The following is a 57,671-nucleotide window of genomic DNA, read 5'->3' as shown; positions in this document are numbered from 1 at the left end:
CTGATCCAGCATATGGTGTTTTTTCCCCTTGTTGTGTAAGTCCAAGTAGAATTGCATCTGTTGAAGTACCAGTTGCAATTGTATTTGAGTGTATATCCTTTATCTTTAAATCCTGTAAGGCCTTCACTTTTGCTTCAGTAGCAGATATAATTCCATTTACAAGAGCTCCATCAGAAAAATGGGCATTTATGAATAAAAATATATTAATTGTCCCAACTGTTTGGATTACTCCTCTATTTAACTCATTTGTTATATCAACAGCATTTCCTGTTCCTGCAGTGACCACTGCCATCATAGGAATACCTTCAATTTCCTCTTCTAAAAAAACTGCATCCTCAAGCTCTACAGCGGTCATCATGCCAACTGCTTGTTCGGGTGGAATGGAGTGTTTGGTCATCCAACTTTGTAGATCTTCTTTAGGTTCGGAACTATTGTAATCTTTCGAAACATGAAAGTTACAAAAATGCTTTAACCACTGAATTCCTTCGCCGATTACCCCATTAGAAATAGTTCTTAAATGCTGATTGAACTCTACATGAATATATTCCTCAGTTTGTTTTATTCGATATGACTTGCTAAAGTCCATCGTTCTAGAAACGCTATAGTCTGGAGTCATAATAAGTTGAGGCTTTGGAAGCGTAGGATGTGCCCTAGACTTTAACTCCACGTCGTAAACCATTTTTAATTTGTCTTCTTTTCTTAAGATTCCAACATCGCCTACTTCTAAGATGCTTCCGTTATGAAGAAATGCAATTCTATCTGCATATAGTGAGGCGATATTTAAATCATGTAGGATTGCAAAAACTGTTAAATCGAAATTTTCCTGACGTTTTTTTAGTAAATCCAACATTTGGAATATATGTTTTATATCTAAATGATTAGTAGGTTCATCTAATAATAAAATTTCAGGTTCTTGTGCTAACGCTTTAGCCAACAACACTCTTTGTTTTTCTCCACCGCTCATCCTTCGAAAAGGGGTTTTTCGAAAATCGCTAATGTTTGTTAGTTCCATGACTTCTTCTATGACAGCCAAATCTTTTTTAGTTAGGTTCTTGAATATACCTTTTTGATGTGGATAACGACCGAGACTTACTATTTCCTCAACTGTGTAATCAAACGCTACTTTGTTTTCCTGTGTCAGAACAGCCATTAGTTTCGCCTTTTCAATGTTCGATAGAGTCGCTAGATTTTTTCCATCAATATAAACTTCACCTTCACTAATTGGTAATTGTCCGGTAATAAGCTTAAAAAGAGTTGTCTTTCCACTACCATTTGGGCCAAGAAGGGTAAAAAATTCTCCTTTATTAATTTCTAAATCCAAACCATTAACAGTTGGAGGTTGAGTGTATCCACCACTCAAGCCATTAAGTTTGATCATACTTTATCCCCTCCGCCCAATTCTTTCTCTTATTAATAACAACGCAAAAACAGGTGAACCTATTAATGCTGTAATAACGCCTATGGGTAATTCCTTTGGAGCAATAATAGTCCTCGATAGTAAATCAGCTAATATGAGAAAAGCACCGCCTACTAACATGGATATGGGTAGGACGTGACGATGATTGGGACCTGTTACTAAACGAACTAAATGAGGAATAACTAGTCCAACAAATCCAATTGAACCTGATACAGCAACTGCTGCTCCAGTTAATAAAGAAGCACCAATTAATATGAATGTTTTCCCTCTACGAACATCCACTCCTATATTTTCTGCTGCATCCTCACCTAATGCTAAAGCATTTAATTCCCTGTAGTGATAGAACAGAATGATAGTACCAATCACCATAAAGGGAAGGATTAACTGTATATGACTCCAGCCCCTCATGCCAACGCTACCATATAACCAATAGATAATTTGTGTCATTGAATCTCGATCACTTAACGAAATAATAAGAGACACAACTGCACCAATAAAGGCACTAACAATGATTCCTGCTAGGATTAAAGTTTCAATCGATAAACTTCTACTACTTAATCTAACTAGTCCAAATACTACAAGTAGGGCTGCAAAACCACCGATAATTGAAACGACTGGAAGAGTAAAACTTCCAAAACCAATAATGGTAATTTGAAAAAATAAAACGACAACTGCACCTAGAGCTGCACCTGAGGAGACACCAATTGTGTATGGATCTGCTAAAGGGTTACGTAAAAGTCCCTGAAAAGCAGCACCAGCTAGTGCGAGAGATGCTCCCACGCAGAAAGCAAGAATTACTCTGGGTAATCGGATATTCCAAATAATCATTTCTTCATTTCTCGCAATATCGTTTAACCAGCCCATGCTAAAGGTTTTGTCCATGATTATATGTAAAATTGTTGAAACAGGTACTTGAACGCTACTTATCAATAAGGCAAAGAGGGCCGTACATAGTACTAACCCTCCACTAAAAACGTACAACCATCTAATTTTATTAGTTAAAAACTTCCGGATATACAAACTCTGCAATTGCCTCTACTCCTTCAATTAAACGAGGTCCTGGTCTAGTAACAGTATCACTATCAACATCAAACACCTGCTCATTTTTTACAGCAGGCACTTCATTCCATCCTTCACGGCTTAGTACCTGATCTCTAGGATTGTCTATATAGTAACCATATGTAGTAATGATAACATCAGGGTTTAATTGTACGATTTCTTCCTCTGTTAGTTTTACCCATCCTTCATGTGCCTCCGCGGCATTAGTTGCATTTATGGATTCTAGCATTTCATGCATAAAGGTATTTGTTCCAGTAGTAAAAATATCCGGAGCCGGTGAAACTTCCACCCAAACTTTCTTTTTATCTGTAATCATTTCCGCAGCTTTTTCTTTAATTGCTTCATGACGTTGCTGCATATCAGTAATAATTTTTTGTGCTTCTTCATCAGTTCCAGTTGCCTTCGCAATCATTTCAATATTATGGTAAACATCTTCAAAGGATGTTGCATCTCCAACAACAACTACGTCAATCCCAGCTTCTTCAAACTGTTTAAGTAAATCTGGGTGTGTATTGTAATGATAATCAGTAACTAGCGCTAAATCCGGCAAAAGTGAAAGAACAAGCTCTGCATTAATATCTTGTGCACCTACTTTTTCTTTTTCTAATGCTTCCGGTGGATAGTTATCGTAATCTGAAACACCAACAATCTTATCGCCTAGTCCAAGTGCAAATGAAATTTCTGTGTTACTCGTTTGAATGGAAACAATTGTTTCAGGCTCATCATCAATTGTCACCTCACGATTAGCACCATCTGTAATAGTGATAGGAAATTGACTTTCATTATTATTAACGACTTCCTCTTGAGCATTTTCTTTCTCTATATTACTTTCATCGTTTTTCCCTTGTGTACCACAGCCTGTAATGATCGTTAAAGTTAAAAGTAAAAAAACACTCAACAATCCCCATTTTTTCAAAATCTCTTTCATTTGTAAGACTCCCTTCTATTTTTAAACACAAAAAAACGCTTTTCCTGTGGAAAGCGTCGATTAAAGGTATCTTTGTTATATATTAATCTTTGCAGATATTTTATATAAGCTTGCAATCTATTATTTAACGAAAATGATTTAAATAAAGACTACCTACACTTTAAACTTTCCTTTCCTCGAGGAAGCTTAAACACATAATAGGCAGGTCTCCTGACTTACGAATCAAACAGTTGGTTACTCCTTCCCATGTTTACACACAGTGGATATTTATAACCTTCCTTCTCGCTTACAGTGGCGGGACCGTATTGGATTTACACCAATTTCCCTCTTAGTCTTAAATAACATTTAAGAAACCTATTAGTTTAATATTCATTTTTTTGTTGTTTACTAAAGAAAGTATAGTACAATTTCTTCCTTTTGTAAAATATCCCTGATAATACTATTTAATTATAAGTAGTTTATCCTATTAAAATAATTAATTGTCCAATGAACATTATTATATTCAATTTCTGATAAACTGGCATTGTTCACTTTATTATTGTATTCATTAGAGTGAAGTAATGTAGTTAAAATAACCTGGATTACATCGCCATGTGTTACTAGTAGAATATTTTTATTATCATAGTTTTCTATTAATCGATTTAATCCTATAAGTACTCGTTTTTTAAAGAGAATAAATTGTTCCCCAACTTGGTCATGTAGTGTCTTGTCAATTAATGGAGAACCAACAGCTTCTCCGTAATGCTTCTCTATAAATTCATCCATAATTTGCACATTAAGAGATATTTTATTTGCAATAATAGTAGCAGTGTCCATTGCACGAATTAAAGGACTCGATATTACCAAATCCCAATTTTCTTTTGAAAGATAAGCAGCACATGACTCTGCCTGTTGTTTCCCTCTATTATTTAATTCTGTATTTAAAGTACCTTGAATGATTCCTTTAGCATTCCAATCTGTCTCACCATGCCTAATTAAACAAATTTTTAGCATATAACATCCCCCCTTTAAGGAAACTCTCGATTTTCACCTAATTTTTAAACAAATTACTTGAAATGTTGTATAAACAACGTTTATTCAATTCTATTGGTTCAATGATATTTTTTCCACTGCTACACTAAAGTTACAAAGGGAAATGCAGATCATATTTATAAAAATGTAAAGGAGAGAAGAAAATGATTGAAGAAAATATTTATGATGTAGCTATTATCGGTGCAGGTCCTGCAGGTATGACAGCAGCTGTTTATACGTCTCGTGCCAACTTATCTACTATTATGTTGGAACGGGGTGTACCAGGTGGTCAAATAGCTAATACAGAGGAAGTAGAGAATTATCCTGGATATGAAAAAATTCTTGGTCCAGATCTATCAAATAAAATGTTTGAACACGCTAAAAAATTTGGTGCTAAGTACGCATATGGCGATATTAAAGAAATTATAGACAATGGAAATTACAATATTATTAAATCCGAAAATAAGGAAATAAAAGCGAGAGCCATCATTATTGCAACTGGGGCTGAATACAAAAAGCTTGGAGTACCGGGTGAATCTGAATTAGGAGGACGTGGTGTTTCCTATTGTGCGGTTTGTGACGGTGCCTTCTTTAAACAACGCGAATTACTTGTAATTGGCGGTGGTGATTCCGCTGTTGAAGAGGGTGTTTTTCTGACACGTTATGCTAGTAAAGTTACCATCGTACATCGTCGTGACAAACTTCGTGCTCAAAAGATTTTACAAGATCGTGCTTTTATTAATGAAAAAATAGATTTTATATGGAATCATACCGTTAAGGAAATTCACGAAGAAAACGGAAAAGTTAGTAGTGTTACATTAGTAAATACGGAAGATGGAACGGAACAACAAATAAAAGCTGATGGTATATTTGTATACGTAGGCATGGTTCCTTTAACTAAACCATTTACCAATTTAGGTATATTGAATGAACGCGGTTATATTGTTACAAATGAAAAAATGGAAACTAACATTCCAGGGATATTTGCTGCAGGGGATGTTCGTGAAAAATCACTTCGTCAAATCGTTACAGCAACTAACGATGGGAGTATAGCTGCACAGAGTGTGCAACAATATGTAGAAGGATTAATCGAAACCTTAAAGTCTTCGAAGTTGCAAACAGTGTCCGCATTATAAAGTTTTAATAAACTACTAAATTAAATATGTAAAAAAACCAGCACTGCTCTACTCAATAGGAGTGCTGGTTTTACTATGCCATAAAATTATTTACTCGCAATATCATAAATGACTTCTGTTGTTTTATCAGGGTTTTCCGCTACTAACAAATGAGTGCAATTCTCAAAAGGTATCGCTTTAGCATTTGGTATTTGTGATACAAGGTATTCTGCTGTTTCCTTTGAATATAATGTACTCTGATCACCATAAACGATTTGTGTCGAAACCGTTATTTTTGGCAATACGTCTCGATAATCATTTACAACCATCGCTAGCCACATAGCAGCTAAAACGTGCGGTGTATTCCCTTCAACAAATAAACTATTTGTCTCCTCAATCATCTCTTCCGTAAAATATGGTGCTGCTATCGACATAAACTCTTTTCCAAAAGCGGAATAATCATGATTCAAAGCGGTTAAATCCCTTAGAGCGTCTTGTATTTCATATCTCCCATGAAACAAACCATACTTCCACTCTTCATCATTTAAAAGCTTTGGAGTCATGTCGAATATAGTAAGGGATTTAAGACGGTTAACACCATACTTTCTCACATACTCAAAGCTAGTAGATGCACCCATTGACCATCCAACTAAGTTTACATTTTCTAATGCAAGCTCATTCATAAGTTCTTCTAAATCGTCAGCGAATCTACTCAATGTTAGTCCATAATGGGGTTTATCTGATTTCCCATGTCCCCTTAAATCATAAGAGATCACTTTAAAGTTTTTACTTAATGTTTCGATTTGAGGTAGGAATCCCTCATTGTTTTGTCCCCATCCGTGAATTAATACTATCGGTTCTCCTTCACCAACCACCTCATAATAGAGATTGGTACCATCACTAGTTTTTAGAAGTGTCATAAACTACAACCTCCTTAGAATCTTTCACTCATACGAACTCTACTAATCTAAATAGACCTTAATCATTTGAAATATGTTTTCCTTATATTAATAGTATGTTAGTTTGCATTGTAATATTCTTTAAGAGAATAATGTCAATTATATAGGATGATTATTCGTTTATTTGCGTTTATTTGCGCTTCTTTAGTTACTGCACTTGGAGATTTAAATCGTAGTCTATTTATAAGGATACGAATAAAAAAAGAGACAAGGTATTATACCTTGTCTCACTTAATATAAGATTAGTTTGTTTACTTAGATACCGAAGGACGGGGATGGCCGTCACCTACACAATCCTCACTATTTTGTGCAGATAACGGCTTTCTGGGAGAACTTTCAGAATTGTTCTCAACTGCTATCTTCATAATTTTGTGAAGAAGTTCTTTTTCAGTTTCTAGATTCTTATAATCTAGTTTGCTAATGTTTTTCACTAACTCAATATTTTCACTATCAAACTTAAAGTGGATATCCAGTTTAGTATTTCCATCTTCAAGTTGAACAACATCTATTTTGTCTATCAACTCACCAATAACTTTTCGTTGAATTTCTTTATCGACATAATTCAAGAAGTTAACAGACAATTCAAACTTTTCACTTGTAATAATGCTATGTTTTAATTCTTCTGCTTTTTCAACTAGTAAGTTATTTGTAGTATCAAATTGTTCAAGTTCAACTTGCACCTCTTCTATTTCTTCTTGAAGAGTTGTCATTTCCCTATCGAACCGTTCAATCATTTTTTCATTTTTAGTCCTTAAACTTCTATCCATTAAGTTGTTTATCTGCTCGTTCTTCCTTACAATCTGCCTTTGGAGAGAGACCTTCCTCTTTAACTTATCGGCTTCCTCAGTTGTTAGAGTGGCGAACTGAGAATTGAAAGCAGAGAGTAATTTCTTCTTACTCACAACATCTTCAAGAGTTGAGATAACTAATGGATCTACTTTGTCTACTCTCAAACCTTTTGCATCACAGAATGCTCTAGAGTGCCTTTGTCTACCACTGCAATAGTAATATTCATATTTTTTTCCGTCATTATTATATTTAGGATTTCCATTGAATGTATTACCACAAGAACAAGTCAATAGACCAGTTAATAAATGCTTAGTAGCAGCCTTGTTGGGGTTGAATGTTCCTTTACCTCTTGCCTTACTTTTGAGTAGTTCTTGCACTTCATTAAAGAGTTCTCTATCAATAATTGGTTCGTGTCTATTTTCAACAATAATCCAATCATTTTCTTCATTCTTCTTTCTTTTACCAGAAGTTGTTTTTCTTCTTTTATTATAGTAAAAGTCCCCAACATAAACAGGGTTTAGAAGTATAGCCCTAATAGTGGATTTGCTGAATTTATCCCTTCCTAAAGCATTGTCTTCTGTGAGTGTTCTAGTTAAAGCATCCATTCCTTTTCCATTCCGGTATTCATTGAACAACCACCTTACAACAACAGCCTCTTCTTCAACAATTTCAAAACCCGTCTTATCTTCTTTAACTGTATAGCCCAACGGTGCTAATCCACCTAAGAAGCGACCTTGACGTGCTGCTATTGATAGCATATTGTCTCGTACTGTTTGCCCTATCTGTTCTCGTTGGTATTCAGCCACAGAAGCCGTAATGTGGAACATTAAGCGTCCTTCTGGTGTGTCTGTTCTCAAGAAGTTTTCTTTCGTAGAAGCAAAGTCAATATCTAAATCGCTTAACTCTTGAACATATGATATTGTATGTTGAACATTTCTAGAGAAACGACTTAGATTATATACAACTACTACTTCAAATTTTTTCTTTCTAGCATCTTCAAACAATCTTTGAAAATCTGGTCTATTATCTGTGCCACCTGAGATATCCAAATCTTGATAAGAACCTATTAGTTCATAATCATTTTGTATACAATATTTCTTAATTTCTTCGAGTTGAGTGTCTTGGGAATCTTTCTCGCCTGTCGGTCCCATATCACTTACTCGAATATAAGCAACTGCTTTCTTACTCATTCTATCGCCTCCTCTTTCTTTTAAGTAATGAGTTTCTTCTATTATAATGTATTTTACAAGTAGAGTAATAGTTTCATTACAAATGAGTTATAAATGAATTATGAAGAAATCCTCAAATAAATTTGGAATGCCCTCCAAATTTATTTGAGGATACTAATTAGTGAAGCACACTATTTAAAACGGAACAAACTTCAACGGATTCATATGTCCTACCTTTTGACCTGCCCAAGTACCATTATGCAATTCAAAATGTAAATGTGGTCCTGTGACACGACCAGTCGCACCCATTTTCCCTATTTCCTGTCCTTTCGATACGGTTTGTCCAGCTTGGACACCGATCGAACTCATGTGAGCATAAACGGTTGTATAAATTTTTCCATTAATCGAATGTGTTAAGAGAACAGCATTACCATATGTACTAAGAGGTGCAGCATACGAAACTACTCCATCCGAAGCTGCCACAATTGGTGTTCCAGTAGAATTTGCTACGTCCACACCATAGTGGAACTCACCACCGCCAAAACTTCTCCATCCATAACCAGAAGTAAATGTACCATATGTTGGAGTTGTCCACACTCCACTTGATGTTACAGGAATATTAGGTGAAGCTGATTCATTATTTTTATTTTGTTTACTTTCTTGTTCAAGTCGTTTACGTTCTTGTTCACGTGCCAATTCTGCCATACGTTTCTGTTCTGCAATGATTTTTGCTTCTAAATCTTCACTGATTTCATATACTTCCTCGTATTCATTTTCCAATTGCTGTTTTGAGTCTTTTAGCTTTTCTTGTTCGGCTTCAAGTATTACAATTAGGGCCGTTTTATTTGATCTTTGGCTCTCTAAATTAGTCTTTAATGTAAGCAATTCTGTACGTTCACTCTCAAGTTTCACTAACGTTTCTTCTAAGTCAAACTCTTTTATCTCAATTAGCCTAATATCTTCATTTTGTTCATTTATAAGGGAATGGTCAGCCTCCATTAATGTACTTGCTGCTGAAAATCTATCTATTAAATCAATAAAGCTATTTGCGCCTAGTAAAATATCTAACCAATTTATTGTTCCACTAGATTGAATTGTACGTAAACGTTCGTCAATTAGTTCATCTCGATTATTGACTTTCTCCTCTAGATCTTTAATGTCCACTTGTAAATTTTCAATTTCTTGAGTTGTTTGCTCAATACTAGATTCAAAAACATTAATTTGATCTTCGGTAGCAGTAATTTCTTTATTAAAGTTTGTTATTTGGTTTAATAAACTATCTTGTTCTGCTTGGTTTGTCTGAATTTCTATTTTTTTATCTTTTAATTCTTGGTTTAACTCTGTCTTTTTTTGTTCTATTTCATTTTGTTCTTCTTTTAAACTATCCAAATTATTTGCTGAGGCTTGTAGATTAAGGAAAATCGTTGAAGTAAACAACGTAAAAAATCCTATTAAGACAAAACCTTTTATTTTCTTATCCAAATAAAAAATCCTCCCGAAAATCTTGTTCTAGTTGATAAACCTATTAGTACTCTTTATCTAAAAAATTGAGTATACCATTCAAAACACTTAATAGATTTTACAATAATGTTTCAGTTCATTGGAGTAATAAAACAAAATGATGACCAACAAAACTCAATCTGAAACTAACTAATCTATTAAAATAAGTTTAAATTGAATGCCATAATTCCTATTCCGATTAGAGGTTAAATTAAAATTCTATGTAATGAGGATTTTTCCATTACTGGCAACAGTATTTCTGTAACTGTAACCATTAAAATAATACCTATGGTAAAACTAATTAAGATGGTCGAAATAAAAGTATGATTTAAATCTAGTATATAAAATGATGCCTTCAGGGATATTATGAAGTAGAAGCGTTTGTAAAAGAGAAATATCATGTTCGTGACTTGTCGCTAGAATAATTCCAATAGGTAGATTGGGAATGGAGAAACTCAATATCAGTAACAAACCTTTACGAATATATACTCTTTCCTTTGAGGTATTCTTAATCACCTGATAATTCCGCATTACTTTATGTAATAATTCAAATATGACCATTCCAATAGAAACTTCAACTATTGTTATGAACCAACCGCCTAATTCAATTGCTTCTTGGAAAATTACAATACTTATTAGGCCAAAGATTAGGCCAGCACATACTGCATTAATAATGATTATCTTTCGTTGAAAATCCTTAAAGAGCCATGCAACGGCTCCACCAATAAAAATCCTATAGAAGTGTAAAGGAACCCTAATAGCAATTCTTCCCATTAACACCTTCCAATTGTTTAATTAGTGATATGGTGGTAATTTAAAAGATTTTATGAATTATGGTTTTTACTAATTAAAGTTACTAGACTAAAAGAAATGTATCCAAATAGACCACCAGTTGAATTTGTAATTAAGTCAGTCACATCAAATATTCTTGTCGAAGCAGCATTCCACCATACGCTAATTAATTGATAGCATTCTATGAACAAACTAAAAGTTAATGTTGCTATAACGGTCTTTAATAAGCCTTTTTTCATTATAATTGGGTATAAAAATCCAAAAGGCATCATCATTAAAATGTTTAAGAAAATTTCCTTTGTAGCACCGTGATATTTTAACATTAGATCTTTAAATGGTATAAAATTAGCAGTCTCTAAAAACAATTTATTTGTTCCATTTAATGGTATAGTGAAGGGCATTATTGTAACAAATAATACCATTACTATATATACAAACATAAGAGTTTTAATTATTAATGTATTCTTCGATTCATTTTTCCATCTTCTAAAATAAATATATATATATACCATAACTAATAAAGTAAAATCTATAAGATAACCCATTTTCTACACCTTTTCGTAAGTAATGGATTTTATAAGGTTGATTCCATGCTTAAAATCCAATTTTTATTATTGTTATAATACTAATAATTTAATAATTTATAGGTCTATTAATTAAAAAGTACATCACAAATATATAAGTGATGTACTAATTATCGTAAAATGTGTGACATTAAAGACAAGTAGCTGTTATTTTAATAAAAACATACATTCACTATCATTACTATACAAAGTAAGATAAACTCTCTTAAACTATTTATTTTATGCGTAAGAGTGCAGTCCAGCGATAACTAAGTTTACTACGACTAAGTTAAAAATAATAATACCGAAACCGATTAAAGCTAACCATGCACTCTTTTTGCCTTCCCAACCTTTTGAAAGACGTAGGTGAAGGTATGCTGCATAAAATAACCATGTAATTAGCGCCCATACTTCTTTTGGGTCCCAACCCCAGAAGCGTCCCCAAGCTTCTTGTGCCCAAATCATCGCAAAGACAAGAGCTCCTAGAGAAAATATCGGGAATCCTATTAATACTGAACGATAGCCAATTTCATCAAATAGTTGTAAGTTTACTTTCTGTACTAATGGATTCAACAATTCGATAATTCGCTTTCTAGCAATTAATCGAATTAAAACGTAAAGAATCGTACCAACTAATAATGACCAAACTACAATATTTAATTTTTGAGCATGAATAAATGCTGGCATTTCAATTAAAGGTTCCATCGCTCCTTCAGTTATAGCAGTAGATTCATTCATACCAAAAATCGGTGGATGATTATAAATAATCTGAAGTTCTATTTCATCTTTATTGATATAAGAATATCGGTCTTCATAGCCTACAACATTAAATGCAACTGACGCTGCAATGTTACCTACAATGATAACTAAAAAATACAGTACTGCTTCAAGCCAAAAACGTTCTTTTCCTTTTTTCTTTGCATCAATAACTTTTAGTAAATAAATTAATCCTGCAACCGCACTGATGGCTAAAATCGATTGACCAATAGCTGCTGTAATTACGTGAATTGTTAACCAGTGGCTTTGTAAAGATGGTACTAAAGGTGTTACTTCTCTTGGGAACATTGCTGCCCAACCAATGATTATTAATGCAATTGGTAACGCAACTAATCCAAGTGCAGTCACTCGATACATAAAGTACATATAGATAAATGCCCCTATTAAAAACATACCAAATGCTGTTGTAAATTCGAACATATTACTTACTGGTACTTGTCCTGAATAAATCCAACGTGTAATAAAGTATCCTAAATGTGCAAGGAATCCGATGATAGTAACAATAATCGCTAGTTGACCCCATTTAGTTGCGCGTCCTGCCGCTCCATCTGGTTTTGCGCTTTTAATCGAACCTCCAATTAATAACGTTGCAACTAAATAGGCAACAAATGCAACAAATAAAAGATTACCACTAATATCTATTAAACTCATAATAAGTAGTCACCTTCCCCTTTTATATTAATACTACTATTCATCTTTCTTTTCTTTCTCTTTTTCGTCAACTAACTGATCAACATATTGAGGTAAATGTGCATATTCAGTTAAGGCATCAATTTCTTTCTTAATTCCAAACCAGTTTTTGTTCGTATGTGCAGCAAGACGAATTTGTCCGTCTGCTAACTGTTCAATCCAAACTCTTCGATGATTCCAGTAGGACCCTATTGCTAAACCTAGTAAAAAGATAAATCCACCAACAATTAATAATGGAATTGTCTTATCCATTCGAATTGTTAAACCTGACATATTGATCGTATCTACACCAGTAAACGCCATTTTATAAGTATTCTCACTAGCCCCTGAACCTTCAACCGTTTGTTGAATAGCAACAAAGCTAATCTCACCTTTTGGTTTTTCCGGTGTTATCATATTAAAAATAAATGCTGGATTATTTGGATTCGGTGTTGCTGTTTGTGGCTTACCTTCATCATTAAACCCTGTATAATCAGGATAATATTCCATTAACTCTACCTTAGTATTTTCATCAATGACATACTCACTTTTTGGATTTCTTAAATCGATAGTGATATTTCCTAGTACAGTACCAGTTTCTTTATTCGTTAATGAAAACGTCATTTCTTTTAATTCATTTAATCTATAATCCATTTGATATAATGAATACCCATCATGCTCTAATGGATGGTTTACTCGGATCGAGTACTCTTTCACCACTTCTAAATTATTTGTTTCTCCTGGTAATGCATCATCCGATTGCTTGTACAATACTACATCCGTTTGATAGTTTTTTGCAATTACAGCCACACCTTGCTGTATTTGTGCAGTTGTCGGGTCATTATCATGTGTTTCTAAAATAAACTTTTTGCTTTCTAAAAAGTAACCATCCATTCCAGGGATAGCACGAGTTTCTCCATCACGAATCCACATTGATTCATCCACATGCATTCCCGGAAGTTGATGTAGCATAACACCTAATAAAAAAATAATTAAACCCACATGATTAATGTAAGGACCATAACGTGAAAATCTACCTTTTTCAGCAAGTAAGGCTGATCCATCGTGACGTACTTTGTAATTCATTTTTTTTAGTTTTTCCTCAACCGAATAAAGTGTTTTAGATGGATCGCCTTCAGTAACAGCACCTTCTGCAATAATTCGTTGGCGTCTCATAAAGCTTTCGTGACGTTTTACTCGTTGTTTTGTTAATGATTTGTGTAATGGGATACCACGGTCAATACTTGCAACAATAATGGAAACCCCAAGCATTCCCACAAGTACCTGGAACCACCAAGTTGAATATAGATCAGAAAGCCCCAAATTGTAATATAGTGTACCTAATGATCCATAGTTTGTTTCATAATAAAGTGCCTTACCAGCCTCCGTTCCAGCAGCTACAAAAAATTCTTGTGGAAAAATTGTTCCGATAGATGCTACTACTAAGAGAATAATGATTAATGCCACTCCAACTTTTACGCTAGAGAAAAAATTCCATACTTTATCGACAAAGGATTTATTGTGCGTCTTTGATCGAATGGCAGATCCATCATATTTCATATCTAAAACTTTTTGTGACTTTCCTTCTTCTGTTAGTGGTCTACCACAATTGCTGCAAATTTTTGTGCCAAGTGGGTTTTCATGCCCACAAGCACAAACAATTTTTTCCATAATTTGCACTCCTATTCCGGAATAATCAACCCCATGTATAAAACGATATCAGCTTCACCTAATTCTCCGGTAATAATATTATTGATTTTACCAATCAATGTTACCTATTTAATACTTCCTTATAAAACACTAATATAATATAAAAACCAAATTGGACTTAAAAAACCCAATTTGGTTTTTTTATATAACAGTGGATAAAGTTATAAAACTTCAACTTGTCCCATCATTCCGTTTTCTTCATGTTCAAGAACATGACAGTGGAACATGTAGATCCCTTTATTATTGAATTTCACAGCTAGCTTCACTGTTTGGTCTGGTTCAATTGCAACTGTGTCTTTCCAGCCTTGCAGTTCCGCAGGTGGTTCCTTGCCATCAATTGAAACGATTTTAAATTGTGTCCCATGAATATGGAATGGGTGTGCCATACCGCCCATCATATCTGGTTTATTATAAATCTCCCAAATTTCTGTTTCACCTTGTTTTTGAGTAAAATCGATTCGATTTATATCAAATTGCTTGTCATTGATATAGACCATTTCACCCATACCAAATAGTTCAAGTTTTTTCGTAACAGGTAGATTTTTTTCTTCTTCAGTTACTACGTAGTCATTTAATGTTTCTGAAATTTCTACTGTATTTGTTTTTTGTTCATCAATCTTAAATGGCAATAAGATAGAATCAGCTTCATTAACTAAGGCTACGTCGCTTGATGCATCATATTTAGAAAAATCAACAATAATTTCAGCACGTTCTCCAGGTGTTAATATGATTTCTGACATTTCAGTTGGTTCATTTAAGAATCCACCATCTGTTGCAATTTGTTGGAATGAATCTCCTGTGTTTAATTTAAATGTATAATTACGAGCATTAGAACCATTCAATAATCGTAAGCGTACTTTCTCTTTTCCTACTGTCAGTTTAGGATTAAGAGTTCCATTTACTAACATTGTATCGCCTATTGTTCCATCTTCATTACGCACTGCTTGGTAATCAAATTGTTTATTCTCATTAAATTGTCTGTCTTGGAAAACTAGTGGGAAATCGTTTACTCCATATTCATCAGGTAATCCTAGGTTTTTAGAGTTTTCATCTTCCACATAAATCAATCCTGCTAATCCTTTGTATACTTGTTCTGCTGTAGCACCTTCTGGATGTGGATGGAACCAAAGTGTTGAGGCTCCTTGACTTACAGTGAATTTTACATCTTCTGAAGCACCTGGTTGTAGAAGTTGATGTGGTCCTCCATCCCCTTCACCCGGTATATCAACTCCATGCCAATGGAATGTTGTCGGTTCTAGCAAATCATTTTTCGTTCTAAATGTTACAGTTTCACCCTCACTTACACGAATAACTGGACCTAAGAATGAACCATTATATCCATATGTGTCAGTTTGGACACCCTCAAAAATTTCAGTTTTACCTTGTTGAGCAGTAATATCAACAACTCCATCATTAGCTTCTACTAATGGTGGAAGGGCTAGTTCGTTTTCACCTGTCGAATTATTTAGTTCTAATGGATTTGTATGACTTGCATGGCCGTTTTCCATATCCATCCCTTCCATATCCATGTTGGAATGATCCATCCCCTCCATATTCTTCATTTCCTCTTCAGACATGTTGGAATGATCCATTTCTTCTGATTCTGAATTTGTATTATTTGCACTACAACCAGTTGCAATTACAGCACTGGTTATTAATGCAGTTATCCATAACTTGGATTTCATGCTGATTCCTCCTTAATTTGTTTACAAAAATAATGTAACAAATAATTATGGAGAAATTATGCACATATCAAAGTATGATAAAGGAGATTTAATGAAGTTCATAAAAAATTCATAATGTAGTTTAAGATATAGTAGGTACAGAATTATATTTTACTAACAATAAATATTACAAATTATTAATCTCAAATTTTATAAACCTATAATAAATAATTAGAAACCCTCAAACATATAATTTTTTGAGGTGAATAAATGATGCAATACAAACTCGTCATATTTTTTGGATTCATTTTACTATTATTTGTATCACCAATAATTGCAAGTTCTTTTAACCCATCTCAGGATATAACAGTTGAAGGGCTTGAAACACCATCTCAGGATATAACAGTTGAAGAGCTTGAAACACCTAAAAAACTTGTGTATGCTCCTACAACCACTGATGTACCTCTTGATAGTTTAGAACCGGCATTATCAAAGAATGTTTTGATGCTTTTTACGCATTCCCATGAAGCTTTTATTCCCATAGTGAAAAATAAAAGTGGTAAAACAGCTGTTTATGACTCAAAATCAAATATTACTGAATTTGAAGAAATTATTAAAATGCATTTCAATGTAAACTCCTTAAACACAAAATTTCTTGAGGTTGATACAATGGATGAACTATACAATACAAATCGTACTTTTTCTGAAGCTTATGATGTTGTACGACCTTATCTTTCAAACGAAATCCAAAATAATACCTACGACCTAATCGTTGACCTTCATAGAGATTCTGCTTCTAGAGATATATCTACGCTTACTTACAAGAATCAGACCTTCGGAAAAATCTATTTTGTTGTAGGGGAAGATAATCCAAACTACTCAATAAATCAATCATATTCCCAACAAATCTCTGATAAATTGAATGAGTTGGTTCCAGGAATATCACGTGGTGTAATAGGGAAAAAAGGTGAGCATGTTGATGGTATTTATAATCAAGATTTAGCTAAAAATATGGTTTTAATAGAACTTGGAGGTATTGAAAATTCAGAAGAAGAGATTAATCGTACAATTTCTGTTCTCGCACAAGCAATTTCAATAGTTTTACAAGATGAATCGTCTTCTAAAAATAATTAGGCTGAGACTAGTTAATTTATTTAAATATGAAAAAAAAACTTGATCGTTTTTTGCTGAGTTCTTCCGTAATCTCGCCCGGTCGTATTATAAGGTCAGCCAGAAAACATTTCTGGTTGACCATTTTTTACATCGATATATGATAACGGTAGACGGATGTTCTTCCCTCTTGATATAAAATCGAACAAAACAATTTGTAATGTTAACTAATTTTTAATATACTACGATAGCTTGCTCCCCTAAAGACACATAACTTTTGAAAAATTCGGTTTTATCTAAAGTTACGTACCCTTTAAGGGGATCCATTACTTCAACTTCATCATTTTTTATACCGATTATTACCATTGTATGCAGATTTGTAAACATTTGATGATATTCTCCCGTTTCTTCAATGTACCACCCTCCACGAATTTTCGGCTTCGAAAGGTCTAATGTGACCCATGCAATTACAGGTATTCCCATATCCACATAATTTGTAATCTCTTCTAATGTACTACCACTAATATTTTGCGCTTGTAATTTAAGTTTTCTATCTCTTATAAAATTATTTGCCGCATTGACAATTGGCTCAGCAAAAACATAGGTACCTGTTTCTAAGCTACCCGGGTACCCTCCATACGCTATATTTGGATCAGGACCATATTTTTTACTTCCGTTATATTTAAATGGCTGTTTAGGTAAATATTGATCAGTCATTTCCATTTTGTCTGTGGCTGCTCCATAATAATTGAGTACTGCTGTAAGAGTTGTTATTTCGCAACCATTTGGTAATTCAGGATGTTGTAGTAGAGATGGTACGGCTAGTGCTTGTTCGCTATTTAGAGCATTTGTTTGTACAATCAGATTTTGCTTAGTTTGACTATATGTAAATTCTTTCTCAGTAATATACATTCCAGTTTTAAAATTTTCAAATAATCCAATTTGTAATGAATACTCTTCATTTTCTTCTAAGTTATGAAAGATAACTTTCCCCTCACCTGTACTCACATTTGAATCCAGAATACTCCCCTCATTATCAAGTAATGTTACGTATAATTTATTCAGAGGTGCTCCACTTGAGTATTCAACAATCAATACAGTTAGTTTATTTGAATCATAGTTATTTCGTTCTACTTTGTTTGAACAAGCAGCTAGTAAAGTTATAACTACTAAGGCGATAATAATTCTACTATTTTTCATTTCATTTCCACTTTTCCATATATTTCTCTTACTAATTTAACAAACAAATATGGATAATTTATGGATATAAAATATACTATGTGGGAACGATTTTATAAAGCGGATTGAACAAGGTCCACTAAAACAGATACAGGAATCGGCCTGTCTATTGTCAAGCACATTTTAGATCTTCATCAAACCGATATTCAAGTGGAAAGTGAATTAGGGAGAGGTTCCACATTTATAACTTATAAATAATGTTATTAATTTAAGAATTCTCACTAGCTTTAACATAATAATCAAACAAAAAATTTAAAATGCTCCTACCATAAAGTAGGAGCTTTTAAATCTCTGCATTGGGTTTCTTGCACAGTTTGTCTAACTTATAATTGATGAACACCAATCAGTTAGCTTGCTTTTAACACGAAAATCCGAATACTATTAGTTTATTGAGCTGATAATTCATTTTCTGTTACCCATTTATGGTTTGTTACTTGTTCACCTGTTGTAGAAGTAAAGTCAACCATATAAACAGTCGTTTCTTCAGCTGAATCTATTGTGGCAGTAGCGCCCTTCATACCCTTCATATGATCAGCATTAATTGTTGCTTTGGTTCCTGGCTGTAAGACTCCTTCACCAACACCTTCTAATTCCTCATGAATAACCCACTTATGATTTGTTACCGGATTACCACCAGTAGTTGGAGTAAAAGAGACAGTATATACTGTTGTATCATAAGCACCTACAATCGTTGCTTCGGCACCTTTCATACCAGGCATATGATCTGATTGAATAATTGCTTTACTGCCAACAGGAAAAGTTGGGTTTGTAGCATCTTTTAAACCTTCTGGTACTTCACCTGAACCAGAGTGATTCATGTTAGAATGGTCCATACCTTGCATTGCTTCGCTATTTTCACCATTCATGTTATTTTCAGGCGCTGCATTTGACTCTTCTTGAGTCGTTGAATTTTGTGTTGTATCATCAGCGTTCTCTCCACCACATGCTGCAAGTGTTAAAGCTGCAGCGAATGAAATAATACCAAGAGTAAACTTATTTGCCATTCTTTATTCCTCCAATTTTTTCATAATTTCGCGTAGATTATGCAATATTGAACTTTTTATAGTATTGATAAAAGGAATTCTACATATACATAAATAAAAAAAAGACCTACCAAGTAGGTCTTTTTTTATTATTTTACTAACTTCACTCTTTGCAATCTTAGTGCATTTAAAACTACTGATACAGAGCTAAATGCCATTGCAGCACCCGCAACCCATGGAGCAAGCAAACCTATCGCCGCAATTGGAATGCCGAGTGTATTATAAGCAAATGCCCAGAATAAGTTTTGTTTAATATTACGCATAGTTTTGTGACTCATGATGATTGCATCAGCAATACTATTTAAATCTCCACGAATTAATGTAATATCAGCTGCTTCCATTGCAACATCTGTTCCTGTACCAATGGCCATACCAATATTAGCTACTGCTAGCGCAGGTGCGTCATTAATACCGTCACCAACCATTGCAACCTTTTTCCCAGAAGCTTGAAGTTTTTTCACTTCTTCAGCCTTCCCTTCCGGCAATACCTCTGCAATGACATGATTAACTCCAACTTCCACTCCAATAGCATTGGCAGTTCGTTTATTGTCTCCTGTCATCATAATTACTTCAATATTCATATCTTTTAGACGCTTGATGGCTTTTTTAGATGTCTCTTTAATTGTATCAGCAACAGCTACTAAACCTGCATATTGACCATCAATACTTGCTAACATCGCTGTTTTACCGTTAGCTTCTAGCTCTTCCATCTTGCTTAATATTGTTGAAATTGTGATTCCATTATTACTCATTAGTTTTCGAGTTCCAACTAATATCTCTTTACCATTGACAACCGCTTTGACACCGTAACCTGGAATCGCTTCGAATTTTCCGACATTTGGGAGTTCAATACTACGGTCTTCAATCCCTTGAACTATCGCTTCGGCAAGTGGATGTTCGGATTGTTTTTCACTTGCTCCTATTAGGGATAGGAATTCTTCTTCATTTACCCCATCTTCTACGATGACATCTGTTAATACAGGCTTACCATATGTTACTGTACCTGTTTTGTCTACAACGACTGTATCAATATGGTGTGTTTGTTCAAGATGTTCTCCACCTTTAAATAAAATACCAAATTCAGCTGCTCTACCGGAACCTGCCATAATAGATGTTGGAGTTGCTAACCCAAGCGCACATGGACATGCAATAACTAGAACTGCAATCATTGCTTCTAAAGCAGATCTAAATTCACCTGGTGCTACAAGTGTAAACCAAATGATAAAGGTAATAATTGCAATGACGATAACAATAGGTACAAAAACTCCTGAGATTTTATCCGCCATTCTTTGTATCGGCGCTTTGGAACCTTGTGCATCTTCTACAACTTTAATAATTTGAGCTAACGCTGTGTCTCGCCCAACTTTTGTCGCTCTCATTTTAATAAAACCATTTTTATTAATTGTTGATCCAAATAAAATGGAACCGATTGTTTTATCAACCGGAATACTCTCACCTGTTAACATAGATTCATCTACCGCTGTGTAACCCTCTATGACTTCACCATCAACAGGTATCTTTTCTCCTGGTTTTACTAAAATTGTATCACCAATGACAACTTCTTCTAGTGGGATTTCTTGTTCTACCCCATTACGAACGACTAAAGCGGTTTTCGCTTGTAATCCCATTAACTTTTTAATTGCTTCAGAAGAACGACCTTTTGCTTTAGCCTCAAACAATTTCCCTAATACAATTAACGTAATTAATACAGCACTTGTTTCAAAATAGAGTTGTGCATGATGAGGCTCACCAATTGTAATGATTGCTTGATAAACACTATAAAAATAAGCGGCAGATGTTCCCATTGCAACAAGAACATCCATGTTTGCACTTTTATTTTTTAATGCTTTAAATGCACTTACATAGAACTGCCATCCTACATAAAATTGAACAGGTGTTGCTAAAACCATTTGAACCCAAGGGTTCATTAGAATTTCTGGCATATAGATAAATGATGTAAACGAAAAGTGACCAATCATCGACCATAACAGTGGTAATGAAAGAATTGCAGCAATGATGAACTTTGTTTTTTGTTTTTTAATTGCTTGTTCTCGGAAATCTGCTGTGTCCTTTTCATTCTCTTTTATATGCGCCCCATAACCTAATTTCTCAACTCTTTGAATAATATCTGATACTGAAACTTCGGTTGGATTAAATTCAATCGTTGCATTTTCAAGAGCAAGGTTGACGGTTGCCATTGATACACCTTCAATTTTACTTAATCCTTTTTCTATTCTGTTGGCACAGGCTGCACAAGTCATTCCTGTAATCGAGAATTCTTTTTTCTCTTTTGCGACACCGTAGCCAAGATCTTGAATTTTCTTTTCAAAGTCTTGTTCACTAATCTTTTCAGGATTATATTTGATGATGGATTTTTCAAGAGCTAGGTTAACATTCGCTTCTTCTACACCGTCTAGTTTATTTAGACCCTTTTCAATTCTTGTTGCACAAGCTGCACAAGTCATACCTGTTATTTGTAAACTTGTTTCTTTTAACTCACTACTCATGTTGCTTTCACCTCATTAAATATACCACTATGGGGTATGAATTTTTGAAAGAAATAGAGTGCTATTGTAAGCACTCTACATCTTGTTACTTAACATCGTATCCTTGATCATCAATTGTCTCTTTAATTTTTTCAAGTGTCACTTTCTCATCATTGAATTCAACGTTTACCTTTCCAGAACTTAAATCAACTTTTACTTGTTCAACACCATCCAACGATCCAACACTACCTTCAATCGATTTAACACAATGACCACATGACATTCCGTTTACGTTTAATGTTACATTTCCCATATTAATTCTCTCCTTTTATTTTTTCATTAATTTTTGAATTGTGACAAGTACTTCATCTAAAACTTCTAAATCCCCTTCTTGTATACGATCTACAACACACTCTTTCATATGTGCTTCCAGAAGGAGTTTTGCTACACTATTTAACGCTGCCTGAGTAGCAGATATTTGTGTGATAACATCATCACAATAAGTATCTCTTTCAATTAAACCCTTTATTCCTCGAACTTGCCCTTCTATCCGATTAAGCCTGGAAACAAGATTTTTCTTTGACTTTTCTGAATGGTGACTTTTTCTAATATTCAAACTAGAGCAACAACTTTCGTCTAATAAGGATTCATTTTTTAATTCGGGTTCCATGTTACTTCCCCCTTCTCACATTCATTATAGTATACCCTAGTACCCTATGTAAATAGAAATATGTCTTAGGTACATAAATTATTTCTTTTATCCCTTTCATATAACTAAAATAAAGGTTGTGTTTAACTCAGTATTACTATGCGAGTAACTAAGAAATTGTTCAATTTTCCTTCCATTTTTTAATGAAGGTGTTGATTGTGTATGTTCTTTAAGTAATGCGGATTAGTTGCTAAATTCATTCTATTCTTAGCAAAAGAAACCCCACCAAATAAGTAAAGGAAGTTATGAACGCAAGACAAACACAGGGTAGTTTCTACTCCCCGTACTTTTCATCGGTCCTTTGGATTGAATTAACTATTTCATCCATCATTTGTTCGTTCATTGGACCTACTATCTTTTGGAAAACTCCCCCTTCAGTATCTAGAATAAAACTAGTTGGTATAGTCAAAATTTCGTACATACTCCTAAGAACACCATCTTTGTCTAATAATACCGGAAAGGTTAAACCATAATCTTGTACAAAAGATTCAATTGCTTGTTGACCATTATCAAAGTTAGTTAGATTAACGGCAACGATTTCAATTCTGTGGTCTTTATTTTTTTCATAAAACCTTTGCATTTCAGGCATCTCTTCTATACATGGTGGACACCAAGTGGTCCAAAAGTTTAAGATAACTATTTTACCTTTAAAATCAGAGAGATTAACAGCTTTGCCATTCAAATCTGACAATGTGAATTCCGGAGCAAGCTCAACTTTTTGAGAGTCATTATCGTACCCAGTTATCTCAGTGGATTTGTTATTGAGAGATTCATTTAAGGTCCCTTGCTCATTAACCTGTACAGTTTTTCTAAGATTTTTGATATTTTCTTCGGATAAAATAACAAAAGTGACATAGCTAATAAATAAGGCAACGAAAATAACAGAGATGTATTTTTTTAACATAAATACCTCCTAATTGGTTGGATAATCAACGTTCGCTTCAATTCCTGGTTCACTGGAGCTTCGTTAAGCATTCTTTAATTCTTCTTGAATAATCCACTTATGGTTTGTCACTGGTTCACTACCAGTGGTTGGGGAAATAAGAGACAGTATAAACTTCTTAAGATCTTAATTGTAATTATAATTTTTGCAGAAATTATGCAGATGTTAATAAAATTAACTCAAATAATTATAAACTTAATTTTGTCCCTGGTTTACCCAGAATATTCCTATTAAAGGTATTTAAAAAAAGGTGCTATTAGTGCACCCCTAGATTTCTCCTTGTTCACCATTGATCTAAGTTCATGATTACTTTACTAATTTTCTCAAGTATGTTCATTGTAACCCTTAGCTCTACTTAGAATTTAAATATCTTGTAACTTGTTATTAAGTATTCTAATCATATTTAAGTTACTTAAGTACGAGTAATTATTGATTCCCCAACGCTTTTCTTAAAGTTTCAATATTTTGTTTCATTAAAGTGAAATACGTTTCATTATTCGCAATATCTTCTTTGGTAAGGACACTTAGGTTATGCAATGTAAGTGATTCCGCTCCTATTTCAGATTGTATAATCTCAGCTAATTTAGAAGATACATTTTGCTCAAATAAAACATATTCAATTTTTAAATCTTCTGCTAAAGCAACAACTTCTAATAATTCTTTTTGTGATGGTTCATTTTGTGAATTCAGACCAGCAATTGGTACTTGTTGCAAACCATATTCCCCAGCAATATATCCAAAAGCAGCGTGTGATACAAAAAATGTTCGTGTATTAGCTTGGGCCACCATATCTTTAAACTGAATATCTAGTGTTTCTAACTCGTTAATTAATTTTTGATAATTTGCTTCAAACTTATCAGCCTGTTCTGGCATTTTTTCTGTAAGTGCACTCTTTATGGCTAATGCAAGATCTGCAGAAAGAGATGTAGAAAGCCATACATGAGCATCAATTTCATTATGTTCTGTATGTACATCTTCAGATTCACTTGTTACTTCCTCATCATTGTGTGCTTCTTCAACTTGGGTACCTTCATCTTCCTCCGAATGTGCGACTTGTGAATCGCCGGTGCTTATATTAAGCATTTCATTAGGTATATTGGCTGTTGTAGCAACAAACTCTACTTTTTCATTTTTTAATGTCTCTTGAGCATTTTCAATAAAACCTTCAAGACCAAAACCGATGTAGAATATCAAATCTGACTCTGCTAACTTAATCATATCTTGTTGCGTTGGCTCAAATGAATGCTCATTTGCTCCTGGGGGATAAACAGATGACACTTTAACAAATTCTCCACCAATACGTTGTGTAAAATAACTTAATGGATATACCGTTGTATAAACCTGTAATTTTGTTTCTTCTTCAGAACTTTCATTCCCCTGTTCGTTCTGCGCAGTTTCATTGCTACATGCCGCTAGTAGAACAAAGCAAAGAATCAACAGTGTAAATATATAACTTTTCAACTTTTCCACCCTTCCAAATAGTAATGATTACTATTAACAAAACAAATAATAACCAATTACTTTATATAGTGCAACTATTAAATTTTTAATTTTATGAAAAAGATCACACTATAAAGGTAATAGTTGGATTTAGGAACCAGCTGTAAAATTTTATTCGAAGTAATTTGTGAGGAATAACACTAAAAGTAACTGGGATTTTGTTGAAAGTAAAAATTTAAATTAGCCTTGCTAATAATAGATTAACAAGGCTATTTCTCAATCATTAATTTATGAAATAAACATACATTGTAAACATCATTGCTATCAAAATCCCAACTCCCAGAATTGAATAGCCTATCCATTTAATGTCATCTACTTTTTGAAATTTTAGATATTCTTTATAATTGATCTCTCCCTTTGCAAACCTTAAGCCAAAGTCATCAGGATTAATAGTAAAATAATTTTTATTCTCATCTTCTAGAATTATTTTAGTAATAAGGTCATTACTATTAAATTGTGAAGTTTGAAATTGAGGTTCCCAACAATAACCCTCGGAAAATTCCACTCTCGCTACGTTGTACAAAGAATTTTTACGTATTTCCTCAAATACTCGATATGAATGATTTTCGATAAAGTCGTTATTTATACACATGTTCTCACCCCTTTTTTCTTGTTAGTATTTGTTCATTATTTTATTTATTATATGCTGAATAACCATAAATAGAGGGTTAATATTCATATTAAAAATAACGAAAGAAAATTCGCCTAAAATGTTTATTAAGCGAATTTTTTTGATACTTTCAATTGCCATATTTATTTTACATACATATTTAGAAAATCTTCTTGCGAAACTATTGTAATTATTTACCAAATTAGTCAATTCTCAAAAGTTGAGCATTAATCGCACAGATTATAGTACTTAATGACATAACCGCAGCCCCAATTGCCGGTGTGATCACAATACCTGCACTAATAAGAACCCCTGCTGCTAGTGGGATGGCAATAATATTATATCCTGCAGCCCAAATTAAGTTCTGAATCATTTTTATCCGACTTGCCCTAGAAAGTTTTAAAGTGCTTAAAATATCTACTGGGTTACTATTAACTAGGACAACATCTGCAGTTTCAATTGCAACATCTGTTCCCGCTCCAATAGCAATACCTAAATCAGCTTCAGCTAAAGCTGGTGCATCATTTACACCGTCTCCAACCATCGCGACTTTTTTGCCACCCTCTTTTAATTCTCTCACATTATTTGATTTTTCATGTGGTAAAACTTCAGCAATCACCTTTGTCATTCCAAGCTTTTCACCTACATAATGTGCTACGCGACTATTATCACCAGTCATCATGACAGTTTCAATTCCAAGATTATTTAATTCTTTTATAACCTTATAAGAGGATTCTCGAATAATATCTGCTAATGCAATCATTCCCTGAAGCGCATTATCCTTTAATATGAAAATAACTGTTTTCCCTTGTTGTGCAAGTTTTTCATAAGTTTCTATATCAAAGGAAATATTATTTTCTCTTAATACACCCGGACTAACAATAGCAATTTCAGAATCATTAATTTTCGCAACAAGTCCTTTACCCGTTAGGTTTTGATAATTGGATACTTTATATAGTTCTAAATCTCGTTTCTTACCTTCTTTTACAATACCTTTTGCAATCGGGTGTTCAGATTGCGTTTCGACTGAGTACGCTAGTTTTAATAGTTCCTCTTCACTGATACCTACAGTTGGATGTATATTTGTAACACCAAAATTACCTTCAGTTAATGTACCAGTTTTATCAAATACAATACGATTGATTCTAAAAGCACTTTCAAAAGAGGTACGATTACGGATTAACAAACCGTTTTTTGCAGCAATAGATGTTGATCTAGATGTTACTAGTGGAGTAGCTAAACCTAATGCATGAGGACAAGCAATAATTAATACGGTCACCATTCGCTCTAAAGCAGTATCAAAGTCACCAGTTGACCACCAATATGCGAGTGTGATAATACCTGCAACAATCGCAACATAGAATAACCATTTAGCAGCAGTGTCAGCGAATCCTTGTGCTTTAGATTTCGTTTTTTCTGCGTCACTTACTAATTGGATAACTTGAGCAAGATATGTTTCACTACCTGTTTTACTAACGTTTATTTTTAGAATACCTTCACCATTAATGGATCCACCAATGGCTTCCATTCCAATAGTTTTTTCTACTGGAACTGATTCCCCAGTCAACATTGATTCATCAACTGTTGAATGACCTTCGAATATTTTTCCATCAAGCGGAATTTTTTCTCCAGGTTTAACAAGGATTTGATTACCTGGTTTTAAATCCTCTACAGAAACATCAATAATATTTCCTGATGAATCTATTTTGTGTGCTTCTTTAGGCATTAATTTTATTAGCTCTTCTAATGCTTTTGAAGCTCCCATTATAGATTTCATTTCAATCCAGTGACCTAGTAGCATAATAACAATCAAAGTAGCTAACTCAAAGTAAAAGTCACTACCTTCAATAAAGAATGCTGTTAAAGTGCTATATACGTAAGCAGTGACAATTGCTAGCGAAATCAGCAACATCATACCAGGTGCTTTGTCTTTTATTTCACTCCATGCACCGAGTAAAAAAGGCTTTCCTCCATAGAAAAAAACTATTGTAGAAAGTAAGAATAATAAAAATGTATCTCCTGGAAAGTTGACTTCATACCCAAATAGCATTTGAACCATCATGGATAAGTATGAAATAGGTATTGTTAGAACTAATGAGATCCAAAAACGTTTCTTAAATTCTCCTATCGAGTGGCCATGATGTTTGTCATGACCTCCTTCATGATCATGTCCACCATGGCTGTGATTTTGATGTTCCGAATGTTTGCTGTGATCATGTACATCGTGGTTATGATGTTCATGCCCTAGATGTTTACTATGATCATGTGCAATATGTCCCTTATGCCCACCATGGACATGCTCACTTTTATTGTGATGTTCATGTTCACTTGGATTTGAATGGTGATGTTTATGATTTTGTTTACCATCTCCATTATCGTTTCTCATTACTACCACGCTCCTTATAGCCGATTTAGGAAGATTAAGGAAAGCTACCTACAACCTTCTTGTATTTATATTAATACTATATACCATGTATGGGTATATTCAAATCACTTATTTGGAAATTTATTGGCTATTTTTCGAACTTTATTTATGATTCAAGAATTTTAAATAACTGTAAACTTTTTTGTTGATTCCCTTAAATCTTCAGCAATATTTGATAACGATTCTGTTGATTTAGTTATTTCTTCAATTGCAACTAGTTGATCTTGGCTTGAGGAGGAAACATCAATAGAATATTGAGTATTTCTCCTTGCTAAAGTAGAAATTTGATCTATTGTAAGAGAAATTTCTTCAGCATTTAATGCCATTCTTTCTGCTGCTTGTAATATATTACCCATTTCTCGGTTCATTTCCTCCGTCGATTGAGAAATTACAGAGAATTTTACTTTTGTATCGTTAATAATATCAATACCTTCTTTTACATCTTCAATAACTTTTCTCATTGTTTGCACAGAAACATCGGTAGCCAGTCTCATTTGGTCGATAATCGAGCCAATCTGTTCAGTTGATTGATTTGATTGTTCTGCGAGTCTTCTTACTTCCTCTGCAACAACTGCAAATCCTTTACCTGATTCTCCAGCCCTAGCCGCCTCTATTGCAGCATTTAAAGCCAACAAATTGGTTTGATTTGCTATATCAGAAATAACATTTAAAATTTGTGCAATTTCTTGTGAACGTTTAAGGAGCTCTTGAATAGAAATATCCGATTCACTAACTGAGTTTTGTATTAAGATCATTTGACGAACTGATTTTTCAACTGCTCGCTCTCCATCAACAGCATAGCTTTTCGTTTCGTGGGAGGTATTGGAGACTTCCCCTGTATTATCTAATATTCTTTTAATCCCTTCATTCATTTCAGTAATAGCAAATACCATTTTCTCTATTCCATTCGATTGGTTTTGTGTATCAACTGCAACCTCTCTAATAGAACTAGAAATAAGATTAGAAACTGAATTCGTTTCACTTGCACTTTTTGCGAGGGTTTCGGAAGAACTAAGAACTTTTATAGAAGTTTCATTCAATTCGCCAACGATATCCTTTAAGTTCCCCAACATTACCTCAAATGAATTAACTAATAAACCTATCTCATCGTTTGATTTTTTTGGTATAGTTACAGTTAAATTCCCCTTAGCAACCTCCCTTGTCACATTCAATAATAATTTAAGTGGAGAAACAATTATCCATTGTAAGAAAACAGCAGCTATGATAGTTGTAAATATAAGATTTATCGCTGTGCTAATATATACACCATATGTAACTTGAACATTATGATTTAAAAACGAAGTTATGTAGTTTGTCAAAAGCATGCTTATTATGAGCGACATTATAATTACAATATTCATCTTAATAGTTAAACTACGAAACCTTTTGCTTGGTCCATTCATAAATAGTTTGAACACTCCCAAATAATTTTAATTTTTACGAGTTTTTTACATAAATAGTATATTACAAATATATGCAAAAACTATCAAATTGTAAAAATAGCCTTCTTTACAAGGTGCATCTTAAGCAGAATTTATTTCATATTGTTAGTCTTTTGATACGAATTATAAAAGTAAATTGAATCAATTACTGAATTTTAAAATCTCTATGAATCCCCAGTAATTCTCTGTTAATAATAAAGTAAAACAAAGGATAGGATACTGCTAAATTACGTACAGACAATAAACAGCAGTACACAACATTTACATTCAAAGAACCCATTCGCTCAGATTCTTTTATTCTTTACGATCAAACAAAAACAAAACAAATAAAGCCTATTCAAGACTCTGCATCTTGAATAGGCAAAATTACAATTTAACCATCTAATGAACACCTCTCACTTGACTTTCAGTGCGTTTTAAACGGTTAAGAAGTTGCTGTTTATTAGGCTGGACTGTTGTTTTCGTAGTTTTCTGCATGATTTCCTCTTTTCTGCTATTTTTCCAGATTCCCTGTCCATTCAGCAATACCTCCCTCGAGGTTAAAAACGTTCTTATAACCATTTTCTAACAAAAGATTTCCGCTTTCCGTCCCCATACGACCTGTATGGCAAACAAAGATAACATCCTTATCTTTAGGCAACTCGGTATATCTTGACTGAATTTCATCAAAAGGAATGTTTATAGCACCGGGAACTCTACTTGTGGCAAATAGTTCGGGTTCCCTTAAATCAACAATAACCATATTTTCCTTACTATCAATCATTTTAGTAAGCATTTTAGTATCCACTGTTTGTAATTCAGAAATAGTTTCAGAATCGTTATTTGATGACACATATAAGGATGTCGCTATCACAATAAAAGTAACTACTATCAATCCAAACAAAACCGCAAACTTATTTTTTCTTTTCATCTACACTGCTCCTCCCTAGAATACCTTATATCCTAATCATTTTCTTTTAGTAAATCTTATAATCAATAGAAAGTGGTTTCATTTAACAAACTAAAGTAACCGCTTAGCTGTCAATTCAATTAACAAATTTATAAAATTGTTCCCGCTTTTCCCTAGCGCACTGTATAACTGTATCAACTATTCTACAACAGAGTACAATTTCTCTAGATAACTTATCCATAAACAAATGGCCGAAAGAACGATCCTTTCTTTTTAAATTCCCTCAATATAGAGGATTTACGCGTCACTTATTTTCATCACACCGATGTCATTCATAAGAGGCTCCCCACATCCGATCAGGCAGCCGGTATAAAGCTCCTTACAATTTGTAGTTTATTAAATGGATAGGGATTTACTTCTTACACTATTAATCATACAAGTAAAATATGGAGTTTTTATGGAGAAATCATAACTTAAAGATAGTTTTAATGAAAAATTTTTAAGATAAAGAACTTTAAAGGTTATTAATCAAAAAATAGTATTTCATAATAAGTGCAAGCTAAACCATTTTTATTACAAAAATGATATTTCTGCATAAATTTGTAATGGAATTGAAAGATTACATACTAAATTTCTATGATATTCTTTCTTTAGTAAATTAAAGAACTAGCTTTCAAAAGGAGATTCGACATGAGAAAAAGATGGTTACTACCCATCTTTGCATCTTTTATGATAATTACTGGTATAGGTGCAAATGATGTAGAAGCGGCAACAATATCAGATATAACAAATACAGCAAAAGACTATATCGGCGCTCCTTATAAATTTGGTGGAACGGATATTAATACGGGTGTTGATTGCTCAGCATATACACAATTTGTATTTTCAAAATTAGGTATTTCATTAGATCGTACGTCAAGAGCTCAATACCAACAAGGTTCTACAGTTTCAAAAAATAATTTAGAAGCAGGCGACCTAGTATTCTTTAATACTTCAGGGTCAGGTATTTCTCACGTTGGAATATACATAGGAGAAGGTAATTTTATTTCCGCTACACCAAGTTCTGGTGTAAGAATTGATAAATTAGATGATCCATATTATTGGGGGTCACGTTATATAGGTGCAAAACGTGTGGCAAATTTCACAACAACTGCAACTGCAAAAGGAGAAGTTAAGGATGCAGGGATAGACTTTAGTGTTTACGCATCTCGCGGTGAAGTAGCTCTTCAACTTTCAGAAGCTTTAGGATTAGATACATCCGATACGAATTCTCCATTTTCGGATCTGAAATCATCTTCTAAGTATGCGGGTGCTGCTACAGCATTAGAAAAAGAAGGGATTTTTAGTGGAGATGAAAAAGGCAAATTTAATGCAGGTTCACCTATCACACGTGGTCAACTAGCCAAAGTATTAGTTGAAGCTTTCGATTTAAAGAAACAAGGCAATGCAGAAATGTTCTCAGATGTTACAACATCTCATTGGGCATATGAATATATTTTAACACTATCTTCAAATAAAATTACTTTAGGTAAAGGTGATGGAAGTTTTGGTGTAAACGACAAGGTTACATTAGAACATTTAGAGGTCTTCTTAGAGCGTTTAACTAAATAAATTATAAAAGGACATCTCAATAGTTTTGAGACGTCCTTTTTAGGTTAATGATGAAGTCCAAATTGATTAATCAGAAATTCGAGCCTAACTTTAGCGTGATGTGTATTTCAATTTGTTCTAAAACTTGGATAATCTTGATGTATGAGGTGAAATAATTGTCAATTGAAAGGTAGTGATCAAGTTATGCTAAAAAGTCAACTCGAAGAATTAGAGTGGATGGAAAAATGTGATCCAGATGTGCTTATTGCTGAACTAATAGATAATCAACGTAAAATTAAAGCTAATTATGATTTATATTACGATGAAAAACAAGACCAATCTTGGGTCAATCATTATTACTGTAATATTTCCACTAATACAAGTGATTTATTTCAAGAATATCATGACCTTATTTCAAAGACTCATCAATTTAAACACCGATATTACTTTAGTAAAGACCAGTATTTATATAAATGGGTCGATCTCCAACCTAATGGGCAATTAAAATGTATTTACTCCGGTAAAACTAAAAATCCTCAAACATTAATAGAAGAGGATTTTAAAACAATACAAAAGCGATTTGAAAGTTACCGTGAACTTATTAAAATTCAAAGATATTCTAATAATCAATTAATAAATCATGTGAAAAGAATTTCAAATCAACATAAATTTAACGCGGAACATGTAGTCCCACAGTCTTGGTTTCGAGCAAAGGAGCCAATGAAGGGTGATTTGCATCATCTATTTGCTTGTGATCCTAAATGTAATAATTTACGATCTAATTTCCCTTATTATGACTGTGAAGTAAACGATCTGCCTTTAAGCAATCAAAGCGATTGTGGTAAACAAGCGATAAATCGATTTGAACCAACATATGGAAAAGGTGTGGTTGCACGTGCTACTCTATATTTTTTATTACGTTATCCTAACGAAATAACTAGGCAATTCCGAAAAAATATTGATATTCCATTACTAATTCAATGGCATAATCAGTATAAAGTAACAGAATATGAAAGGCACCGAAATAAAGCTATTTTTGAAATTCAAGGAAACAGGAATCCTTTCATTGATTTCCCAGAATTAATTACTTTAATATACCAACAATCGGAATTTTAATCCTTAATTGCAGATTAGGGTAAGAATTAGGGTTTACTTTTCTTGATTTCGCTTCATAAATATCATTATTATTAATAACTTCAAAAAAAGCGCATATCCCTTTGGAAATGCGCGTTTGTCAATTCTAGGTTGTTGTAATTTAATTGGTGAGAAAGAATATATTGAGCTGTATGTACCGTGGTTTTAGAAATTTGGAGTTAATTACTCCTTGGTTAGTTTTACAAAATATTCTAATAAACGAATCATATTTGATACAAAACCATATTCATTATCGTACCAAGCAACGGTTTTTACTAATTGTCCTCCATTTGCATCCATTACTTCTGTTAATGTAGCATCGAAAATAGAAGTGTGAGTATCACCAATTACATCAGACGATACAATTTCATCTTCGGTATAACCCAGAGACTCATTTGAGGCTGCTTTCATTGCTTCGTTAATTTCATTTATTGTAACCTCCTTGTCTAGAACTGAGAATAACTCGACAAAACCTGCTGTGATTACAGGAACTCGAGTAGTTGTACCAGTGATAATACCATTTACTTCTGGTATTACTTTTCCAAGTGCTTTCGCTGCACCTGTTGTTGTTGGAATAACATTTTGTGCACCTGCTCGTTTTTTACGCCCGCCTGGAGCATCTTGCATAGCCTGTGAAGGTGTATAGGCACGAGATCCTGTCATTAATCCACGTCGAATACCAAATTTATTTACCAATACATTTGTCATTAACGCTAAACCGTTAGTTGTACATGAAGCAGCTGAAATGATTTTCTCATCACCATTTAATGTGTCTTCATTAACTCCAAATACAACCATTTTAGTAACATCATCCTTGGCTGGTGCTGAAATAACTACTCTTTTTGCTCCAGCACGTAAATGTGCTTCAGATTTTTCAGCTGTAGTATAAAAGCCAGTACATTCAAGAACAACATCGATTTCCAATTCATTCCAAGGTAAATTGCCTGCATCTTGTTCTTTATAAGTTTTTATCACTTTCTTATCTACAATAATTGAATTATTGGATACTTCTACATCATATGGGAAAACACCATAAGCTGTATCATACTTTAATAAATACGCTAAATCTTCATTGTCTGTTAAATCATTTACTGCTACAACTTCTAAATCCGTATTCTCCAGTTCTTGAATACGACGATATGCTATACGCCCAATACGTCCAAATCCGTTAATTGCTATTCTTATTGCCATACATACATCTACTCCTCAAAATTTATTTTCATATCAGAGTTCTATGAAGTATATACTCCCCTTAACTAATTATAGTTACTATGAAATTAACATAGTTACATTATCCTAAAAATCGATATTACTATTTTTTTAGTTTAGTAAAGTTTCAAAATCATGTACATGAATGAAGAGGCGAACATTTAAATAATGTATTTGCCCCTTGTATTACTACAAAATATATAACCTTACTCCTTCTTATCTGAATATCGTAATGTAGAATAACCATATTTTCGTCTATACCATATTAAAATTAAAGCTATTCCAATTAGTATTAAAGAAAGTAATTGCGCAATTCGCAGTGAATCTGTTAGCATCAAACTATCTGTTCTTAATCCCTCTACAAAGAATCGACCAATTGAATACCATATTACATAAGATAAGAATAATTCTCCTCTTCTAAGGTTAAACCTTCTTAGAATTATAAGGAATATAAAACCTGCAATATTCCAGACGGATTCATATAAGAATGTTGGGTGGTAATAAATACCACCTATATTCATTTGATTAATTATAAACTCTGGAAGATTTAGACCTTCCAAAAATGACCGTGTAACTTCCCCTCCATGTGCTTCCTGATTCATAAAGTTTCCCCAACGTCCAATCGCTTGACCAAGAATAATACTTGGTGCAGCAATATCGGCTAATTTCCAAAAAGATACTCCTTTTTTCTTAGCGAAGATAACTGAAGTGATAACGCCACCTATTAAAGCGCCATGTATGGCTATACCACCTTCCCATATTACAAATATCTTACTTGGGTTTTGAAAGTAATACTCCCATTTAAATAAAACGTAATAAATTCTCGCGCTAATAATGGATATTGGGATTGCCCAAAATAATAAATCAGAAAAAATATCTTTTGGTAGACCCAATTTTTCAGATTCTCTTGTTGCCAATAACCATCCTAAAACAATTCCTATTGCGATAATTATTCCGTACCAGTAAATAGTGACTGATACAATATCAAATGCTACTCTATCTAATTGTTGTATGTTATCCAATTAACTCTTCACCTCAAAAATGAATTCACGATGCGAAATTTATTTTTTTGAGAACAACTCATTGATTTCTTCTCTTAGTTTTTCATTTTCCTTTTCCAAAGTAGTTACTTTGGACTCTAACTCAATTAACGTTGAGTGTTGGGTTTTTTGATTACCTTTACCATGTGTATGTCGATGTCCACCAAACATCATAAAAACCATCATTAACGGGCAAATTAGTAAGATTAACAACGGTAACCAATTCCAGTCCATATAATCAAATCTCCTTTATTTATCAACTTTTGATTTCACCCTTAATAATACAAATAAAATATGGAGTTTTTAAGGAGAAACAGTTGACTTAGAATAAAATTCTTAATTTCATTTATTTGAAATAAAATTCTCTTCAAACAAAAAAACCTTCTAATTATACGTACAAATTTTGTACGCATATTTAGAAGGTTAATTTTTTTAATTATATTTAACTGAATTCTTTGTAGGTAATCCATCAGAGGGACTTTTGGTGTTTAAGAAGCCATATTTCTACATGCTTCTGCACACTCGCGACAAATTTTCGCACATTCTTGACAATGTGCATCCTGGAATTTTTCGCAGTGAGCAGCACATGCCTCACAAATATCTGCACAAACTTGACAATATTCCTTTGAAAATTCACTATTTCTAGATAAGAAACTTACCAATTGTAAACAAATTTGAGAACAATCAAGTAGCATTTGAATACAATGAACTCTTGCTTGTGCATCTGGCTCTTGTAAGCAAGCAGTAAGACACTCATCACATGCTCTAGCACATTTAATACATAGTTCTATACAATGATCCATGTCTGTCGGTGATGTTGATAATACCCCCATAATCAATCCTCCTTTTAATTTTGAAATGCAATACTAATGTTTACCCTAATAATTACTTTTATTCAAATTCAGAACTTGTATATTTATTTAAGCAATAAAAAAAATTACCACTAAGGTAATTTTTTAAATCTAAACTACTGAAATCCAACCAATCATACCGGATTCCTTATGGCCTGGGATTGTACATACGAATTCATATAACCCAGATTCTGTTGGTGTAAAACTAATTGTTTGTTCTTTTTTAGGACCAGCATGTAAATGAATTACATTTTCATTTTCGCCATGAGTATGACTTGTTTTTTGATCCTTATTACTAGTTGGAATTTTAACTTCAAAATCATGTTCTATATTATCTTGATTTTTAAGAATAATTGTAACCGATTCATTTAGTTGTAGATCGAAATTTGACGGAAAATACATCATATTTTTAGTTTCTATAGTAATTAGTTTAGAACCTTGTTGTTTGGAAGATTGCTTATCAGAATTATGATCATGTGATTTCTCTGATATAATATTGACTTGTTTTTCTGCGTATGACACTCCCCCGATAAAATAAAAGGTAATCAAAGCAGCAATTACAAGTGGTTTCATAACCCAAAACTTATTACTCGTGTCTTTTAAATTATTTCTCTTAGAAAATATCGCAAATAAAAATATAGTTAAGATGGATAGCAATAAAAAAATTCTAACTAGAGGAATAATTTGCTCGAGACTAACCATTTCACCTAACATGGCACCCATCATTCCACCCATTAGTCCAGACATTATTCCTTCTAATGCAGCGAGAATCCCAAAAACACTTCCACAAATAAGTCCAATAATTGACCCAGATAAAATTGAAACTACTGTTGATAAAAACAAATTCCCCTGAAATAAACCACCAAAAAGAGTACCAATTGTTAATCCAAAATTCATACTATAAAACATAATAATACTCATTCCATGCATGGGTTTAATATTCTTCTTTAAAATTCTTGATAATAAAATGACAATTACTGTTAAGATTAATAATGAAACTAAAATAAATAACTGATAGTATCCCACAAATCCATCCTTTAAAATAATTGATTTATTAATTCATATCAAATTATATTAAATACCCTTTAGAGGTATGCCCACAACCTTTAAATTACATAAAAATTTCATTAAAAACATTGACAAATTATTTGGATAATATCTTTTACGCAAAAAAAATAGCTTGAAGAAATAACTATATTCAAGCTTATGGTTAATTAAACATCTACAAATAATTGACTTTAATTTTAGTTTTTTAGTAGTACATTTTTTTATTAAAGTTTCTATAGAACCATCTGCTTATCATTAATAAGGCAAGAACAAACATTGTAAAAAATAAAACATATATAAATGTATAATTGCTGTGATCTTTTATTTGACTATCCTTGGTTTCTGATACATTTTTATCATTAAGAGTCGTAATTCTCTCTAACTGAAATGTGGCAATTACATCTTGGAAGTCGTTTTTTAATTCTAATAAACCATCATTAGTTATCTGTTGATGAATCTTTTCATTTTTAGAAATCGTATAAATAAGAATATCATTATTTATATATTCCTCGTTATTGATTGCAAACAATTGGCCTTCGGAAATACTCTCAACATTAAAATTGTCAAAACCATAATCAAGTAGGTCTACTGTATCGTGATATGCAATATCTTCTGATGGGGCATTAAGAGTAACCGCAATTAATGAAAGTTCTCCCCTTGTTGCAGTAGTAACTAAAGTAATACCAGACTCAACAACATAACCAGTTTTTCCTCCAGTAATCCCATCATATGGTTGTTGCCTCATTAATTTGTGATGGGTATATATGGTTGTATCCCATGACTTCCCATTCCACTTTAGTTCCTTTGTCCCAAATATTTCTCGGAAGTCTCTATTTTTCATTGCATATTTTGTAATCAAGGCGAGATCACGGGCAGTAGTTTGGTGTTCCGGATGGTATAGACCATGTGGATTAACAAAGTTTGTATTTTGAAGTCCTAAATCCCTCAAATACCGATTTAAACTAGTTGCGAACCCCTCTACCGATCCATCCAAATGTTCTGCGATTGCCACACCTGCATCATTCCCAGAATTGATTAGAAGCCCCTGAATAAGCCTTTTTAATGTTATTTTTTCTCCTTCTTCTAAATAAACTCTAGTACCAACTACTTCCCTTGCATTGTGACTAACCGTTACAAGGTCATCAAGGTTTCCATTTTCAATTGCATAAATAGCAGTGGCAATTTTTGTTAAACTAGCTGGATTCATCTTTTTATCTGGTTTTTTTTCATATAAAGTTCGACCTGTTTTTCCATCTATTAAGATTGCAGCTTCACTTGTAATAAGTGGTTTATCAGGAGATACTGCTTCAATTACCTTATTATTAAAACTGTTCGAAAATATTGAAATGACTATTAGTAACATCAATAATCTCTTTACAAATGAAAATTCAATGCTTATAAATCTGCCCATATGTATTATTCTCCCCATATTAAATTACCTAATGTATTAATGTATTTTAAGAAAAAAATATGAAAAAATTAAGGAGAAATTAAAGGAAATATATAATGTAATTAAAAGGTAATACTTCTTATTTTCAATTTACTTTTTAAATAGACTTAGAACCTATAATTGTTCTGGTTACAGTTAATATTATTTAAGTTTTAGAAATATTTGTTAGCTTGAATTAAAGTTTGATAAAAAATAACTCTAAAAGTCAAATCAAATAAAAAATAAAAAGAAAGTATTATGAGCAAAGATAGATCAAAATACTTTCTTCTTTGTTATTAAGTATGTAGTCTTTATAAAAAAGTTTAATTATTTTTGTAGTTCTTATTCAATTAAAGCGCACGATTGTGGAATATTAATGCTCCCCCCCCATTTCCTTATTAAAGGGTTCTCTTCTTTTCTGTAGAATATTTACAATTAAAGGAGGTGTCATTAATGGGCGTTAAAATCACTGGACTAAACAAACTAAAGAAATTACAAAAAGGAGCTAAAGAATTATCAGAAACTAAATCAATTCCGATTACTGAGTTATTAACGGATACTTTTTTAATAAAAAACACAGATTTCAATGGCTTTGTTGAATTTGAAAATAGTGAAATTTTCAACAAGTATAAAAACATTGAAGATATTCCCGATGACGAAATGGATGAGTTTATCAGAAACAAATCAAACTTCGATTCTTGGGAAGACTTACTCAGTAATGCAACAGAAGAGTATGTTGTTAAGAAGCTTGGCTTTTAGTTTTTTAATAGCAATTCCTAACTTACTACTCTCCTACTATTTTACTTTAACAAGAAAAGGACGATTGCCTTTATTGTGCAATCGTCCCCATTAATTTAAGTACAATTCTACATTAATAATTTATAATCTTTTTTAATCTTCAATATAGCCCATTTTATATAATCACTACTCTTCAACTAATCTGACCGGTTAATTTAATAAGAAAAAAGTTATCTTTGGTAACCACATGATCTTTAATTTAAAGCCCCCGTTCGTATTATTTCATGATTTAAAGACTTTATTGAAAAACTAAAAATTGCCCATGATATGATTCCAACAAACGATACTATTGATATAACAATCAACAATCTTGGAAAGGTCAAGGTCAATTATCCTCCTTTAAGTAACGATTCAAAAACTATCAGAATTTCATTTCATTTTATTACATCTCTTTTTAATACTATTCTCTTTATTAAAGTAAACTGCCCAATAGTTGAATAATAAAGTTATAAAAACTCATGAAGAATCGCTTGTCTTGGTATGATACTTTTGATGAATACAATATCTTCTTTGGTAACATTGGGTATAAAGAATTCTGTTCCCCAATGTCCTGAATGAAACATAGGCTTCATAAATTTTTCTAAATTAATTGTGAACCACTTCAACTCACCGTTTATATTTACATTATTATTCAATAGATAATCTATTGTAATTATTGACTTTATAAGTTTAAAGATAGTTAGATTTTCTTCTCTAACCATCTCCATTTTGCTGTTATATAATGATTGGATTTCATTAATCGTATCAATTTCCTCGTTCCAACAATGAATTTCAATAGTGTCTGATTTTGTTAAGAAGAATTTTAATAGTGGAAACCAATAATCATAATTTTCACCAACTGGCTTTGGAAAGGTTGAATTAGCATCTGTATAAACTGGGATATTTATCGTTACATTATAGTACAATACATATTCCACCTTTCTTATTAAAGAAACCTGCCCTTTTAGTTTTAATACATTTCTTCACAATCTCACCTAAATATTAACATAAATATCAAGATTTATTAAAGTGTTGTTCAATAATATGGCCCGATAGTGAAGAAACGAAAAAATCCTGCATATCAACACAGGATTTTTAATCAAAATTTATCAATAAATTATCAATCTTTATTTTAAATAATCAAATTTTGTTTTAAATGATCATTCTTTCTTAGAAAACTACAATATTTTAGGTATTTTTTAATTAGATATATAAAAAGCAAATAAAAAATGCTTAAAAATATTCAAGCATTTTTTCAAACCATTTTCACCTATATTCCCCAATATGTGAGCGTATCAAATAACCCAATAATTATAAGAATTACACCTGCTGTTTTTTGAACAAGTTTTCCTATATTTCTACTATTCTTCATGATTGCTCGTTTTGCATCAAAAGCTTCTAGTAAAGCAAAAATTAGTAATAAAGGAATAGAAGTCGCGAGTCCAAAAACTGCTGGTAGTGCGAAACCATAAGAAGTAGTGACAACGGTAGGCATTAACCAAACAAAAAACAGTACAAACATCGTTGGACAAAATGCGAGTGAAAAACTTGCGCCTAATAAAAAGGAGCCCAGTTTTCCTTCTTTCATTCTTACTGGAATACGATTAGTGATTTGCCCAAGAAATTTCATCTTAAACAAGCCAAGTAGTACTAAACCCGTTATGATTAATAATGGGCCGATTGCTTTTCTGAATATTACAAAGTACTTTGTCAACTCTGATTCAAATGCCTGTCCAAAAATCCAAGCAAGCCAACCTATTAAACTGAAGACAACTACTTTTCCAAATATAAAGAATGCAATTTCAGTCCAAATTTCCCCTTTTTGGATCGTTCTATTTCCATAAAACGTAATGGCACTAATATTTCCGGTTAATTGACAGGGGGCAAATGCGCCAATTAATCCAAGCAAAATTACAACAACAATCGGGGAATGTTCATAGGAATTCAGGAAAACTGAAATTGGTTCGATAATCATTCTACTTATGTCTGATAGAAAACTATACATTGTAAATTCCATTCCATTTCCTTATTTTATTTCGTTAATTCACCATTTGAAGCTAATTTCTCCCAATTAAGTCCATGATCTTTTGTTAAATAAATATTTAAGTTATTTGTAACGATCGTTATTTCTTCATTGTTATTTGGATTAGAAGCAATTAAGATAATAGGGTCTTTCATTATTTCCTCTGGTAGTAAAATTTCTTTTTCATTTGCACTGTCAAAAGTAAATGATTTTAAATAAACATACGAATCATCAAAATTTGTGTAATAGCCACCAGATTCAGTTAATGTAACGTAAGAAATCATGCTTGCAGAATTAAACTTTACTACGTTTTGACCAAAATCTTCAGAAATGTAAAGTCCGTCTTTACTTCCGACAACAAGTAGTTCGCTTTTTGTTGGATGTGTAGCAAAATTAGAAATATAAGAAGAGTCAAAACCGCTTAATGCAGATGAAGTCCAATTTTTTCCTTCGTCCGTTGAATAATGTAGGCCGCCATTTAAATTTTCTGTCGGCATTTCATTAAATACATAAATGGTATTTGTATTATAACCGGCAGCAAGATAGTGGAAATCTATTTCCCCATAAAATGCCAAATTTTCAAAACTTGCACCTTTATCCGTACTTTTAATTAACCCGAAAGGATTTTCAAGGTCAGAACCTTGACCCGGGTGTCCACTTGCAAAGAAACCATCATTTACAGCTTGGAATCCCATATAATCATGTTTCTGACTACTTGCCTCTTTCCAACCTTCTTCACCGTAGGAATATAAACCTGTATGAGTAGCAATAACAACATTATTTTCTCCATTTATATAGCCTGCACCATGAATATGATCTATTTGATTATTTGTTACATTACCGTATTGAAATTCAATATTTCCACCAGAACTACAGGCTGTTAAAACTAAAACTAACATTAAAATGCTAAATATCATTGTATACTTTTTCATAATTAATTCTCCTTTAACTCCACTTATATCCAATTCCCCAAACGGTTTTAAGGAAATCATTAGTTGGTAACCCTGCTTTTCCGAGTTTATCTCTCAAATTACGGATATGGGAGTCTATTGTTCTTATATCCGTATCTGTTTCATATTCCCAAGCAGCGCTCATTAATTCCTCTCTTGTAAACGTTTTTGTCGGTCTTGAAATCATAGCTTTTAATAGATTGAATTCTTTAAGTGTCAGTTGAACAGTTAAATCTAAATAATGTAATGAGTACGTTTCCTGATCTAATTGAAAACTATTAAACTTAATCATGTTTTGTTCCTCTTTGTCTTGAGGGAATCTTCTGAGTACTGCATTTACTCTAGCAACTAACTCCTTTTCATTAAATGGCTTTGAAATATAGTCATCAGCACCGATATTTAAACCTTTAACTAGGTCTTCCTTATCTGATCTAGCAGTCAACATAATGATTGGTACATTTGAAAATTCACGGATTTGTTTACATACTTCCCATCCGTCCATTTCAGGCATCATGACATCTAATAGAATAAGTTGAACTTTTTCACTCTCAAGTATTTTTATTGCTTCATTACCATTCGTAACTTTGATGCACTTATATTCATGAGGAGTTAGAAATAATTCAACTAAATCTAACATCCTCTGCTCATCATCGACTAAAAGAATTGTCTGCATTCCGGACATATCAGCACCCCCTTGATTAGATAGTAATGGTAAATGTACTTCCTATCCCTAATTTACTGTCCACACTAATAGTGCCACCATGTGCTTCAATTAACTCTTTTACAACTGCTAATCCAATTCCTGAACCACCATATTCTCTCGAACGAGATTTTTCAACACGGTATAATTTCTCGAAAATAAAATCTAATTCCTCTGACGGAATACCAATTCCAGAATCAATGACTTTAACTACCGTTTTATCCTTTTTCTTATATGCTTCCAAAATAACTTCCGTATTTTCTTTTGAATATTTCAAAGCATTATCTAATAAATTTACAATTATTTGCCCTAATCGAATAGAGTCAGCATATATTGTAAAGTTTTCGTTACTATTTAAGTTTAATTTGATATTTTTCAATTCAAAGGATGGGGCAACTAGTTTACAAATGTCTTCCAGGAATGGTTGTGAATAAAAATAGGTTTTTGTTACCGTAAAAGAGTTTTCATCCATTCTCGCAAGATCTAACAAGTTCTTGACGAGATCCTTCATCCTATTTGACTCTTCTCCAATAATTTCAAGATATTGCTTTCTTTCCTCGTCATTCAAACCATCTCTCATTGCAACATTTGAATATCCAATTAGATAAGTTAAAGGTGTACTTAATTCGTGTGAAACAGAGGCTAGAAACTCATTTCGATCTTTTTTTAGTCTTTCCAAATCATTGGCTAATTTTTGAATAGAAAAAGACAATTCTCCAAGTTCGTCTTTTCCTAATTTAGGCAGACTAACATTAAACTCGCCTTTACTTAATTTTTCAGTAGCTTCTTTCATCCGGATTAATGGTCTAGTAATCACTTTTGATAAAAAAGCGTATAAAAGTAGAAGTATTAAAAAGCTCATTATCCCCGTTATTACGAAGTGAATGCTCAAGTAGCTAACCATTCGATTAAGAGAGTTTGTACTTTGGAACATTACGACATTACCAGATTCAATGTCACTAATTTTGTATGGGTGTTTACTCACAATGTAAGGAGAGCTTTCCCAATTGGAGATTATTATCTCATCTTTACTTCCTACTGTACCTTTTATTAGTGGGAGATATTCTTCTAATAAGTTGCTATTTATCCCAGAATCTCCTACGATATTCCCCCAATTATCAGTAATAACAACTTCCCTTTCCTCATTCATTTCCATTAGTACAATATGTTTTATTGTAGTTTCAGAGTAATACTCAACTAATACATCTCTATGGTTTGCTCCATTTGATAATAAAAGGGAAAATTCTTCTTCAACTCTAGTATGAACAATACTTCGATGAAGATAGACCATTAAAAAGTATTCCATCATAAGCACTACTATAAAAAAACAAGTAGCTAGTTTTATAGAAATCTTGTTCATAATTATTTGATTCCTCCATCCTCAAAGATAACCTTATTCTTGAGGATTTAAAAGATTAATTTAATCTGCTATTTCGGCAATATCTGTTCCATATAATTGCGTATAGCCGTATCACTCATTTCACCAGTAATAATTTTCTCTATTTTTCCTTCTGGATTTATAAGCACTGTCGTTGGTAAAGGCCTTACGTTATATGAACCCATTACGTCCTTACGTTTATCAATTAAAACCGGGAATGTCAGTTTTTTACGGTCAATGTAGTTTTGAACTACAAAATCCGATTCCGCGATATTCACTGCTAAAACCTGAAGTCCTTGTGTTTTATATTCGTGGTAATAACGATTGATTATTGGGAACTCTCTTTCACACGGTTCGCACCAAGTACCCCAAAAGTTTAAAAAGACACCTTGCCCCCTATAATCAGATAACTTATGTTCTTCTCCATTCATATCTAAGAGTACAAAATCCGGTGCTAAATCGCCAATTTGTAAAACTGCAGCTTTTTCTTTCGTTAAGCTTGTATATATCGTAAAAACTATTGCTGAGAATAATAACAGTAGAATTATAAATCTTACTACTTTTCGTCTCTTTTTTTTATCCATAATTATATATTATCCTCCCTTATATACCCGTCATGTAAGTCATTAAAATCCCGTAAACCCTCCGAAGTATGGTGTTAAAAATGCAATAATCATTGTCATCAGATCAAAGTATAATAGAATACCCATTAGGATCATTAAGATCCCACCTATTTTCATAAACAGGTCGCTTCTTTTCTGAAGAAATTTCATTCTCCCAATAAATAGTGACATGACTAGGAATGGAACTGCAAAACCAAGTACATAAAACAGCATATAAATAATCCCTTGGTTTGGATTTGATATTCCTAACGCAATAACACCTGCAAGAATAGGACCCGTACAGGGTGTCCAACCAGCTGCAAAACCTATTCCAATCAAAACGGAACCAATATATCCTTTAGGTCTTTTCTTAAACTGGATTCTTTTCTCCGAACTTAAAAAATCAAATTTGAAAAAACCTAGAATTACTAATCCAAAGATAACCATAAATAGTGCACCAATTTGTCTAAGTAATTCTTGATACTGTATAAATATTTTTCCAATAATTGAAGTTGAAAGTCCTAAAGCCAAAAAGATAATTGAAAATCCAATTAAAAATAATATTGTATGGATTAGTGCTTTTTTTTGAAATATTCCTTTGTCTTCTTTCAATTCATTAAAGGACATTCCAGTAACATATGAAAGAAATGCAGGATATAGAGGCAAAGAACATGGTGAAATAAATGATAAAAGTCCCGCTCCGAAAGCAAGAAAGATAGTTAACTGTTCAGCCAAGAAATTTTCACAAACCTTTCTTCCGATTTAATGAAATCGATTATTAGTAAACAACTCATTAAGAGTATAAATAATAAATGTGCAGAATTTATGAAGAAAGAATCGATGTATAGAATAATAACTCCTACTCATAAGAATCCATTAACATCTTTCACAAAAATGCACGGCATACTAAAAAGACGTTTATCCTATTGGATAAACGCTCAATTATTATTATAGTAAACGATCTTTTTTAAATTAATGGTAGCACGAACCCCCACAACTTCTTCCTTTAGCTAATTCCATAGCCTCATACCCTGAATCTTTAATAGCTCTATTAAATGTTATTTCCACTTTTCCATCAAAAAGTTGTACTTTGATAGATTCAACCCATTTAACCTACTTTTTATCAATTTATTTTTTATGAAATAGAGAAATTTATATTAACTTATTAAATAATCTCTACCTATCCGTTTTAAAAATTTATAGAATGTCTCTCGCTTTTTCCCCAATTCTGAATAAATAGCAATAATTTTTTCTACGGTATTGTATAATTGTTCTGGTGTAAGATGCTCCATCAGCAAGACACCGACCTCGGCGTCTTTCCCCTTTGCTTTTCCTCCAACATATAAATTGTAATGATCTCTAATCTTCATAACACCTATATCGCTTAACATAGGTTCACCGCAACCAATCGGACAACCTGTATACGCAACTTTTAGGGTAAATGGTACTGGTTTCCCAGCTATACGACTATTTAACTCTTTTGCTATCGGCATTCCTTCCTCTTCTTCCCCTTTGCAAAAATTACAGGTTCTTAAACTTTTTACAAAATTCCCAACTGGATAACATACTAATCCTACACTTTGAAATTCCTCTATAATATTTTCCTTTTTTTCTTCCGGGATTTCTATATAAAGTTGTTGGAAGGTAGTTAACTCAAGTTCTTCATCTTCATTCAAATACTTTGATATTGTAACAAGTTGTTTTGAGTTGAGTTTTGCTCCAAATCCTATTCCTCCATTTATGGCAATCTTAATTTTTTTACCACTGTCCTCCATATAATTTACCTCCTCTCCCATTCGTCTACTATATGATGATAAAGTACAAAATAATAGATATTATACACCTGCCACTAAATATAGTAACACCTTACATCAAATATCTAATTTTGTAATTTTACTCTTTGTAAGCACAATGTATTTAAAACAACCGAAACGGAACTGAACGCAATCGTTGCACCCGCAACCCATGGAGCAAGCAAACCTATTGCCGCTATTGGATCCCGATAGTATTATAGGCAAATGCCCAGAATAAGTTTTGTTTAATATTACACATCGTTTTGCGACTCATTAAAATAGCTTAAGCAATTTTATTTAAGTCGCCTCGAATCAATGTAATATCCGCTACTTCCATCGCAAAATAGGTTTTTACTTACTTCATTCATTCACATTTACATAACAATTAGGCATCTTCTAAATATAGAAAACAGCATTTCCCTATTTTATACAAGAATATGCTGTTCCTTTTGTTTTAACTAACCTATTGAATTTTTTCGTGCGATTCTAAAGTAGTACGTCTGATTGTCTATTCAAAGTTTTGAAGAACTAGTGATGCTTTTTTAATTCTTTTAGCGAGGCGTTTGTGTTGAGTGCCTAAGATAAATCTTTAACAGCCTCCATAAAGTTAGAATAGGTATACTCTCCAAAGGAAAGTACATCTCTTTTAAAGAAATGTAACTCCATATGATCCTTTGCTTGAACCAAAGAACATTGTTTGGCATTCATAACAAGCTTTAGATATGAAACAAAATACTCCTTAGATAATTTCCCGCCACTATTAACAATCACCTTTATCCTCCACAACATGAAGATGAGCTTTGAGTAACTAAGGTAATACTACATACCCCAGTTTCAGGCAATTCAAGTTCTACTTTTTTTGATGCCTCAATATCACCTGCTAAATAGGCAACAACCGAACGAATTTGTTCATAACCTGTTGCCATTAGGAAAGTAGGCGCTCTGCCATAACTCTTCATCCCAACAATGTAGAAGTTTTTCTCAGGTTGTCTTAATATTTCTTCTCCGTGAGGACGAACTGTTCCACAACTATGAAGGTTTGGATCAATGAGTGGAGATAGTGCTTCTACACTTTCCGTTCCAGCATCAACACTTAATCTAATTTCACGTAGGTAAGAAAAGTCAGGTCTACTTCCAGTGTTCGTGATAATTTCATCAATTCCAGATAGTTTGTAATCAGAACCTTTATATTCACCCCTCAACTCAATACCATCATTAGATTTACTTAATTGATGAATATTAAATGGTGTAATTACTTGAACTTGCCCAGCATCAACTAATTGATGAATTCTACGCCCCAATGCCCCTCTCGCTTCAAGTGCATCCTTTTCCTCACCACCATAGGCATCTTCCACTTTTTTCTTTCTCATTACCCAAAAAATTTCTACATCTTTTCCTAATTGAGAAAGTTCTAATATTGTATTAATTGCTGAGTGTCCTCCCCCAACTACCGCAACTCTTTTACCAATGTATCTTTCGCGTTGACATCCTTGAATATTTGGAATGCCGTAGAAAATATGATCGTGTAAATTTCGCTCTTCTGATGTCCAAATATTATCCGCATTGACAGGGTTAGGTTGTGACCATGTTCCCGTTGCATCAATAACTGCCTTTGCCTCAATTCTTTTTGTAATACCTTGTTGTTCAACATATAAAACAAAAGATGTTTGATCACGACCTACATCCTTCATCTTATCTAGCCCCTTTTTGCTGATTGAGACTACTTTTGAGTTTAATTCAAGATGTTCTTTGATTTCAGGTAAATTTGCTAATGGTTCTAAATAAAGTTCAACTAATTCCTTACCTGTCGGAAGCACCTCAGCAGAAGGAGCTTTCCAGCCATTTTTTATTAATAGTTCTCTTGCAACTTTGTCAATGTTGTATTGCCAAGTTGAAAACAACCGAACATGGCTCCATTCATTAATATTACTTCCAACTTGCGAACCCGCTTCTAAAATTACAAATTTTTGACCTCGTTCAACTAAGTGTGCAGCTGCAGCTAATCCTACTGGACCAGCACCAATAACAGCAATCGGTAATTCATTTAAATCATTTTTCAAACTTGTAGTTTCTTCAGTTTTAGCCCCGCAACATTTTTGTTGGTTCAAAATTTCTAATTTATTATCCATCATAGTAAAACCTCCATTTTCAATTTTTGATTTATTTACTTGCAAAATGCAAGTATTGTTTATAAATAAAAGCAAGATTGCTCTTGCTTAATATAATGGTGTGCAACAAACTGAAGATTTTGACATCGCCCCGTTTAACAACTGAAGTGAACGAATGACAGTTTCTCTTTCAAATTCGTTCAAATGAGAAAATACTTCATCTAAATAGGCATTCATAGAATGATCAATACTAGTTGCCACGAATTTCCCTTGTGTAGTAAGACTTAATAACGAAACACGTTTATCTTGTGATGAAGGTGTTTTTTTCACTAATTCCATTTTTACCAATGTTTGAATTTGTCTGCTGAATGTTGTTATATCCATTGCCAACGTTTCAGCGATCTGCTGCATGGACGGAGTATTTTGTTTATCAATTTCATAGAGTATATGACTTTGAACAGTTGAAATGTCAAACCCTCCAACTGAGCAGCAATTTTTATTTAGTAATCCAAATCTTCGTGTTAGTACATGAAAGATTTCACGTTTATTTTCCATCTTTGCACCTCTTAATAATATTTATACTTTATTTACTTGCATAATGCAAGTTATTCTTAATGAATTTTTATTTTTAAAAGTTTAGATGCTCTCTCTTCTGACGTTCTCTCAAATATGATGGTAGCCATAAGAAAGCTAAAATAAGAAATATCCCTGCTCCGCCTATATAAATGTATGATAATCCATTATCCAAGCCTAGCAAAATAAAACTAATAAATGGCCCAATTGAAGCCCCTAAATCTTGAACTATAGAATACGTTGTAAGAAATGACACAACATTTGTCTTTTTCGATGCATCCAAAGCAATTGCGTCCACAATAGTAGTTAGTGCAGTTGCTCCTATTAGTACAATTAAAATGATCATAATAAATAGCATTATTGGAAGGTCACTTGATAACATACCAAAAGTGATACTAGTAAAGATTAAAGAAATTAATAATAATGGTATCCTTCCCCTTTGCCCATCAGACCAATGTCCAAAGCGTTCGCCTAAAAAAGGCTCCCATACCCATCTAACAGATAAAATAACACCTGCTAAAAATGTAACGTTTAATATAGTACCAAATAAGTGGATTCTTTTTCCATGGTGATATTCAAGAATAGAACTTAAAGTGGATATGAGTACCCCTTGAAATAATAAGGTAATACAAAAACCTGTAATGATAATCGTCAAGTTTCTTCTTGTAATATGATGTATTAATTTAGTTTTCTCATCGGTATTTTCAGAAGTATCCTCTTTTCCTGAAGATCCTCTTTTCATATATAGTAAGATTAAAGGAAGACCTGTCAGAGTCATACAACCAAATAGAATTGATACTATATCTAGACCGATAATCGGTACTAGAATTCCTCCTGCCAGCATCCCAACTAAACTACCTAAACGGTAAATACCGTTGTACAATCCAATTGATTTCCCCCTACTATTCTCTTCAGCATGAATTGCAACAACAGATAAACCTCCAATTTTAAAGAATGACCAAGCAATTCCCCAAATTCCTCGTAATATCATCCAAGCAACAAAACCATTAAATAAACCATAACCTAAAGTAGTTAAACTGCCTAAAATAATTGCAATTATAAATCCTGTTTTAAGTGAGATTTTCTGATATAGCCATCCTATAATTGGATTGATCGGTAATCGTATAAAACGATTAATCGATAGGAGAACACCAACTTGCCATATGGAGCTAAGTCCCGCTTCTTCCCAAAATATAGGTAAGGCAATGTACAACATTGAATCTCCAAAAAGACTGATCGCTGTAATCACAGCAACAATTACGATTACTTGGGAGTCATTTTTCTTTAAATTGGACATTGTTAAGCTCCCTCTTCATATATGTCTATAATTACAAATATTAACTTATTTACTTGCATTATACAATCACTTTTTGCGATACGATTTAAAATCTGTAACAACAAACATTTTGTTAAGACTCTACAATTAACTATTTTAAAACAATTTCAGAGTGAGCTATCTTTATTTTTTATTTAACGATTTTATAAATTTATTTGAAAACTACAACTAACTTGAAAAAACGTTCAATAAAAAAGACATTAATCCTTTTAGATTAATGCCCATTTCTATTGATTTAATCATCTTACGTATGAAGTTGTCTCTAGCAACTCGTTGGTGTATATCCAATCAGAACTAGACCTATTTCGCCTTGTTCTTCTTCTGCATGAATTTTTACGTCAGTTAATTGTGGGGCAATACTAGCATCTATTGCAACATTAATGCCCTCAATTGTTTGAACTGTATCTGTTTCTTGTACTGGATCAATTGCTACGCTCAAATGCATTCCACAGCAGCCTTGTACCCCAAAGAAACGTAATGTTTTTACCTCTGAATCAGCTAATATTTGGTCTAAATAGTTTTTACCTTCTGCACTTATTTTCAATCCCCCTCTGTTAGGATAGATGTCGTACGGTGCTAACGTGTTATGATAGAGAAAATCACACGGAGGTCATCGAGATGACAAAAGATCGAGTAGTATATTCCACTGAACGAAAAAAGGAAATTATCAACCGCATGATGCCCCCACACAACGAATCGGTATCGAAATTAAGTGAAGCAGAAGGTATTAGTGAAGCGACTTTATACAAATGGCGAAAAGAGGCACGTGAAGCTGGAATGGTTACACCTGGTAATGACCAAGTGAGCGAAAAATGGAGTAGCCAAGATAAGTTCCTGGTCGTTATGGAAACATTTACTATGACGGAATTAGAGTTGGCAGAATACTGCCGTAAAAAAGGATTGTATCGTGAACAAATTGAATCGTGGAAGAAAGTTTGCCTACAAGCGAATGGGCAAACTGTCGATCAGTCAAAGCAATTAAATAGTGCATTGAAAGAAGAACAAAAACGTGCAAAACAATTAGAAAAAGAGCTTCAAAAGAAAGAGAAAGCACTTGCGGAAGCAGCTGCCATATTACTACTTAGAAAAAAGGCCCAAGCGATTTGGGGGGACGAAGAGGACGAATGATTAGCCCGTCAAATCGCGCACTAGCAGTAGAACTCATCAAAGAAGCGAATCAAAATGGTGCGCGATTAGCGAAAGCCTGTGAAGAACTTCATATCAGTGTTCGTACCTATGAGCGTTGGGTAGTAGAAGGTGGCGTAAAGGTGGACGGACGTCCCCATGCGAAACGTCCAGTTCCAAAAAATAAATTATCTGAAGAAGAGAGAACAGACATTTTAGAAGTTGTGAAGCAAGAAGAATTTGTGGATCTACCACCAACTCAAATTGTGCCCAAACTAGCAGATCAAGGTACATATATTGCATCAGAATCAACATTTTATCGTATCTTACGAGAAGAAAAGATGCAGCATCATCGTGGACGTAGTCAAAAACCAATGAAAAGAATACCAGAAAGTCATTTGGCCATTGGCCCAAATCAGGTATGGACATGGGATATCACATGGTTAAGCGGACCTGTGAAGGGGCTATTCTATAAACTCTATTTAATTCTTGACTTGTTTAGTAGAAAAGTAGTTGGCTGGGAAGTTTGGGAATCAGAAGAAGCAAAATATGCAAAACAATTAATTCAAAAAGCAGTGGTTAATGAAAAAATCAAGGGGGAACCACTTGTATTGCACTCAGATAATGGTAGCCCTATGAAAGCTGCGACGTTTCAGGCTTTACTTGAGAAAATGGGGATTCAAAGTTCATTCTCTAGACCAAGAGTGAGTAACGATAATCCCTATTCTGAGGCGATGTTCCGCACACTGAAATACCGTCCGAATTTTCCAAGTAGAGGTTTTGAAACGCTAGATCAAGCAAGGAAATGGGCTAGTGAGTTTGTATATTGGTACAACGAAGTACACTTACATAGCGGGTTAAATTATGTAACGCCCGTGCAATGTCATACAGGTGTGCATACAGCCATTTTGGAGAGACGAGAAGAAGTTTATGAACAAGCTAAAAATAAGCACCCAGAACGTTGGGCGCGTCAGACTCGTAATTGGGCCCCGCATGAAAAAGTGGCGTTAAATCCAATGCGTGAGGAAACAAAAGGTAATCGGAAATAAATAAAAACTCCCTTTTCCACGTGATTTTGATTGAAGCACGCTTTTCCCTTCAATCAAAATCATGGGGTGAGCAAACGCAGTGCGCTAGCTTATATAGACTTAGGGAATTAAAAAGAAGTTTACTATCATAATAAACTAGCAAAATGCGACAACTATATTGACAAACACCGTAGCAATAACTCTCTACAAGACCTTTCATACTCACCTATGAGCCTTATAGACAACAATAAATAGAGAGCCAATAAAGAGACTTAGAAACACAGCCAACTCCCACTTATTGCTTGTCATACTAATTATTAGATTAATTCCATAAACCACTACAAACAACATACAAACCACTGAAATCAAGCCAACAACTCTTAAAAGCAAAAAGTCACTATTCTTCAATCAAAGTCCCCCAGAATACTTTTTAAACGATATGTAAAACTTGCATACACGATTTCCAAATCAAAATCTGTTATAGTCTTTCTCTCTTCCTCCAATTCTTCGAGTAGTTCTCTCAGTTCTTCAGGAAGAGTTTTCTTTTTTTCGAATACTATGTCAGTCACTCTCATTTTCTCACCTACCTTCTTACCTAGTATTTTCTATTAAAGGAGAAGCAATCAGGGTTAATAATCCGTAACCACTTATCCTACTACTTCAGTTAGACATTGACAATGCAAGCCCTTTTTTCATTCATAGTTTTTTTACTTATTTTTGAGAGAGAGAAAAAGGAAGAATATCTCTACTCTTCCCCTTTCTCACATTTGTTATTTAATTCTTTTGTGATTTTTTTGTACTTCTTGTGATAACAACTTGCCATAAAACTTCATTGAAAAATTTGCCGTTTTACCACTCAGTTGATTTCCTGTATCTTGACAGTATGCATCTACAAATTCCAATGTATCTGGATATTGAACCTGTTGCGAGTAAATCTGTTGTGGTAAATTATATTTCTGTTGCGTGTTTTGTTGTTGGAAAGAAGGATTGTAAGAATCCTGTATTACTTGTCTACTGTCTGCTACTGAATGACTTCTCTTTTTCGGAACTACATCTAACCCCATGATTCCACAAGCATTTTTTATACTATCTTTATATGCTGATTTGAACAAGTCTCCTGATTCTTGACCTTTTACGAAATCAGAATTTCCATAACCTTCTGAAACTTTTTGCTCGAAAATATATAGTTCAGAGCGGATAACAACACTTGTATTAGTTAATTTTTCACTAACAACTTTTGCTTTCCAATTGTTAACACCTAGTTTTTCATTCAGAACTCTTATAACATCATCAGCCTTTTTAAATGGATAGCCAGTACCACTCATTATCTTAACCTCAATACTGTTAATACCTTCCTCTAACTGTCTCCAAATCAACTCTAATTGTCCTCCATTTAATTCTTCATATTTTAATGACTTTTTAAACATATAGATCAACCTCCTTGATTAGTTTCTTAGTGCGGCTGGTTTTCAACAACTATATATGTGTGTGAACTAAACGGGTTATGTCAGCCCGTGAAAAATATTTATACTTTACAGTTAATTACATGTAATAAGAATCCTTTATTTTAAGATAAAACTTCCCACTCTATAAATTTGATTATTCAGATAGGATTAGTTATAATATAGTTATCTACTCGATACAGTAGAAACTTATTAACATATATAACAAACTTCCTATATGAACGTTAGAAAAGTGTGTGTGACGCTAACAAAAAGGAGAGACGAGGGGTATTAATATACTTGTCTCTCCTTTTTGTTTGAAATTCAACATTAAAATGGCATATTGACATAAAGCATTGGCAATCTCGTTTATGAAACCATAAGAAAGTGGCACGTAATACAAAAAGTGGCATAGAAATAACACCTAAAACACTTGATATTACTACATTCTTAATATTATCTGCCATTTTGCCTCTTAAAATAAACTATTATATAGAAAAGTAATTTATAGTTATGAAGAGTATTAGGTGTGGCATTTTGGCAGAATTGACTTTTGAAATAACACAAACCCTTGATATATAAAGATTTCTTAGGTTTTAGCATAAAAATATCTGCCGATAATTAACCGTTTTCTTTTGTTTTTAACTGTGATTTACCACACAATTAGTAGCAAAGTGGCATTTTAGCCAACAAGAAAGGGACTGAGTAGTACACCCAATCCCTTTCTTGTTGGTTATTTAACTATAATCATTTTGTTCTGTTTACGTTCTCAAAGAATGAAAGTGTTGTATTTCTTGTGTGTTTAATGTAATACCTTTTAGATATCCACGTATATTCCGGACACGATGTTCAGTATTAATATCAAATTGCATTTCTAAAATTCGTTTAACTTGTTTTAATGATTTAGAAGTTTGTTCAAGTTCTTGTTCGCAATAGGCAACATAGAATTTCATAAATTCGTCTTTATGAACATATCCTTTTTCTTCAAGAGTACAGCAGTTTTGAACGAATGAGATAACACTGTTGTTTTCTTCCTCATATTCTTGCAAGATTTCATTGATATTTTCAGGAATATCAAACTCAAAGTTATTATTCATCATTTCGTGTAATGCAGTAAAGGCCATCGTTGCAACATAATCTAAATCATTATTTTTAATATTATCTTCTAATGAACGGTCTTTGAATTTTACTTTTTCAGTAAACGGAACTAAGATTACACGCTCATAGAATGCAGATGACGCATCTTGTGTACTTATTGTTGGCAATGTGTTGGCAGCAAAAATGTATTTTGCAATTGGTACAAAAGAGAATGGTTGTCCAAATTTTCTTTGAGCCGTAATTCCATCTTTACCTGCTAATTGTTTTAATAACTCTATATTTGACACTGCTTCTGAAGATAATTCAGAGTTTATATTGACAACTTTTCCAAATAGATCAGCAGTTGCGTATTTATCTTGTGTAAATTCTTTCAACTCTCTGTGTAGCCGTGCTGATTCTGGAAGCAGAGCATTGATTGTTGTGTTAAAGAAAGTTGATTTACCAACATCTTTATCTCCGTAGAAGATAAAAAATCTTTTCTTCTGTGTAAAGAATAGAGACATACTATAACCTAGTATTTGCCAAACTAATTTTTGAACTCCTTTATCTGGGAAAGTAAAGTTATAGAAGTCATTAAAGTATTTAGATTTTGCATTTTTATCGAAGTTTGCATTGATTTGGATTGTAGTTTTTAACTCCATAGTATGAGGAAGTAACTTCATAGTTCTTAATTCTAATATACCGTTCTTAAAATTGACAAGGTAAGGGTTTTTATTTAAGTCCTTTGCCATTGCACTAACTGAACGAGTATTTGTCCACAATTCAGCAATATCTTTTATAGTATTTGTTCCAACTAAATCATCACCTAGTAGATCTAGTTCTTCTTGGATTATAATTTTTATTTCATTGTATGGCTTCTCAATGTAAACCCCATCTTCATAGAAGTATTTCATTTTAAAAACATCAAGCATCGGATACTTAACAACTAAGTATTTAGTAAACATATTTTTATTTAGACTTCTTGTTGTCTTAACTATTTCGTCCTGCTCATTGTAAGTATGTACTTCTTTAATGAATTTAGGTTTTATGATTTGCTCACCTTTTGCATTGTACCCTTTTCTTGTAAAGAACTCAGCAAGTTTCCTTTCCCTTTCTGCTACCTCTCTCTTTTTCTGTTCAAGAAGATAATCTTTTCCTTCCTCTATCGCTAACTCTTCTTCTGTCATAGTTACGAGTTGAATAACTCTTATAATGTCTTCTGAATCGATCACTTCAAGCAAACTGGCTTGTAACCCCACTGCATCAGTAACATTTGATTTAAAGTTACTAATAGCACCCTTAATAATTTCTTGTTTTCTTACTGAATATTTGTTTAATAATTCGTTCATATGTATCCCTCCCTTTCTGCCTAACGGCTATGAGGAAAGGGTTATAATGTAATGCAGTTAATGTATTTCCTCCATATAGATATGAACATTTGAACGGTGTGTGTGAAATCCGTTCGTGCTTTCTTTCGCAATTATCATATTGAACAACAGATACAAAATCCCTTTTATATTTTTAAAAATTTTAAATATTTTTTTTATTAAAAAGTAGGACTCACCTCCTCTTTCTATAACTTGTTAAGTAGGAGATGTTGTTATGGTTATGATTGTTATGATTTCTTCTTAATTAAGTAAAGAATTAACGATAGAGAACGATTTAACACTTGAGGAATTAAACAACTTGCGCTCTCACTACGATGCACTCTCTCTTACCAAACAAGAAGAAATAAAACATCGTATACTTAAACATCAAAGACAAGAATATGCAGCTCTATTCAAAAAAGAGGCAAAGGTTAGATAGTCGGAGAGAATAGTAAAACTTGTTATATACGATAGCATAGTGTATTTCGCAAGTAAAAATTGAGCCATTTATTAATTAAAAACTGAGCCACTTAAACCGAACTATTTTCTAGCCATTCTTTTGTATCTAATATTC

The 57,671-nt window shown here is 33.1% G+C and carries 50 protein-coding genes, 3 pseudogenes and 1 riboswitch (1 of these 54 running past the window's edge); of the genes and pseudogenes, 7 read left to right on the top strand and 46 right to left on the bottom strand.

The features are described 5' to 3' along the window. From CRO45_RS16035 to CRO45_RS16020, 4 genes are all read right to left on the bottom strand, one after another. Nucleotides 1-1,378 carry the 5' portion of an adenosylcobinamide amidohydrolase gene (locus CRO45_RS16035; protein ID WP_097150632.1) on the bottom strand. The gene continues 104 nt to the left of window position 1, outside the view, so only the first 1,378 of its 1,482 coding nucleotides appear in the window; the start codon lies at nucleotides 1,376-1,378; the stop codon falls past the left edge of the window. Between the two features lie 3 nt (nucleotides 1,379-1,381). Beyond that, nucleotides 1,382-2,446, bottom strand: a complete 1,065-nt coding sequence (locus CRO45_RS16030; protein ID WP_097150631.1) for a FecCD family ABC transporter permease — start codon at nucleotides 2,444-2,446, stop codon at nucleotides 1,382-1,384. After that, nucleotides 2,412-3,404 carry an ABC transporter substrate-binding protein gene (locus tag CRO45_RS16025; RefSeq protein WP_097150630.1) on the bottom strand — a complete coding sequence of 331 codons (993 nt, stop codon included), beginning with the start codon at nucleotides 3,402-3,404 and terminating at the stop codon, nucleotides 2,412-2,414. The genes CRO45_RS16030 and CRO45_RS16025 overlap by 35 nt, the downstream gene beginning before the upstream one ends. Nucleotides 3,405-3,587: 183 nt before the next feature. Beyond that, nucleotides 3,588-3,777, bottom strand: a riboswitch (cobalamin riboswitch). Nucleotides 3,778-3,851: 74 nt separating this feature from the next. After that, complete coding sequence (locus tag CRO45_RS16020; protein ID WP_097150629.1) at nucleotides 3,852-4,397, bottom strand: histidine phosphatase family protein; 546 nt, start codon at nucleotides 4,395-4,397, stop codon at nucleotides 3,852-3,854. A 182-nt stretch (nucleotides 4,398-4,579) separates the two neighbouring features. Between CRO45_RS16020 and trxB the strand changes: the two genes are divergently transcribed. Beyond that, the gene (gene trxB / locus CRO45_RS16015; RefSeq protein ID WP_097150628.1) at nucleotides 4,580-5,551 is read left to right on the top strand and encodes a thioredoxin-disulfide reductase; all 972 of its coding nucleotides are present in this window, start codon (nucleotides 4,580-4,582) and stop codon (nucleotides 5,549-5,551) included. A gap of 86 nt (nucleotides 5,552-5,637) precedes the next feature. Here trxB and CRO45_RS16010 read toward each other — a convergent pair whose 3' ends face one another. From CRO45_RS16010 to CRO45_RS15975, 8 genes are all read right to left on the bottom strand, one after another. Further along, a complete protein-coding gene (locus CRO45_RS16010) occupies nucleotides 5,638-6,450 on the bottom strand; it encodes an alpha/beta fold hydrolase (protein ID WP_097150627.1) in 813 nt (270 codons plus the stop codon). A 290-nt stretch (nucleotides 6,451-6,740) separates the two neighbouring features. Next, complete coding sequence (locus tag CRO45_RS16005; RefSeq protein ID WP_097150626.1) at nucleotides 6,741-8,468, bottom strand: recombinase family protein; 1,728 nt, start codon at nucleotides 8,466-8,468, stop codon at nucleotides 6,741-6,743. A gap of 174 nt (nucleotides 8,469-8,642) precedes the next feature. Further along, entirely contained in the window at nucleotides 8,643-9,929 is a 1,287-nt protein-coding gene (locus CRO45_RS20400; protein WP_097150625.1) for a murein hydrolase activator EnvC family protein, read from the bottom strand. A 315-nt stretch (nucleotides 9,930-10,244) separates the two neighbouring features. Then, nucleotides 10,245-10,721 carry a ZIP family metal transporter gene (locus CRO45_RS15995; RefSeq protein ID WP_235864620.1) on the bottom strand — a complete coding sequence of 159 codons (477 nt, stop codon included), beginning with the start codon at nucleotides 10,719-10,721 and terminating at the stop codon, nucleotides 10,245-10,247. A gap of 50 nt (nucleotides 10,722-10,771) precedes the next feature. Then, complete coding sequence (locus CRO45_RS15990) at nucleotides 10,772-11,284, bottom strand: VanZ family protein (protein WP_097150624.1); 513 nt, start codon at nucleotides 11,282-11,284, stop codon at nucleotides 10,772-10,774. A 258-nt stretch (nucleotides 11,285-11,542) separates the two neighbouring features. Continuing rightward, nucleotides 11,543-12,730: a c-type cytochrome biogenesis protein CcsB gene (gene ccsB, locus CRO45_RS15985; protein WP_097150623.1), complete on the bottom strand. Its 1,188-nt coding sequence runs from the start codon at nucleotides 12,728-12,730 to the stop codon at nucleotides 11,543-11,545. Nucleotides 12,731-12,766: 36 nt separating this feature from the next. Then, a complete protein-coding gene (locus CRO45_RS15980) occupies nucleotides 12,767-14,419 on the bottom strand; it encodes a cytochrome c biogenesis protein ResB (RefSeq protein WP_036188682.1) in 1,653 nt (550 codons plus the stop codon). A gap of 200 nt (nucleotides 14,420-14,619) precedes the next feature. After that, nucleotides 14,620-16,143: a multicopper oxidase family protein gene (locus CRO45_RS15975; protein ID WP_097150622.1), complete on the bottom strand. Its 1,524-nt coding sequence runs from the start codon at nucleotides 16,141-16,143 to the stop codon at nucleotides 14,620-14,622. 249 nt (nucleotides 16,144-16,392) lie between these two features. Between CRO45_RS15975 and spoIIP the strand changes: the two genes are divergently transcribed. Continuing rightward, the gene (spoIIP, locus tag CRO45_RS15970) at nucleotides 16,393-17,256 is read left to right on the top strand and encodes a stage II sporulation protein P (RefSeq protein ID WP_097150621.1); all 864 of its coding nucleotides are present in this window, start codon (nucleotides 16,393-16,395) and stop codon (nucleotides 17,254-17,256) included. A 210-nt stretch (nucleotides 17,257-17,466) separates the two neighbouring features. On the opposite strand, the gene CRO45_RS15965 is transcribed toward spoIIP, so the two are convergent. Continuing rightward, nucleotides 17,467-18,432: a C39 family peptidase gene (locus CRO45_RS15965; protein WP_097150620.1), complete on the bottom strand. Its 966-nt coding sequence runs from the start codon at nucleotides 18,430-18,432 to the stop codon at nucleotides 17,467-17,469. A gap of 126 nt (nucleotides 18,433-18,558) precedes the next feature. Between CRO45_RS15965 and CRO45_RS20300 the strand changes: the two are divergent. Then, nucleotides 18,559-18,669: pseudogene (locus CRO45_RS20300) on the top strand (ATP-binding protein); the annotation flags it as partial. A 188-nt stretch (nucleotides 18,670-18,857) separates the two neighbouring features. Here the strand turns inward: CRO45_RS20300 and CRO45_RS15955 are convergent. From CRO45_RS15955 to CRO45_RS15905, 10 genes are all read right to left on the bottom strand, one after another. After that, nucleotides 18,858-19,475, bottom strand: a complete 618-nt coding sequence (locus tag CRO45_RS15955; RefSeq protein WP_097150619.1) for a YdhK family protein — start codon at nucleotides 19,473-19,475, stop codon at nucleotides 18,858-18,860. Between the two features lie 128 nt (nucleotides 19,476-19,603). After that, the gene (locus CRO45_RS15950) at nucleotides 19,604-22,021 is read right to left on the bottom strand and encodes a heavy metal translocating P-type ATPase (protein WP_097150618.1); all 2,418 of its coding nucleotides are present in this window, start codon (nucleotides 22,019-22,021) and stop codon (nucleotides 19,604-19,606) included. Between the two features lie 85 nt (nucleotides 22,022-22,106). Next, nucleotides 22,107-22,313, bottom strand: coding sequence for a copper chaperone CopZ (gene copZ / locus CRO45_RS15945; protein ID WP_036189846.1), 207 nt, complete (start codon nucleotides 22,311-22,313; stop codon nucleotides 22,107-22,109). 15 nt (nucleotides 22,314-22,328) lie between these two features. Further along, the gene (locus CRO45_RS15940) at nucleotides 22,329-22,670 is read right to left on the bottom strand and encodes a metal-sensitive transcriptional regulator (protein ID WP_036189844.1); all 342 of its coding nucleotides are present in this window, start codon (nucleotides 22,668-22,670) and stop codon (nucleotides 22,329-22,331) included. 313 nt (nucleotides 22,671-22,983) lie between these two features. After that, on the bottom strand, nucleotides 22,984-23,613 hold the full coding sequence (locus CRO45_RS15935; protein WP_097150617.1) for a TlpA disulfide reductase family protein: 630 nt from the start codon (nucleotides 23,611-23,613) through the stop codon (nucleotides 22,984-22,986). Nucleotides 23,614-24,078: 465 nt separating this feature from the next. Continuing rightward, complete coding sequence (locus CRO45_RS15930) at nucleotides 24,079-25,113, bottom strand: metal ABC transporter solute-binding protein, Zn/Mn family (RefSeq protein WP_097150616.1); 1,035 nt, start codon at nucleotides 25,111-25,113, stop codon at nucleotides 24,079-24,081. Nucleotides 25,114-25,375: 262 nt separating this feature from the next. Beyond that, nucleotides 25,376-25,744, bottom strand: coding sequence for a hypothetical protein (locus CRO45_RS15925; protein WP_097150615.1), 369 nt, complete (start codon nucleotides 25,742-25,744; stop codon nucleotides 25,376-25,378). A gap of 220 nt (nucleotides 25,745-25,964) precedes the next feature. Further along, the gene (locus CRO45_RS15920) at nucleotides 25,965-28,148 is read right to left on the bottom strand and encodes a copper-translocating P-type ATPase (RefSeq protein WP_097150614.1); all 2,184 of its coding nucleotides are present in this window, start codon (nucleotides 28,146-28,148) and stop codon (nucleotides 25,965-25,967) included. 161 nt (nucleotides 28,149-28,309) lie between these two features. Continuing rightward, nucleotides 28,310-29,506 (bottom strand): methyl-accepting chemotaxis protein, encoded by a 1,197-nt coding sequence (locus CRO45_RS15915; protein WP_170949521.1) that lies wholly within the window; start codon nucleotides 29,504-29,506, stop codon nucleotides 28,310-28,312. 616 nt (nucleotides 29,507-30,122) lie between these two features. After that, nucleotides 30,123-30,539: a rhodanese-like domain-containing protein gene (locus CRO45_RS15905; RefSeq protein WP_097150612.1), complete on the bottom strand. Its 417-nt coding sequence runs from the start codon at nucleotides 30,537-30,539 to the stop codon at nucleotides 30,123-30,125. A gap of 669 nt (nucleotides 30,540-31,208) precedes the next feature. Here CRO45_RS15905 and CRO45_RS15900 point away from each other — a divergent pair. Further along, nucleotides 31,209-32,129, top strand: a complete 921-nt coding sequence (locus tag CRO45_RS15900; protein WP_097150611.1) for a C40 family peptidase — start codon at nucleotides 31,209-31,211, stop codon at nucleotides 32,127-32,129. A 162-nt stretch (nucleotides 32,130-32,291) separates the two neighbouring features. Next, entirely contained in the window at nucleotides 32,292-33,224 is a 933-nt protein-coding gene (locus CRO45_RS15895; RefSeq protein ID WP_235864619.1) for an endonuclease I family protein, read from the top strand. 201 nt (nucleotides 33,225-33,425) lie between these two features. Here the strand turns inward: CRO45_RS15895 and gap are convergent, their stop codons facing one another. From gap to CRO45_RS15865, 6 genes are all read right to left on the bottom strand, one after another. Further along, on the bottom strand, nucleotides 33,426-34,433 hold the full coding sequence (gap, locus tag CRO45_RS15890) for a type I glyceraldehyde-3-phosphate dehydrogenase (RefSeq protein ID WP_097150610.1): 1,008 nt from the start codon (nucleotides 34,431-34,433) through the stop codon (nucleotides 33,426-33,428). 224 nt (nucleotides 34,434-34,657) lie between these two features. Further along, nucleotides 34,658-35,473: a prolipoprotein diacylglyceryl transferase gene (gene lgt / locus CRO45_RS15885; RefSeq protein WP_097150609.1), complete on the bottom strand. Its 816-nt coding sequence runs from the start codon at nucleotides 35,471-35,473 to the stop codon at nucleotides 34,658-34,660. 39 nt (nucleotides 35,474-35,512) lie between these two features. Further along, nucleotides 35,513-35,725 (bottom strand): bZIP transcription factor, encoded by a 213-nt coding sequence (locus CRO45_RS15880; RefSeq protein WP_097150608.1) that lies wholly within the window; start codon nucleotides 35,723-35,725, stop codon nucleotides 35,513-35,515. 254 nt (nucleotides 35,726-35,979) lie between these two features. Beyond that, entirely contained in the window at nucleotides 35,980-36,324 is a 345-nt protein-coding gene (locus CRO45_RS15875) for a four-helix bundle copper-binding protein (RefSeq protein ID WP_097150607.1), read from the bottom strand. Between the two features lie 129 nt (nucleotides 36,325-36,453). Beyond that, nucleotides 36,454-37,368: a cupredoxin domain-containing protein gene (locus CRO45_RS15870; RefSeq protein WP_097150606.1), complete on the bottom strand. Its 915-nt coding sequence runs from the start codon at nucleotides 37,366-37,368 to the stop codon at nucleotides 36,454-36,456. A gap of 226 nt (nucleotides 37,369-37,594) precedes the next feature. Further along, nucleotides 37,595-38,800 carry a D-alanyl-D-alanine carboxypeptidase family protein gene (locus CRO45_RS15865; protein ID WP_170949520.1) on the bottom strand — a complete coding sequence of 402 codons (1,206 nt, stop codon included), beginning with the start codon at nucleotides 38,798-38,800 and terminating at the stop codon, nucleotides 37,595-37,597. A 471-nt stretch (nucleotides 38,801-39,271) separates the two neighbouring features. On the opposite strand from CRO45_RS15865, the gene CRO45_RS15860 reads away from it, so the two are divergent. Next, entirely contained in the window at nucleotides 39,272-39,577 is a 306-nt protein-coding gene (locus CRO45_RS15860) for a hypothetical protein (RefSeq protein WP_097150605.1), read from the top strand. A gap of 485 nt (nucleotides 39,578-40,062) precedes the next feature. Here CRO45_RS15860 and CRO45_RS15855 read toward each other — a convergent pair whose 3' ends face one another. The 14 genes and pseudogenes from CRO45_RS15855 to CRO45_RS15790 all read right to left on the bottom strand — a co-directional run bounded on the left by CRO45_RS15855 (nucleotide 40,063) and on the right by CRO45_RS15790 (nucleotide 51,602). Then, complete coding sequence (locus tag CRO45_RS15855; RefSeq protein ID WP_097150604.1) at nucleotides 40,063-40,521, bottom strand: hypothetical protein; 459 nt, start codon at nucleotides 40,519-40,521, stop codon at nucleotides 40,063-40,065. Nucleotides 40,522-40,865: 344 nt separating this feature from the next. Continuing rightward, nucleotides 40,866-41,600 (bottom strand): urease accessory protein UreH domain-containing protein, encoded by a 735-nt coding sequence (locus tag CRO45_RS15850; RefSeq protein WP_097150674.1) that lies wholly within the window; start codon nucleotides 41,598-41,600, stop codon nucleotides 40,866-40,868. Between the two features lie 26 nt (nucleotides 41,601-41,626). Then, nucleotides 41,627-42,550 carry a F510_1955 family glycosylhydrolase gene (locus tag CRO45_RS15845; RefSeq protein WP_097150673.1) on the bottom strand — a complete coding sequence of 308 codons (924 nt, stop codon included), beginning with the start codon at nucleotides 42,548-42,550 and terminating at the stop codon, nucleotides 41,627-41,629. A 13-nt stretch (nucleotides 42,551-42,563) separates the two neighbouring features. Continuing rightward, nucleotides 42,564-43,241 (bottom strand): response regulator transcription factor, encoded by a 678-nt coding sequence (locus CRO45_RS15840; RefSeq protein ID WP_097150672.1) that lies wholly within the window; start codon nucleotides 43,239-43,241, stop codon nucleotides 42,564-42,566. Nucleotides 43,242-43,266: 25 nt separating this feature from the next. Further along, the gene (locus CRO45_RS15835; protein ID WP_097150603.1) at nucleotides 43,267-44,628 is read right to left on the bottom strand and encodes a sensor histidine kinase; all 1,362 of its coding nucleotides are present in this window, start codon (nucleotides 44,626-44,628) and stop codon (nucleotides 43,267-43,269) included. 68 nt (nucleotides 44,629-44,696) lie between these two features. Continuing rightward, nucleotides 44,697-45,230: a thiol-disulfide oxidoreductase ResA gene (gene resA / locus CRO45_RS15830; RefSeq protein ID WP_036189826.1), complete on the bottom strand. Its 534-nt coding sequence runs from the start codon at nucleotides 45,228-45,230 to the stop codon at nucleotides 44,697-44,699. Between the two features lie 42 nt (nucleotides 45,231-45,272). Then, nucleotides 45,273-45,983: a cytochrome c biogenesis CcdA family protein gene (locus CRO45_RS15825; protein WP_097150602.1), complete on the bottom strand. Its 711-nt coding sequence runs from the start codon at nucleotides 45,981-45,983 to the stop codon at nucleotides 45,273-45,275. A gap of 422 nt (nucleotides 45,984-46,405) precedes the next feature. Further along, complete coding sequence (locus tag CRO45_RS15820; RefSeq protein WP_097150601.1) at nucleotides 46,406-47,023, bottom strand: NAD(P)/FAD-dependent oxidoreductase; 618 nt, start codon at nucleotides 47,021-47,023, stop codon at nucleotides 46,406-46,408. A gap of 104 nt (nucleotides 47,024-47,127) precedes the next feature. Beyond that, nucleotides 47,128-47,390 (bottom strand): annotated as a pseudogene (locus tag CRO45_RS15815) (heavy metal translocating P-type ATPase); the annotation flags it as partial. A gap of 227 nt (nucleotides 47,391-47,617) precedes the next feature. Beyond that, entirely contained in the window at nucleotides 47,618-47,812 is a 195-nt protein-coding gene (locus CRO45_RS15810) for a hypothetical protein (protein WP_097150600.1), read from the bottom strand. Between the two features lie 2 nt (nucleotides 47,813-47,814). After that, the gene (locus CRO45_RS15805) at nucleotides 47,815-49,170 is read right to left on the bottom strand and encodes an NAD(P)-binding domain-containing protein (protein WP_097150671.1); all 1,356 of its coding nucleotides are present in this window, start codon (nucleotides 49,168-49,170) and stop codon (nucleotides 47,815-47,817) included. An 87-nt stretch (nucleotides 49,171-49,257) separates the two neighbouring features. After that, a complete protein-coding gene (locus CRO45_RS15800) occupies nucleotides 49,258-49,704 on the bottom strand; it encodes a MarR family winged helix-turn-helix transcriptional regulator (protein WP_097150599.1) in 447 nt (148 codons plus the stop codon). Nucleotides 49,705-49,777: 73 nt separating this feature from the next. After that, nucleotides 49,778-51,019, bottom strand: a complete 1,242-nt coding sequence (locus CRO45_RS15795) for an MFS transporter (protein ID WP_097150598.1) — start codon at nucleotides 51,017-51,019, stop codon at nucleotides 49,778-49,780. Between the two features lie 301 nt (nucleotides 51,020-51,320). After that, nucleotides 51,321-51,602: a Fe-S cluster assembly protein HesB gene (locus tag CRO45_RS15790; RefSeq protein ID WP_097150597.1), complete on the bottom strand. Its 282-nt coding sequence runs from the start codon at nucleotides 51,600-51,602 to the stop codon at nucleotides 51,321-51,323. A gap of 74 nt (nucleotides 51,603-51,676) precedes the next feature. Between CRO45_RS15790 and CRO45_RS15785 the strand changes: the two are divergent. After that, nucleotides 51,677-53,232 (top strand): annotated as a pseudogene (locus CRO45_RS15785) (IS3 family transposase). A gap of 383 nt (nucleotides 53,233-53,615) precedes the next feature. Here CRO45_RS15785 and CRO45_RS20130 read toward each other — a convergent pair. The 3 genes from CRO45_RS20130 to CRO45_RS15770 form a co-directional block, all read right to left on the bottom strand. Continuing rightward, nucleotides 53,616-53,780 (bottom strand): hypothetical protein, encoded by a 165-nt coding sequence (locus CRO45_RS20130; RefSeq protein ID WP_170949519.1) that lies wholly within the window; start codon nucleotides 53,778-53,780, stop codon nucleotides 53,616-53,618. 201 nt (nucleotides 53,781-53,981) lie between these two features. Further along, complete coding sequence (locus tag CRO45_RS15775; RefSeq protein ID WP_097150595.1) at nucleotides 53,982-54,638, bottom strand: hypothetical protein; 657 nt, start codon at nucleotides 54,636-54,638, stop codon at nucleotides 53,982-53,984. 776 nt (nucleotides 54,639-55,414) lie between these two features. Next, nucleotides 55,415-57,079, bottom strand: a complete 1,665-nt coding sequence (locus CRO45_RS15770; protein WP_097150594.1) for a DNA primase family protein — start codon at nucleotides 57,077-57,079, stop codon at nucleotides 55,415-55,417. Nucleotides 57,080-57,671: the final 592 nt, after the last annotated feature.

The sequence above is a fragment of the Ureibacillus acetophenoni genome (assembly GCF_900220965.1).
GTDB classification, from domain to species: domain Bacteria; phylum Bacillota; class Bacilli; order Bacillales_A; family Planococcaceae; genus Ureibacillus; species Ureibacillus acetophenoni.
This window is presented reverse-complemented; position numbering and strand designations above follow the sequence as displayed.

Excerpts from the sequence above, each read along its gene's own strand:
- spoIIP (WP_097150621.1), top strand. The coding sequence starts at position 16,393 with ATGATGCAATACAAACTCGTCATATTTTTTGGATTCATTTTACTATTA.
- CRO45_RS15875 (WP_097150607.1), bottom strand. The coding sequence starts at position 36,324 with ATGGGGGTATTATCAACATCACCGACAGACATGGATCATTGTATAGAA.
- CRO45_RS15980 (WP_036188682.1), bottom strand. The coding sequence starts at position 14,419 with ATGGAAAAAATTGTTTGTGCTTGTGGGCATGAAAACCCACTTGGCACA.
- CRO45_RS15925 (WP_097150615.1), bottom strand. The coding sequence starts at position 25,744 with ATGTGTATAAATAACGACTTTATCGAAAATCATTCATATCGAGTATTT.
- CRO45_RS15940 (WP_036189844.1), bottom strand. The coding sequence starts at position 22,670 with ATGGAACCCGAATTAAAAAATGAATCCTTATTAGACGAAAGTTGTTGC.
- CRO45_RS16005 (WP_097150626.1), bottom strand. The coding sequence starts at position 8,468 with ATGAGTAAGAAAGCAGTTGCTTATATTCGAGTAAGTGATATGGGACCG.
- CRO45_RS15905 (WP_097150612.1), bottom strand. The coding sequence starts at position 30,539 with ATGAAAAGAAAAAATAAGTTTGCGGTTTTGTTTGGATTGATAGTAGTT.
- CRO45_RS15860 (WP_097150605.1), top strand. The coding sequence starts at position 39,272 with ATGGGCGTTAAAATCACTGGACTAAACAAACTAAAGAAATTACAAAAA.
- trxB (WP_097150628.1), top strand. The coding sequence starts at position 4,580 with ATGATTGAAGAAAATATTTATGATGTAGCTATTATCGGTGCAGGTCCT.
- CRO45_RS15950 (WP_097150618.1), bottom strand. The coding sequence starts at position 22,021 with ATGAGTAGTGAGTTAAAAGAAACAAGTTTACAAATAACAGGTATGACT.
- ccsB (WP_097150623.1), bottom strand. The coding sequence starts at position 12,730 with ATGAGTTTAATAGATATTAGTGGTAATCTTTTATTTGTTGCATTTGTT.
- CRO45_RS15845 (WP_097150673.1), bottom strand. The coding sequence starts at position 42,550 with ATGAAAAAGTATACAATGATATTTAGCATTTTAATGTTAGTTTTAGTT.
- resA (WP_036189826.1), bottom strand. The coding sequence starts at position 45,230 with ATGGATAAAAAAAAGAGACGAAAAGTAGTAAGATTTATAATTCTACTG.
- CRO45_RS15900 (WP_097150611.1), top strand. The coding sequence starts at position 31,209 with ATGAGAAAAAGATGGTTACTACCCATCTTTGCATCTTTTATGATAATT.
- CRO45_RS15975 (WP_097150622.1), bottom strand. The coding sequence starts at position 16,143 with ATGAAATCCAAGTTATGGATAACTGCATTAATAACCAGTGCTGTAATT.
- CRO45_RS15795 (WP_097150598.1), bottom strand. The coding sequence starts at position 51,019 with ATGTCCAATTTAAAGAAAAATGACTCCCAAGTAATCGTAATTGTTGCT.
- CRO45_RS15995 (WP_235864620.1), bottom strand. The coding sequence starts at position 10,721 with ATGGGAAGAATTGCTATTAGGGTTCCTTTACACTTCTATAGGATTTTT.
- CRO45_RS15965 (WP_097150620.1), bottom strand. The coding sequence starts at position 18,432 with ATGAAAAATAGTAGAATTATTATCGCCTTAGTAGTTATAACTTTACTA.
- gap (WP_097150610.1), bottom strand. The coding sequence starts at position 34,433 with ATGGCAATAAGAATAGCAATTAACGGATTTGGACGTATTGGGCGTATA.
- CRO45_RS15955 (WP_097150619.1), bottom strand. The coding sequence starts at position 19,475 with ATGGCAAATAAGTTTACTCTTGGTATTATTTCATTCGCTGCAGCTTTA.
- CRO45_RS15835 (WP_097150603.1), bottom strand. The coding sequence starts at position 44,628 with ATGAACAAGATTTCTATAAAACTAGCTACTTGTTTTTTTATAGTAGTG.
- CRO45_RS15850 (WP_097150674.1), bottom strand. The coding sequence starts at position 41,600 with ATGTATAGTTTTCTATCAGACATAAGTAGAATGATTATCGAACCAATT.
- CRO45_RS16020 (WP_097150629.1), bottom strand. The coding sequence starts at position 4,397 with ATGCTAAAAATTTGTTTAATTAGGCATGGTGAGACAGATTGGAATGCT.
- CRO45_RS15920 (WP_097150614.1), bottom strand. The coding sequence starts at position 28,148 with ATGAGAAACGATAATGGAGATGGTAAACAAAATCATAAACATCACCAT.
- copZ (WP_036189846.1), bottom strand. The coding sequence starts at position 22,313 with ATGGGAAATGTAACATTAAACGTAAACGGAATGTCATGTGGTCATTGT.
- CRO45_RS15990 (WP_097150624.1), bottom strand. The coding sequence starts at position 11,284 with ATGGGTTATCTTATAGATTTTACTTTATTAGTTATGGTATATATATAT.
- CRO45_RS15865 (WP_170949520.1), bottom strand. The coding sequence starts at position 38,800 with ATGGGCAGATTTATAAGCATTGAATTTTCATTTGTAAAGAGATTATTG.
- CRO45_RS15800 (WP_097150599.1), bottom strand. The coding sequence starts at position 49,704 with ATGGAAAATAAACGTGAAATCTTTCATGTACTAACACGAAGATTTGGA.
- CRO45_RS15880 (WP_097150608.1), bottom strand. The coding sequence starts at position 35,725 with ATGGACTGGAATTGGTTACCGTTGTTAATCTTACTAATTTGCCCGTTA.
- CRO45_RS15935 (WP_097150617.1), bottom strand. The coding sequence starts at position 23,613 with ATGTTAAAAAAATACATCTCTGTTATTTTCGTTGCCTTATTTATTAGC.
- CRO45_RS16010 (WP_097150627.1), bottom strand. The coding sequence starts at position 6,450 with ATGACACTTCTAAAAACTAGTGATGGTACCAATCTCTATTATGAGGTG.
- CRO45_RS15770 (WP_097150594.1), bottom strand. The coding sequence starts at position 57,079 with ATGAACGAATTATTAAACAAATATTCAGTAAGAAAACAAGAAATTATT.
- CRO45_RS15820 (WP_097150601.1), bottom strand. The coding sequence starts at position 47,023 with ATGGAGGACAGTGGTAAAAAAATTAAGATTGCCATAAATGGAGGAATA.
- CRO45_RS16025 (WP_097150630.1), bottom strand. The coding sequence starts at position 3,404 with ATGAAAGAGATTTTGAAAAAATGGGGATTGTTGAGTGTTTTTTTACTT.
- CRO45_RS15840 (WP_097150672.1), bottom strand. The coding sequence starts at position 43,241 with ATGCAGACAATTCTTTTAGTCGATGATGAGCAGAGGATGTTAGATTTA.
- CRO45_RS15805 (WP_097150671.1), bottom strand. The coding sequence starts at position 49,170 with ATGGATAATAAATTAGAAATTTTGAACCAACAAAAATGTTGCGGGGCT.
- CRO45_RS15775 (WP_097150595.1), bottom strand. The coding sequence starts at position 54,638 with ATGTTTAAAAAGTCATTAAAATATGAAGAATTAAATGGAGGACAATTA.